Origin of the sequence: Paenibacillus sp. SAFN-117 (assembly GCF_051966115.1) — a bacterium.
GTDB classification, from domain to species: domain Bacteria; phylum Bacillota; class Bacilli; order Paenibacillales; family NBRC-103111; genus Paenibacillus_L; species Paenibacillus_L residui.
The window spans coordinates 1-57671 of record NZ_JBQCLK010000009.1; the positions used below are offsets into that span (position 1 = coordinate 1).

45 protein-coding genes and 2 riboswitches (1 of these 47 running past the window's edge) are annotated in these 57671 nt (G+C 51.0%); of the genes, 32 read left to right on the forward strand and 13 right to left on the reverse strand.

The features are described 5' to 3' along the window. Positions 1–576 precede the first annotated feature (576 nt). The 5 genes from ACTHRH_RS07665 to ACTHRH_RS07685 all read left to right on the forward strand — a co-directional run bounded on the left by ACTHRH_RS07665 (position 577) and on the right by ACTHRH_RS07685 (position 4993). Positions 577–1050 carry a MarR family winged helix-turn-helix transcriptional regulator gene (locus ACTHRH_RS07665; protein ID WP_144933735.1) on the forward strand — a complete coding sequence of 158 codons (474 nt, stop codon included), beginning with the start codon at positions 577–579 and terminating at the stop codon, positions 1048–1050. Beyond that, entirely contained in the window at positions 1047–2264 is a 1218-nt protein-coding gene (locus ACTHRH_RS07670; protein WP_144933736.1) for an MFS transporter, read from the forward strand. Before ACTHRH_RS07665 ends, ACTHRH_RS07670 begins: the two co-directional genes overlap by 4 nt. 179 nt (positions 2265–2443) lie before the next feature. Next, positions 2444–3271 carry a DUF92 domain-containing protein gene (locus tag ACTHRH_RS07675; RefSeq protein WP_440414876.1) on the forward strand — a complete coding sequence of 276 codons (828 nt, stop codon included), beginning with the start codon at positions 2444–2446 and terminating at the stop codon, positions 3269–3271. 28 nt (positions 3272–3299) lie between these two features. After that, positions 3300–4196, forward strand: coding sequence for a GNAT family N-acetyltransferase (locus ACTHRH_RS07680; RefSeq protein WP_144933738.1), 897 nt, complete (start codon positions 3300–3302; stop codon positions 4194–4196). A gap of 203 nt (positions 4197–4399) precedes the next feature. Continuing rightward, positions 4400–4993 carry a TetR/AcrR family transcriptional regulator gene (locus tag ACTHRH_RS07685; protein WP_440414879.1) on the forward strand — a complete coding sequence of 198 codons (594 nt, stop codon included), beginning with the start codon at positions 4400–4402 and terminating at the stop codon, positions 4991–4993. 39 nt (positions 4994–5032) lie between these two features. Here the strand turns inward: ACTHRH_RS07685 and def are convergent, their stop codons facing one another. Together def and ACTHRH_RS07695 are read right to left on the reverse strand one after the other, a co-directional pair. Beyond that, complete coding sequence (gene def, locus ACTHRH_RS07690; protein WP_144933740.1) at positions 5033–5551, reverse strand: peptide deformylase; 519 nt, start codon at positions 5549–5551, stop codon at positions 5033–5035. A gap of 26 nt (positions 5552–5577) precedes the next feature. After that, complete coding sequence (locus ACTHRH_RS07695; RefSeq protein WP_440414881.1) at positions 5578–5817, reverse strand: helix-turn-helix domain-containing protein; 240 nt, start codon at positions 5815–5817, stop codon at positions 5578–5580. 889 nt (positions 5818–6706) lie between these two features. Here ACTHRH_RS07695 and ACTHRH_RS07700 point away from each other — a divergent pair. Next, complete coding sequence (locus tag ACTHRH_RS07700) at positions 6707–9574, forward strand: 2-oxoglutarate dehydrogenase E1 component (RefSeq protein WP_144933742.1); 2868 nt, start codon at positions 6707–6709, stop codon at positions 9572–9574. 21 nt (positions 9575–9595) lie between these two features. Next, positions 9596–10876 carry a 2-oxoglutarate dehydrogenase complex dihydrolipoyllysine-residue succinyltransferase gene (gene odhB, locus ACTHRH_RS07705; protein WP_144933743.1) on the forward strand — a complete coding sequence of 427 codons (1281 nt, stop codon included), beginning with the start codon at positions 9596–9598 and terminating at the stop codon, positions 10874–10876. A 53-nt stretch (positions 10877–10929) separates the two neighbouring features. Here odhB and ACTHRH_RS07710 read toward each other — a convergent pair whose 3' ends face one another. Next, a complete protein-coding gene (locus ACTHRH_RS07710) occupies positions 10930–12456 on the reverse strand; it encodes an MDR family MFS transporter (RefSeq protein WP_440414884.1) in 1527 nt (508 codons plus the stop codon). 520 nt (positions 12457–12976) lie between these two features. Between ACTHRH_RS07710 and ACTHRH_RS07715 the strand changes: the two genes are divergently transcribed. The 3 genes from ACTHRH_RS07715 to ACTHRH_RS07725 all read left to right on the forward strand — a co-directional run bounded on the left by ACTHRH_RS07715 (position 12977) and on the right by ACTHRH_RS07725 (position 17378). Next, the gene (locus ACTHRH_RS07715; RefSeq protein WP_144933745.1) at positions 12977–14401 is read left to right on the forward strand and encodes a class I adenylate-forming enzyme family protein; all 1425 of its coding nucleotides are present in this window, start codon (positions 12977–12979) and stop codon (positions 14399–14401) included. Between the two features lie 93 nt (positions 14402–14494). After that, positions 14495–15655: a DUF2264 domain-containing protein gene (locus ACTHRH_RS07720; protein ID WP_144933746.1), complete on the forward strand. Its 1161-nt coding sequence runs from the start codon at positions 14495–14497 to the stop codon at positions 15653–15655. A 64-nt stretch (positions 15656–15719) separates the two neighbouring features. Beyond that, positions 15720–17378 carry a DUF4091 domain-containing protein gene (locus ACTHRH_RS07725; RefSeq protein WP_440414887.1) on the forward strand — a complete coding sequence of 553 codons (1659 nt, stop codon included), beginning with the start codon at positions 15720–15722 and terminating at the stop codon, positions 17376–17378. A 70-nt stretch (positions 17379–17448) separates the two neighbouring features. Here the strand turns inward: ACTHRH_RS07725 and ACTHRH_RS07730 are convergent, their stop codons facing one another. The 4 genes from ACTHRH_RS07730 to ACTHRH_RS07745 form a co-directional block, all read right to left on the reverse strand. Next, positions 17449–18159, reverse strand: coding sequence for a polysaccharide lyase family 7 protein (locus tag ACTHRH_RS07730; RefSeq protein WP_222126598.1), 711 nt, complete (start codon positions 18157–18159; stop codon positions 17449–17451). A gap of 652 nt (positions 18160–18811) precedes the next feature. Continuing rightward, on the reverse strand, positions 18812–20458 hold the full coding sequence (locus tag ACTHRH_RS07735) for an S-layer homology domain-containing protein (protein WP_144933748.1): 1647 nt from the start codon (positions 20456–20458) through the stop codon (positions 18812–18814). A 182-nt stretch (positions 20459–20640) separates the two neighbouring features. Beyond that, complete coding sequence (locus ACTHRH_RS07740; protein WP_144933749.1) at positions 20641–23430, reverse strand: glycosyltransferase; 2790 nt, start codon at positions 23428–23430, stop codon at positions 20641–20643. Positions 23431–23459: 29 nt separating this feature from the next. Next, a complete protein-coding gene (locus ACTHRH_RS07745) occupies positions 23460–24584 on the reverse strand; it encodes a glycosyltransferase family 4 protein (protein WP_440414890.1) in 1125 nt (374 codons plus the stop codon). A 249-nt stretch (positions 24585–24833) separates the two neighbouring features. Between ACTHRH_RS07745 and ACTHRH_RS07750 the strand changes: the two genes are divergently transcribed. Further along, the gene (locus ACTHRH_RS07750; protein ID WP_379288934.1) at positions 24834–25949 is read left to right on the forward strand and encodes an SAM-dependent methyltransferase; all 1116 of its coding nucleotides are present in this window, start codon (positions 24834–24836) and stop codon (positions 25947–25949) included. Positions 25950–25966: 17 nt separating this feature from the next. Continuing rightward, positions 25967–26734: an FkbM family methyltransferase gene (locus tag ACTHRH_RS07755; RefSeq protein WP_144933752.1), complete on the forward strand. Its 768-nt coding sequence runs from the start codon at positions 25967–25969 to the stop codon at positions 26732–26734. Positions 26735–26940: 206 nt separating this feature from the next. On the opposite strand, the gene ACTHRH_RS07760 is transcribed toward ACTHRH_RS07755, so the two are convergent. Further along, entirely contained in the window at positions 26941–27723 is a 783-nt protein-coding gene (locus tag ACTHRH_RS07760; protein ID WP_379288938.1) for an SAM-dependent methyltransferase, read from the reverse strand. Between the two features lie 157 nt (positions 27724–27880). Continuing rightward, a riboswitch (cyclic di-AMP (ydaO/yuaA leader) is annotated at positions 27881–28049 on the forward strand. 2 nt (positions 28050–28051) lie between these two features. Between ACTHRH_RS07760 and ACTHRH_RS07765 the strand changes: the two genes are divergently transcribed. After that, entirely contained in the window at positions 28052–28855 is an 804-nt protein-coding gene (locus ACTHRH_RS07765) for a LysM peptidoglycan-binding domain-containing protein (protein ID WP_144933754.1), read from the forward strand. A 152-nt stretch (positions 28856–29007) separates the two neighbouring features. Beyond that, the gene (locus ACTHRH_RS07770; RefSeq protein ID WP_379288941.1) at positions 29008–30417 is read left to right on the forward strand and encodes a hypothetical protein; all 1410 of its coding nucleotides are present in this window, start codon (positions 29008–29010) and stop codon (positions 30415–30417) included. A gap of 264 nt (positions 30418–30681) precedes the next feature. Here ACTHRH_RS07770 and ACTHRH_RS07775 read toward each other — a convergent pair whose 3' ends face one another. Then, on the reverse strand, positions 30682–31980 hold the full coding sequence (locus ACTHRH_RS07775; protein WP_144933756.1) for an alpha-glucosidase/alpha-galactosidase: 1299 nt from the start codon (positions 31978–31980) through the stop codon (positions 30682–30684). Between the two features lie 427 nt (positions 31981–32407). Between ACTHRH_RS07775 and ACTHRH_RS07780 the strand changes: the two genes are divergently transcribed. Both ACTHRH_RS07780 and ACTHRH_RS07785 read left to right on the forward strand, forming a co-directional pair. Beyond that, complete coding sequence (locus tag ACTHRH_RS07780) at positions 32408–33268, forward strand: AraC family transcriptional regulator (RefSeq protein WP_144933757.1); 861 nt, start codon at positions 32408–32410, stop codon at positions 33266–33268. Between the two features lie 189 nt (positions 33269–33457). After that, positions 33458–34534 (forward strand): Gfo/Idh/MocA family protein, encoded by a 1077-nt coding sequence (locus ACTHRH_RS07785; RefSeq protein ID WP_379288945.1) that lies wholly within the window; start codon positions 33458–33460, stop codon positions 34532–34534. 97 nt (positions 34535–34631) lie between these two features. On the opposite strand, the gene ACTHRH_RS07790 is transcribed toward ACTHRH_RS07785, so the two are convergent. After that, the gene (locus tag ACTHRH_RS07790; RefSeq protein WP_144933759.1) at positions 34632–34847 is read right to left on the reverse strand and encodes a hypothetical protein; all 216 of its coding nucleotides are present in this window, start codon (positions 34845–34847) and stop codon (positions 34632–34634) included. 217 nt (positions 34848–35064) lie between these two features. Here ACTHRH_RS07790 and ACTHRH_RS07795 point away from each other — a divergent pair, with 217 nt between their 5' ends. After that, entirely contained in the window at positions 35065–35616 is a 552-nt protein-coding gene (locus ACTHRH_RS07795) for a ubiquinol-cytochrome c reductase iron-sulfur subunit (RefSeq protein WP_440414895.1), read from the forward strand. 176 nt (positions 35617–35792) lie between these two features. Here ACTHRH_RS07795 and gcvH read toward each other — a convergent pair whose 3' ends face one another. Continuing rightward, entirely contained in the window at positions 35793–36185 is a 393-nt protein-coding gene (gcvH, locus tag ACTHRH_RS07800; RefSeq protein ID WP_144933761.1) for a glycine cleavage system protein GcvH, read from the reverse strand. A 215-nt stretch (positions 36186–36400) separates the two neighbouring features. Then, positions 36401–36503: riboswitch (glycine riboswitch) on the forward strand. Between the two features lie 262 nt (positions 36504–36765). On the opposite strand from gcvH, the gene gcvT reads away from it, so the two are divergent. The 8 genes from gcvT to ACTHRH_RS07840 all read left to right on the forward strand — a co-directional run bounded on the left by gcvT (position 36766) and on the right by ACTHRH_RS07840 (position 47841). Beyond that, the gene (gcvT, locus tag ACTHRH_RS07805; protein WP_440414897.1) at positions 36766–37857 is read left to right on the forward strand and encodes a glycine cleavage system aminomethyltransferase GcvT; all 1092 of its coding nucleotides are present in this window, start codon (positions 36766–36768) and stop codon (positions 37855–37857) included. Between the two features lie 620 nt (positions 37858–38477). Beyond that, positions 38478–39830 carry an aminomethyl-transferring glycine dehydrogenase subunit GcvPA gene (gene gcvPA, locus ACTHRH_RS07810; protein WP_440414899.1) on the forward strand — a complete coding sequence of 451 codons (1353 nt, stop codon included), beginning with the start codon at positions 38478–38480 and terminating at the stop codon, positions 39828–39830. Further along, complete coding sequence (gene gcvPB, locus ACTHRH_RS07815; protein WP_144933764.1) at positions 39827–41302, forward strand: aminomethyl-transferring glycine dehydrogenase subunit GcvPB; 1476 nt, start codon at positions 39827–39829, stop codon at positions 41300–41302. Before gcvPA ends, gcvPB begins: the two co-directional genes overlap by 4 nt. A gap of 648 nt (positions 41303–41950) precedes the next feature. Beyond that, the gene (locus ACTHRH_RS07820; RefSeq protein ID WP_144933765.1) at positions 41951–42955 is read left to right on the forward strand and encodes a 2-oxoacid:acceptor oxidoreductase family protein; all 1005 of its coding nucleotides are present in this window, start codon (positions 41951–41953) and stop codon (positions 42953–42955) included. 147 nt (positions 42956–43102) lie between these two features. Continuing rightward, the gene (locus ACTHRH_RS07825; protein ID WP_144933766.1) at positions 43103–45409 is read left to right on the forward strand and encodes a thiamine pyrophosphate-dependent enzyme; all 2307 of its coding nucleotides are present in this window, start codon (positions 43103–43105) and stop codon (positions 45407–45409) included. Between the two features lie 149 nt (positions 45410–45558). Next, a complete protein-coding gene (locus tag ACTHRH_RS07830) occupies positions 45559–45852 on the forward strand; it encodes a hypothetical protein (protein WP_379288957.1) in 294 nt (97 codons plus the stop codon). Between the two features lie 199 nt (positions 45853–46051). After that, positions 46052–46483: a Dps family protein gene (locus ACTHRH_RS07835; protein ID WP_379288959.1), complete on the forward strand. Its 432-nt coding sequence runs from the start codon at positions 46052–46054 to the stop codon at positions 46481–46483. Positions 46484–46734: 251 nt separating this feature from the next. Next, a complete protein-coding gene (locus ACTHRH_RS07840; RefSeq protein ID WP_144933769.1) occupies positions 46735–47841 on the forward strand; it encodes an AI-2E family transporter in 1107 nt (368 codons plus the stop codon). Between the two features lie 92 nt (positions 47842–47933). On the opposite strand, the gene ACTHRH_RS07845 is transcribed toward ACTHRH_RS07840, so the two are convergent. Beyond that, the gene (locus ACTHRH_RS07845) at positions 47934–49259 is read right to left on the reverse strand and encodes a Stk1 family PASTA domain-containing Ser/Thr kinase (RefSeq protein ID WP_150960224.1); all 1326 of its coding nucleotides are present in this window, start codon (positions 49257–49259) and stop codon (positions 47934–47936) included. Between the two features lie 222 nt (positions 49260–49481). Here ACTHRH_RS07845 and ACTHRH_RS07850 point away from each other — a divergent pair, with 222 nt between their 5' ends. From ACTHRH_RS07850 to ACTHRH_RS07880, 7 genes are all read left to right on the forward strand, one after another. Then, entirely contained in the window at positions 49482–50672 is a 1191-nt protein-coding gene (locus tag ACTHRH_RS07850) for an MFS transporter (protein WP_379288961.1), read from the forward strand. A gap of 116 nt (positions 50673–50788) precedes the next feature. Next, positions 50789–51385, forward strand: coding sequence for an undecaprenyl-diphosphatase (locus ACTHRH_RS07855; protein WP_379288963.1), 597 nt, complete (start codon positions 50789–50791; stop codon positions 51383–51385). Positions 51386–51512: 127 nt separating this feature from the next. Then, complete coding sequence (locus ACTHRH_RS07860; RefSeq protein ID WP_440414904.1) at positions 51513–52226, forward strand: response regulator transcription factor; 714 nt, start codon at positions 51513–51515, stop codon at positions 52224–52226. 106 nt (positions 52227–52332) lie between these two features. After that, positions 52333–53250 carry a sensor histidine kinase gene (locus ACTHRH_RS07865; RefSeq protein WP_440414906.1) on the forward strand — a complete coding sequence of 306 codons (918 nt, stop codon included), beginning with the start codon at positions 52333–52335 and terminating at the stop codon, positions 53248–53250. Positions 53251–53323: 73 nt separating this feature from the next. Further along, a complete protein-coding gene (locus ACTHRH_RS07870; RefSeq protein WP_440414908.1) occupies positions 53324–54244 on the forward strand; it encodes an ABC transporter ATP-binding protein in 921 nt (306 codons plus the stop codon). Then, positions 54237–54971: an ABC transporter permease gene (locus ACTHRH_RS07875; RefSeq protein WP_440414910.1), complete on the forward strand. Its 735-nt coding sequence runs from the start codon at positions 54237–54239 to the stop codon at positions 54969–54971. The genes ACTHRH_RS07870 and ACTHRH_RS07875 overlap by 8 nt, the downstream gene beginning before the upstream one ends. 345 nt (positions 54972–55316) lie before the next feature. After that, complete coding sequence (locus ACTHRH_RS07880) at positions 55317–56501, forward strand: MFS transporter (RefSeq protein ID WP_150960232.1); 1185 nt, start codon at positions 55317–55319, stop codon at positions 56499–56501. Positions 56502–56720: 219 nt separating this feature from the next. Here the strand turns inward: ACTHRH_RS07880 and ahpF are convergent, their stop codons facing one another. Continuing rightward, positions 56721–57671 carry the 3' portion of an alkyl hydroperoxide reductase subunit F gene (gene ahpF / locus ACTHRH_RS07885; protein WP_144933773.1) on the reverse strand. Its footprint extends 579 nt past the window's final position, so the window shows 951 of its 1530 coding nt (coding positions 580–1530); the start codon falls outside the window, past its right edge; it ends in the stop codon at positions 56721–56723.

The following is a 57671-nucleotide window of genomic DNA, read 5'->3' on the forward strand; positions in this document are numbered from 1 at the left end:
TAAGCATGCCTGCAGAGGCTCCATGTCAAGTCGGCACCTTAGAATCGGTAGAATACGCAAACTTACGAAAAACCTCCAAAAAGAGAGGAATTGTATACATGGTTATTTTTTTATGGTGCGGACTCCGGAATTAGGGGGCCTAGCCGGTGGTGCAGGTCTTTTTTGGAAAAGCGGCGCGATGCCTAATTCTAGAGCGATAGTGCAGGTCTTTTTTGGAAAAAGTCGCGAAATGCCTAATTCTAGAGCGATAGTGCAGGTCTTTGGAGCGATTTTTGCGAAATGGCCACATTTAGTCAAAAAGAACTGCACATTTGAGCGTCTTTGGCCCTCTTTTTAGAAAATGGCAGGATTTTAATGCACTTTTGCTCGTCTTTACGACGATCTTACCGACCGGGAGGTAGCGTGTAGCTTTCCCTTGCTCATCATTTGCTCCAATAGGCTAAAGTTTGGGGATTGCCGAAAAATGTCTAGAACGGGCTTCGATTTCTTGTAATCCGAAGATGCCATTTTCATTGACATTGATGGTTGTTCGGTATATAGTTGTTTAGACAACTAATATAAGGGAGCGGCAAAAACATGACTGTGCAAGAAATTGCCCTGGATCATTCCATAGGCTTTATTATGGGCATTACACATCGGAAACTCGCGCTCGTATTGCAGAATCGGCTGAAGAATTTCGATATCACCCCCGAACAATGGTCGGTTCTATACTTGATTAGCCGGGTAGACGGCCTGATTCAGAAAGAGATTGCTCAGCGCTCGGGCAAGGATAAGCCTACCACTACCCGCATTCTCGATCATCTGGAGACGAAGGGTCTGATTTATAAAAAGACGGGCACGGAAGACCGCCGCTCGTTTGTGGTCCACATTACCGATAAAGGAAGAAGCCTGATTCAGGAGACGGAACCGATTGAGAGGCAACTTGTTAATGACATTAAAGAATGTATGTCCGAAGAGGAGTATGAAATTCTTATGAAGCTTATTCTCCGTATACTCAGCTATGCGAATAATGAACTAACCTCCAAAGATCAGGAGAGAGATGGACAATGAATACTGACCAACCTACGAAGCTATGGACGAAATCATTTATATCATTAACTATTTGTTCGTTTCTTGTATTTTTAAACTTGCAAATGCTGCTTTCCTCATTCCCGGCTTATGCAAAGAATGAGTTTCAAGCGGGGGATTTGGCTGTCAGTCTGGTTACCAGTCTGTTTGCCGCTTCGGCGATAGCCACCCGGTTTATGACAGCGGCTCTTATGCGAGTCGTACCCCGCAATGTGATCCTGTATGTCGGGCTGGCTGTAGCCGCCATCACCACCGGAATATACGTCCTGGCCGACTCCATAGGCTCGCTGCTTGTAATGAGGATGGCCTACGGAATCGGATTCGGGATGGCGAGTACAATTATTCCGACGCTGGTTTCGCAAATTATCCCCATCCAAAGAATGGGGGAAGGGATTGGTTATTTCGGACTGTCCACCAGTCTGGCGATGTCTGTTGGGCCGATGATCGGCTTGAACATAATGAATTATTTGGGATTCCCTGCGCTGGCAATGGCCGGTACGGCTGCTGTGCTCCTGATTTTTCCGCTCCTGCTAATTACCCGTTCTCTGCCGCCGGACAAGAAACAGCCTGCCCCCAAATCCGCAGGCAAGAAAGCGGGGAACAAACCGGCCTTCAACCGCAAATTATTGTTTCCGGCAATGCTCAATATCATCCTGGCAGTGACCTATAGCGGGCTGCTAAGCTTTATCGCTTTATATGGGGAATCGGTGCATCTCGAACAGGTCGGGCTGTTTTTTTTGTTTAACGCGATTACCATCATTATTATTCGGCCGGTATCCGGAAGAGTGTTCGATACGAAAGGGCATGCCGCCGTTTTGATCCCAGCGGCATTATGTGTCGTTGCAAGCTTGACGGTTCTGTCCTTTGCCGCATCCTTGCCTCTCTTGATCGTATCCGCGCTGCTGTATGGGCTCGGTTTCGGAGCTATCCAACCGACCATCCAAGCCTGGATGATTCGGGTGTCTCCCCAGGAGCAGCATGGCATGGCCAACAGCATGTTCTATAATGCGACCGATCTGGGGGTGGCCGCGGGAGCATTGATTCTGGGAGCCATTTCGTCAGTGACCGGGTATGCCATGATGTATCGATATTCGGCGGGCTTCATGATTCTGTTCCTTATCGTTTATGTATGGGTTCAAGCAGTGGAAGCGAGGAAGAAGAACCGGGCGCAAGCGGATATTTCCATACCGGGCTGATCCTGACAAGATAGCATTGTCTAAACCGTTCGAGATAAAATAAAGACGGGATATAATCCTGTAACTATAGCGGGCCATGGTTTGATATAATTCAACGTATAACCATTGCTTTCGGCAGGGAAATAGCAGCGCTGCTGCCGTAAAAACCGAAACTCGGCAAGGAAGAAGGGAGGGCGCTTATGGGGCAATGGTGGATAGGCTTGGCCGGAAGTCTGCTCATCGCCGGGGCGGCATATTGGAAAAAATCGTTGTCCGCTTCCGGACTGATTGCCGCGGTCTTGCTCGGCACGGCTCTATATTCTGTCGGCAGCTTGCCCTGGTACGGCGCCTTGATCGCTTTCTTCGTCTCCTCCTCACTATTGTCCAAGTGGAAGAGCCGCAGGAAAGAAAACGCTGAAAGCGGATATGCAAAGACGGGGAGAAGAGATGCCGGTCAGGTGATCGCCAACGGAGGGCTCGGCTTGCTGCTTTGCGTCGCTCACGCGATATGGCCCCACCCGGCTTGGTGGGGAGTATACATAGGAGTTATCGCTTCTGTAACCGCCGATACGTGGGCGACGGAGGTAGGAGGATTAAGCAGGAGCCGGCCCCGTTGCATCGTGAATGGGCGCAGGGTTGAGGCAGGGACTTCCGGCGGCGTGACCTTGCTGGGACTCGGAGCTTCGGCAGCCGGCGGTTTGTTCATCGGCGGGATCGCCTGGCTGCTGTTTCAAGTTCAGCCGGCGGCGGGCGGCGTTTTCTTGGCAGATCCATATGGGCTGTATTCGCTGCTTATAGGTTTACTGGGAGGTTTGGCCGGTTCCCTGGCCGATTCCTGGCTGGGAGCCATCGTACAGGTCATGTACCGCTGCCGTATATGCGGCAAGGAGTTGGAGAAGAGCGAGCATTGTCAAGCTGCGGCAGAGCCAATCCGGGGATGGACATTCATGACGAACGATGCGGTCAATGCTCTTAGCTCGGCCATAGGCGGGCTTGTCGGCTTTCTGCTTGTTTGGTTTATTTTCTGAAAAACCGGTAGAGAAGGGGCGAGCGGAAGTGGATGAAAGAAAACAATTTAGCTTTATCCGTCTGGGCCAGTGCACCTTTGAACAAGCATTAAGGCTGCGAAATCGCGGTTTTGAAGGGTATTATTTTGATGTAACCGTAACGATGGATCAATTGCTCCGCTCGTTTGCGGTTAACGGTATACGCCCGGAGCTTTCTCTGGTCGCATGCGCGGACGGCCATCCGGTCGGTTTTGTCTTCCTGGCGGTTAAAATGTTAAATGGGCTGAAAGCCGCCTGGAACGGCGGAACGGGAGTGATTCCCGAGTATCGCGGATACGGGCTTTCTACAGCTTTGATGCAGGAAGTCAAAACTCTTCTCACGGAGCAGGAAGTCGATCGCGCCTATTTGGAAGTGCTCGTTCAGAATTCCCGCGCCCTCTCGGCTTATGAAAAGGGAGGATTCCATATAGCGGACCGGCTGATCGGATTGACCAGGGACGGAGCTTTGGAGCCTGAGGCCTTCAAGGCCGGCGAATGTTCCGGCTTCAAGCTGCAATATGGGGCTCCCCGTACCGTGAAAGATATTCCCTATTACCGGGAAATAGCAGCATGGGAATGCCAGTGGCAGAATATGGCGGAAGGGGAGTCGCTGATCATCAGAGCCGCCGATGGAGAACCTGCGGCCTATGCCCTGTTCAAAAGAAATTACAGCGATGAGGGCATGATCAAGTCGATCGTTCTCTATCAATGTGAGGCCGCCCCCGGCCGCGTGGATCGCACGGAGCTTTTTCGCATGGCGCTAAAGGCGGTGTTTGGACCGAAGGAGCTTGACTGCAGCCGGACCACGGCCAATTTGTCGGGTTCTAATCCGGATTTAATCGATATGCTCAAGGAGGCCGGATTTAAGGAACGGTACCAACAGCATTTAATGGTCATGGACTTGTGAAGGCTTACATGACTTGCTTGCGGACATCATCTCCGTTTCCGGGGTGGCGCAGCAAATATCTGCTTTCGTCCAGGACAAAGCGAGTTCGGTAAGCATCATTGACAGAACAAATGATGGCAAATATGGCTTGTGTTCAGTAAGTACTTAATTAAAAGAAGTGGCCGCAATAAAGGAGAGACAAAGGAGAGACAAAGGAGAGACCTATGGAAACACGCACTAACCGGCAGCAGAAGTCGCTGGAGACGAAGAATAAATTGATCGATGCCGCCCTTCGGACATTTTCCCGCAAAGGATTCAAGGAGAGCACAACGAAGGACATAGCGAAAGAAGCGGGAGTGACCGACGGATTGATCTATCATTATTTTCAATCCAAGGAAGATTTGCTGTGGGCTATTTTTGAAAAATATACGCTTCTTGATTCCCTGGAGGAAACCGTCAGCCGATTGGATTCAAACCAGCCCTTACAGCATAATCTGACGATTTACTTCCAATCGCTGTTTCGCAGTCTCGACGAATCGCAGGATTTGATTGTCATGTGCTTCGGGGAGGCACAACGGAATGACGATATCCGCCGGAAGATACAGGAGATTATCGGCAGAGGGGCGGAGCTGCTTGTAACGTTTCTGGAGCCGAAGGTTCGGATCGGGCGCCGGGAGCTGTCGATCGCTGTCCGCAATCTGCAAACAGCGATGGTTTTTCATTTTCTTACGGTAGACCGATTTATGGAAGGCGGGAAGGCCAGACAAGAGTATATAGAAATCTCCGTCCGGCAGCTTCTGAAGATCATTGCTGAATGAACATATTCAACCGCTTGATTTCAAGCGCGGACATAGAGCTTACATCCCCTGATTTGCCAAACGAAGGGCACTCAGCACATTAATGCTTCGCCCGCTGCGGTCGTCATAGAGGGAGTTTCCTTCTACATGGTCAATGAACAGCACTCCGTCCAGATGATCTGTCTCGTGCTGAATGCATCGGGCAAGATAGCCTTCTCCTTCGAGTACGAACCATTCTCCCTGCCTGTTCTGGCTTCTCACCTTTACATAATTTGCCCTTTTGACGATGCCGGTATAACCCGGATAGGACAAGCAGGCTTCCGGGCCTGTTTGCTCTCCCTCGGCTGCAATAATTTCCGGATTGATCAACTCGATCAAACCGTCCCCGCAATCCATGACGACCACTCTTCTCAAAATGCCGATTTGCGGAGCCGCCAATCCGGCCCGGCCTTCGGCGCCATACAGCGTATCCACCATATCATCCAGCAGTTTGAATAATTTATCGTTGAACTCGGTTACCGGCTTGGCCTTTTTCCTTAATATTTCCTCTCCGAAGGGAAGAATCGTCTTGACAGCCATCGGTTCTTACCATCCTTTCTTAGGCATTAAGCTCCTTTAATAATTGAAGGGGTATGAACCCACAATTCGCCGGGGGTGCAATCCAAGGCGGTGCACAGAGCGTCCAGCGTATCGGCTTTCATTTGTTTAGGCTGGCCGTTCAGCAAGGCGCTTATGGATGGGGGAGATAAACGGTATCCCGACTTATCCTCCAGCAGCCGGGCCAGTGCCGCTCCGGTCCAAACTCCTCTTGCGGCCATCACTTCTCTTAACATCCACACCAGCATGGCAGAGCTCCTCTCCAAGTAAATTTAGGCAACACCTAATTTATTTAAGTATGACCTAATATATCATGAGATCCATTTATTTGGCAACTAATTTTGCCCCTCAGCCGCCAGATAACGGTTACCCGACAAAAAAAGAAGAATTTCGACAGAATTATGAATTATTTTTTACAATCAGCTTAACAATGGCTCTGTAGTATGGTAAAGTATAGATGTCGAATGAAAACAGGGGTAAAACTGCCCGCTGGTGATTGTCTTGGGCCGGTATGGGACAAGCCGTCGAGCTTGTCGATTATTGTCTTGGACCCAGTGCTTTTCAGACTGGTTTGTTTAACCGGCAATAAGCCGTGGGGGACTGTGGATACCGGATGACGCTATACCGCGAAGGTATGTACTCCTCGATAACCTGTTCTCGTATGACGTTAATTTTTCATCTAGGAAAGAAATTTTCCCTTGGCAAATGACGATTGAAGAACTAGATCTTTCTGTTCGTTCTATTAAAAGTATGCCATATAGAGATCGGTCATTATTTTTTTCATCCGGTCTTTTTTGGTATGTCCGAGGGAGAACAGCGGCTCCGCTCAATTATTATTTAAGGATCGCCGATTATTTCTGATTAGGAATAGGGAGGTCGAATCCATCTCAAATTGAGAACGATATAATCCTTAATCAATATTTAATATTTTTGTGAACAAGGTTTATAGTAGTAGGTAGGACTTATGTTACATCTTAGATTATATGACAGCCTTAAACAGGGAATATTACTTAACTACAGGGGAAAAAGGAAGACAGATTTCCCCATAATCAGTCAGAGGCCTCGAAGAGGCAGCGCGTTAACGAACAAATAACTTACCTATGGCCATCATGAACATGCAAGGGGAGGTTACCTTCAATGTCGATTGGGGAAATGACCAAGCTAAATCCTTGGCAAACTTATTACGGCCCTAACCTGGGCTACATCAATGAACAGTATGAGAAATACATCGCCGATCCCGAATCCGTGGAACCGACGTTCAGAGAACTGTTTGCCATCTGGGGCGCTCCTCCGGCTTCGTGGAATGCCGGAACGGAAAATGTGCAGGCCCCGGTTCCTAATGTTGAAATTAATGAAAATATGTTGAAAAAAGTCGTCGCTGCTGAAAAATTGGTATGGAATATCCGAACATATGGGCATCTGGCCGCGGATCTGGATCCGCTTGGGTTAGGGTTCACTGCGGATACCCGGCTTCTTGAGCCGGAAACATATCAATTAAGCAAAGACGACTTGTTGGCGTTTCCCGCTTCTTTAATCTGGGAGAACGCTCCGGGGAATGCCGTCACCGGATGGGATGCCATCAAGCAGCTCCAACAAATTTATACCAAGACTACCGCTTACGAATTCAGCCATGTTCACGAGCAGCGGGAAAGGGATTGGCTCAACAAGCGTGTCGAAACCGAAGCATTGTCGGGAACGCCTCTTTCGATAGAAGAGCGGAAGGAATTGCTAAACCGTCTCACCCAAGTGGAGCAGTTCGAAGCGTTCCTGCACCGGACGTTCGTCGGTCAGAAGCGCTTTTCCGTGGAAGGCAATGATGTTCTGATCCCGATGCTTGATGAAGTTGTCCGCATGGTGGCCCGGGAAGGATGTCAGCACATTCTGATGGGGATGGCTCACCGGGGGCGCTTGAACGTTCTGGCCCACGTATTGGGTAAACCTTACAGCAAGATCTTCTCGGAGTTCCATCATTCTCCTAACAAGGACATGATTCCTTCGGAAGGATCGATGGGAATTAACTTCGGTTGGTCCGGCGATGTTAAATATCATTTGGGTGCCGACCGTTCTGTAGTGGAGGGCGAACTGCCGCCAATCCGCCTAACCTTGGCCAATAACCCAAGCCACTTGGAATTTGTCAATCCGGTAGTGGAGGGCTTCACCCGCGCCGCCCAGGATGACCGCGGAGAAGCCGGTTATCCGAAGCAGGATGAAAGCAAGGCTGCCGCAGTGCTGATGCACGGGGACGCCGCTTTTGCCGGGGAAGGAATCGTGGCGGAAACGCTGAACTTCAATAAGCTTCAAGGCTACCGCAACGGTGGAACTATTCATATTATCGTTAATAACCGTCTTGGATTTACAACGGAAAGCTCTGATTCCCGTTCGACCCATTATGCAAGTGATTTAGCCAAGGGATATGAGATCCCGATCGTGCACGTTAACGCCGATGACCCGGAGGCATGTATCAGAGCGGTGCGCCTGGCTTGCGAATACCGTAATTTGTTTAAGAAGGATTTCTTGATTGATTTGATCGGTTACCGCCGATACGGGCATAACGAATCGGATGATCCGGAAATGACCCAGCCGCTTACCTACCATAAGGTACGGAACCATCCAACCTGCAGCAAGCTGTACGGAGACAAGCTTGTGGAAGAGGGGATCATCCCCAAGGAGCTTCCGGAGCAGATGAGGCAGGAAGCTGCGGCACGGCTGAAGGAAGCTTATGATGAAATGAAGGAAAACAACGGACGGGCTTCCAGCAATCCGCCCAACGGGCTGATTGTTCATACGGATAAACCGGAAATCAATACGGCCGTTCCCATGGATCAGCTGAAGGAAATCAATAGAGACCTGCTCAAATGGCCTGAAAACTTTAACGTTTATCCCAAGCTTAAACGGATTTTGGAAAGACGGGCGAATGCTTTGGAAGAAGGGGAGAAGGTTGACTGGGCTCTTGCCGAAACTTTGGCCTTTGCAACGATTCTAGCCGAAGGAAAGCCAATCCGTATTAGCGGACAGGATTCGGAGCGGGGAACTTTCGCCCATCGCCATCTCGTGCTGCACGATACCGAGACCGGTCAGAAATTCTCGCCTTTGCACCGCCTGCCGCAGGCCAAAGCTTCGTTCGCCATCTATAACAGCCCGCTGTCCGAAGCATCTGTGCTCGGCTTCGAGTATGGCTATAATGTGTTCGCTCCGGAGACGTTCGTGCTTTGGGAGGCGCAATTTGGCGATTTCGCCAACGCCGCTCAAGTCATTATCGACCAGTTTATCGCTGCCGGACGCGAGAAGTGGCTCCAAAGATCGAGCCTGGCGATGCTGCTGCCTCATGGCTACGAAGGACAGGGACCGGAGCATTCGAGCGCGCGTCTGGAACGTTTCCTGCAGCTTGCCGGTGATGAGAACTGGACGGTCGCTTATTTGTCCAGCGCGGCTCAATATTTCCACCTTCTGCGCAAGCAGGCGGCAATAGCCGGAACGGATGCGGCAAGACCGCTGGTTCTGATGGCGCCGAAGAGTCTGATCCGGAATCCTCGGGTAGCTTCTTCCGGTACGGAGTTCAGCGAAGGAGCCTTCCGTCCGATCTTGGAGCAGCCTGGTTTGGGCGCCCAGTCCAAGAAGGTGGAGCGCTTGATTCTGTGCACCGGTAAAGTCGCCATCGACCTGGAAGAGGCATTGGATGCGGAGAAGGAAAATCAAGACTTCGACTGGCTGCATATCGTTCGTGTGGAACAGCTTTATCCGTTTGCCGGGGAAGAAATCGAGGCCGTGATCCAGCGCTTCCCCAAACTGAAGGAAATTGTCTGGGTTCAAGAGGAACCGCGGAATATGGGGGCATGGAGCTACATGGATCCCCGCATCAGAGATGTGGCACCCGATAAAGTAAAGGTTCGTTATATCGGCCGTCCGGATCGCTCCAGTCCTGCGAGCGGTTATCAGGACGTTCATAATATGGAACAGCAGCGGCTGATCTCGAATGCATTGAATCGCAGCTTCTTTGAAAACTAATAAAGCAGGGAGGATACGGCTGTGAGTGAAATCATAGTACCAGAAATTGGAGAATCCATATCTGAAGGAACGATTGCGAAGTGGATCAAGAAAGAGGGAGAAACGGTCAGCCAGGGAGATTTGCTGCTTGAACTGGAAACCGATAAAGTCAATCTGGAAATTACGGCTGAGCAAGACGGAGTGCTTACGGAGATTCGCAGACAAGAAGGGGATACCGTTCAGGTAGGTGAAGTGATCGGAATTATCGGAGCGGCATCTGCTGCAGCCGGTGCCCAGCAGAAGGCACCTGAAGAAGCAGCACCTGCGGCGCCCGCCAAGGAAAGTGCACCGGCCCAAGCGGCCGCTCCGGCTCCTGCGGCAGCTATTAAAGCCGATGCGGACGATGCCGGTTCCTCGGTTACCGCTACTCCGGCAGCTAGAAAGCTGGCCAGAGAGCGCGGTATCGACTTGCGCCAAGTGCAGTCGGCAGACCCGAGCGGAAGAATCTATCCTGGCGATGTGCAATCCCATGTGGCCGGAGCCCCTTCCGCTCCTGCACAGGCTGCAGCCAATCGTCCGCAAGCGGCTCAGCCTGCGGCGCCTATTGACGTGAATCCGGCCAAGCCCGTTGAACGAATTCGGATGTCCCGCCGCCGCGTAACCATCGCTAACCGTCTCGTGGAAGCTCAGAGAACGGCCGCGATGCTGACCACCTTCAACGAAGTGGATATGACGGCAATTCTTGACGTGCGTAAGCGCCGTAAAGATAAGTTCAAGGAGAAGCATGATGTTGGTCTTGGCTTCATGTCCTTCTTCACTAAAGCAGTCGTAGGGGCGCTCAAAGCCTTCCCGCTGTTGAACGCAGAAATTGTCGGCGAAGAAATTTTGGCCAAGAAGTATTATGATATCGGAATTGCCGTAGCCGCCAAGGAAGGTCTGGTCGTTCCGGTAGTGCGGGATGCAGATCGTCTAAGCTTCGCTGAAATAGAGAGAGAGATTGCTGATTTGGCAAGTAAGGCCCGCAACAATGCATTGTCGCTGTCCGATCTGTCGGGCGGAACGTTCACGATAACGAATGGCGGAGTTTTCGGTTCCCTCTTGTCAACACCTATTCTGAATACGCCGCAGGTAGGGATTCTCGGAATGCATAAAATCCAATGGCGTCCGGTTGCCATTGACGAAGAGCGGATGGAAAACCGTCCGATGATGTACATTGCCTTGTCCTACGATCACCGGATTGTAGACGGCAGCGAAGCTGTCCGCTTCCTGGTAACCGTCAAGGAGCTTCTGGAAGATCCGGAATCTCTGCTGCTGGAAGGATAATCTCAACGGCAAAAAATCCTCCGAAGAAAACTTCGGAGGATTTTTCTTTTTCCTCATTGCCTCTTGGCCGCTGTACTTAGTTGCTTAGCTGCTGTTTGTACCCGTTCCCCAGTCATTGTGAAGATGAAGAAGAACGCCAGGCCCGCTGTAATCAGGGCCCACATGAAGGTTTGAGCGATGGAGGAGGACAGCAGCTCCGTTATTTTGTCCAGCAGCTCTGGCGGGATTAGCGCACGCTTATCCGGGGATAGCATATCGCGCGGATCGCCGATGTCGATCGGAGGCGCCCCTCCGGCACCGGCAAATTCCTTGCCAAGCCCGTTGGTAAACAGGTTCCGCTGAATAATGCCGAAAATAGTGATGCCGAGCGTCATCCCGAGAGAACGCATGAAGGTAAGAGTCGAAGTAGCTGAACCCCGCTGCCGCATATCAAAGTTGTGAATGGCTGCCATGCTTAATACCGAGAAGTTAAATCCTACCCCAAACCCCGTAATAATCATATACACCGTTAGAGTAGACCGGGCCACCTCGGTTGATAAAGTAGACAGCAGGAAAATTCCGAGGAGGAAGCAAATTCCCGAGAAAATCATAATGTTCCGGTAGCTGGTTCGCGTCGTTAGAAACCCTCCGATTTGGCTGCCGAAAACCGATCCGATCATCATCGGCATCAGAATGAGCCCGGAATGGGTCGCCGATCCGCCGAAGACGCCCTGTACGAAGATCGGGATATAGATGGTGGCCACGATAAAAGTAGCCCCATAGAATAGCGCTACCGCGTTACTTGCGGCGAACAGCCTTTTACGAAACATGCTGAACGAAAGGATCGGCTCCGCGGCTTTCGTCTCAACATATAGAAAAACGGCAAACAGGATGGCAAAGGCGGAAAAAAGACCGATGATGACGGCGGAATTCCATGCATAGTGCTGACCGCCCAGCTCGAGCGCGAACATTAGGCTGACAACGGCTGTCACTAGTGTAGCAGCGCCCCACCAGTCAATTTTTTGTTTCGATTTTGCCAAGGACTCATGATAAAAGAAGGAAATAAAAGCAAGTGCCACAACGCCTATAGGCAGGTTGATATAGAAAATCCAGTGCCAGTTTATGTATTCAGTGATGTATGCTCCCAACAGAGGGCCGAATATACTGGATATTCCGAATACGGCGCCGAACAGGCCGCTGATTTTCCCTCTTTTTTCCGGAGGAAAAATATCAAATACGACGGTAAAGGCGATGGGCATCAGCGCTCCTCCGCCGATTCCTTGAATGGCACGGTAAATGCTGAGCTGCTCGATCGTTTGCGCTGTCCCGCATAGTACGGAACCGAGCAGAAAAACGAGCATACCGAACATGAAGAAGCGTTTGCGGCCATACATGTCGGACAACTTTCCGAAGATGGGGGTGCCCGCCATCATCGCTACCATATAAGAGGAAGTCACCCAGACGATTTTATCGAATCCGCCTAGATCGGAGACAATGGTCCCCATGGCAGCGGCCACAATGGTATTATCCATCGCCGCCATCAGAATACCGAGCAGAAGCCCGGCCACTACAAAGCCAATTTTACTATTCTTAGCAATCATGAAAGTGCTCCTTTGTCATAAGCTGGTCTTGCCCTGTCGATCTGTCTCCGCGCAGAGCGAAGCTGATCTATATTGGGTCCTTCTTGATGAGCAAAGATTTATGTCCCACCACTCCTTCCTCATATCGTTCCCCGCTAATTTATTATAATAAATCATTATTTCAGCCTGCGCTTTATTTTTGTAATCTTAAATTTCTTTACAGCGTGAATAGGGGGCAAAGAAAGAATCTAACGGACATAAAACCTTACTTTAATACATAGGTATTCATCTGCGAAAATAATCCTCAGGAGCTTTTAATAAAAACGGGACAACCGAGGTGGAAAAAGGAGGATTTCAGCGATATACTGGGGGGTGTGGCAGCATTACTTTACTATTGTCCGGTTCGAATGAAAAGTATGGACATATTCTCTGCTGATTTATAGAAATACAAGATATCAATAGTTCTGACATTCAGTTAACATAACATTTATTATGTAAACCAAAGGATCGAAATCGTTTGATTCCATATAAGGAGCACCAAATGCGAATTGAAGAAATGATAATTAAACAGGCTGCACTTACGCCGGATCGTTGGGCAGTGGCCGATTCGAAGCAGCGGTTTACTTACAAGGAATTTATGGAACAGGTACTGTATAGAGTGGACGAGCTGAAGGCAATGGGGGCGGGGACCGGGGAAACGGAAATATTTGCGCTGCAGATGCCCAACAGCATCGCTTGGCTGACAGACGTGCTGGCTGTCATGATGCTTGGCGGTATCGTGCTGCCGCTTCATCCGGAGACGACTGTGGAGGAGCGGACCAGGCTGTTCGACAAGATCGGGCCGCAGTGGCTGTTGGGGATGGACGAGGAGCTTCGTTGGCCGGGGAACAAGCCAAGCCCCCGTCTGCCCCTGCGGCAGGCCGCTTCTGTCAGAGACCTGTTCCTCATCGGGTACACATCAGGTTCTACCGGTGAGCCCAAAGGCTATGTGAAAAGCCATCGTTCCTGGACCTGCAGTCTGGAAGGCTGGACAGAAGCGTTCGGATTGACCGGCAGCGAGCGGATTGCCGTGCCTCTCCCGATGTCTTATTCCGCACAGCTGTATCCGGCCATTCATGGGCTGGCAACCGGCGCGGAGGTCATCCTGATGGAGAGCTATTCGCCCGGAGGGCTTCTAGCTCATAATGCGACCTGCGTAACCATTATCCCGGCGTTACTCGATTCACTAATCCGCTATGCGGATAGCCGGATACCGGAATCGCTGTCGGGGAGGATGCCGAGAACGGTCATATCCGTAGGAACCAAGCTCTCCGCTGCCCAGAGAGCAAGCTTCCGGCGGTGCTTTGGCGAGAGCTCTTTGTACGAATATTACGGTTCATCCGAAATGGGGTATGTGACCTATCTCCGTCCGGAAGAGGCGGAGCGGGCTCCTGATTCGGTAGGGGCTCCCTTCCCGGGGGTGGAGATCGCCTTTATGGACGCCGGCGGTCACCGCATCGAGGCTGAGGAAGGCCGGCCGGGCAAGCTCTATGTCCGCACTGACCAAGCGTTCGAAGGCTATGCCGGGGAAGAAGCTTTGACAGAAGATTGCTGGATAGGGGAATGGGTAACTTCCCATGATCTCGGGTATTGCCGGAAGGATGGAAATATCGTGTTGACCGGACGGGAGCGGGATGTGATCAAAACCGGGGGAAGCCTGGTCTATGCCGCGGAGGTAGAAGCCGCTCTAATGGATATAGAAGGGGTGGCGGAGGCGGCTGTTATACCGGAAGAAGACGGGCAGAGAGGCGAAATCATCCACGCTGTGATCGTACTGCGGCCGGAAGGTGACCTCGCGCTTGTCAGGCGGCACTGCGCTTCCAAGCTCGCACCATACAAACGCCCAAGAAAGTGGAGCGTTGTAGACAAGCTGCCGAGGAACCGGAACGGGAAAGTGGTCAAGAGCCGGATTTTTGTGTCCGATTGAATGTCATAGGATAGTTTTTTCAAGGCAATTTCTGCTATAGTAGTGAAGAAAGCGTTTTTATTCTATATTGTGCCAAGCAGGGGGAGCAAGATTATGAGCTTACCAACCGGGAACAGACAGGAGGACCGGAGCCTCTGGCTGGAATGGATGAGAAGGATTGCCGATCCGGTCCTTACCTCCTTGGCCGCGCGCCGGCTGAGAGCGGACATGCCTGTGGAGAGCAGGGGGACGGATCGGGCGGACTATACTTATCTGGAAGCATTCGGGAGACTGCTGGTCGGCATGGCTCCATGGCTGGAGAGCGGACCGGATGACGATAGTCCGGAAGCGCGATGGCGAGAGCAATATGGTGAACTGGCAAGGCTTGGGATCGATGCCGGCACGGATCCCGAGTCTCCGGACTGCTTTAACTTTACCCAAGGATATCAACCGATCGTGGACGCCGCTTTCCTGGCTCATGCTCTACTGCGTGCGCCGACGGAGCTTTATGGCCGGTTAAGCGGACAGGTTCAGCGCCGGCTTGTTAAGTCGCTGCAGGCGACGCGGTCTCGCAAACCCCATTTTAACAATTGGCTGCTGTTTGCGGCGATGATTGAAGCCGCTTTATACAGGATGGACGAATGCTGGGACCCGATGAGGATCGATTACGCCCTCAAGCAGCACGAGCAATGGTATAAAGGCGACGGAATTTATGGGGATGGCCCGGACTTCCATTGGGATTATTACAACAGCTTCGTCATTCAGCCGATGCTCATCGATATCGTCGGAACGGTCGCACAGGAATCGGACGATTGGAAACGCCTGCAGGAAAAAGTGGAGGCCAGGGCGGTCCGCTATGCCGCCATTCAGGAAAGAAGCATCTCTCCCGAAGGCACTTTCCCGGTCGTCGGCCGGTCCCTGGCCTATCGTTGCGGGGCGTTCCAGCATCTTGCGCAGATGGCGCTGCAGCATAAGCTGCCTCCGGACCTTCATCCGGCTCAAGTGAGGTGCGCCTTGACGGCAGTGATACGGCGGACATTGACGGTGCCGGGAACATTCGACGACAAAGGCTGGCTGCAAATCGGACTATGCGGCCATCAGCCGGAATTGGGCGAATCGTATATTTCTACCGGAAGTCTGTATCTTTGTTCAACGGTCTTCCTTCCGCTGGGCCTGCCGCCTTCCGATCCTTTCTGGCAAGGAGAGGCGGACTGGACGGCGAAGAAAGCCTGGTCCGGGCAGAGTGTGCCTATAGATCAGGCTTTAAGCCGGTAACTGCGCAAGCTCTAGAAGTAGTTTGGGTATGAACAGACGAAGGATTTAGAGGAGGAGAAATCGAATGAAAACAGGCAGTTATAAGCTTGAAACCCGTTGTCTAAGCTCGTTGGTGAAAGTATTTCCGGATGAGGAACTGAACGCCCGGGCCTATACCAAGGGATCCGCTCTATCTAACGAGATGTATTCTTTTCAGATCGCTTATCGCTCCGATTTGTTATTGAAGTGGCTCGAAGTCAAGGTGGAGTCGGAGCTGAACGAGGTGTTGTCGGTCCGCTCCGTAGGGCTCGTACCGGCCGAGATGGTTGCCTATCACGATCATGACGAGCACATTCTTCGTTCGACTCCGGGATTATATCCCGACCCTCTGTATAACATTGCGGAGGAGGGCCTGGCAGGCCTGCCCGGCAATTGGCGCTCCCTATGGGTCGAGGCGGATCTTCAGGGCAAGGTGAAGCCGGGCCATTACCCGATTCGCGTTTTGTTCATGCACGCAGGGGAATGTCTGGCCGAAGAGACCTTCGAGCTGGAGGTCATTGGAGCCGAACTGCCGGAGCAGCAGTTGAAATATACGAACTGGTTCCATACGGACTGTCTGGCGACTTACTACTCCTATGAGATTTTCAGCGAAGAGCATTGGCGGGCGATAGACAATTTTGTACAAACTGCGGTTAAGCACGGCATGAATATGATTCTGACGCCTCTGTTCACCCCTCCGTTGGATACCCGGGTGGGCGGGGAGCGACCGACGGTCCAACTGGTCGATGTGGAGAAATCCGGAGATACCTACCGCTTCGGCTTCGACAAGCTGAAAAGATGGGTGGAGCTCTGCTCGAGGAACGGGATCCGGTATTTTGAATTTTCTCATCTATTTACCCAGTGGGGAGTCAAGCATGCGCCGAAAATTATGGCTGTCGAGAATGGAACCGAGAAGCGCATTTTTGGCTGGGAGACCGATGCGACCGGGGACGATTATCGGGGATTTCTATCGCAGTTTTTGCCCGAGCTTGTCCGCTTTATTCAGACTAACGGCCTGGAGGAGCGAAGCTTCTTCCACGTTTCTGACGAGCCTCACAAGGAGCATTTGGAAAACTACCAGAAAGCGAGCGATTTGTTGAAGCAATATTTGGCTGATTTTCCGATGATCGATGCTCTGTCGGACTACGAATTTTATGATAAAGGCTATGTCAAGAACCCGATTCCTGCTACTAATCATATTGAGCCGTTCCTGGAGAATAAGGTTCCGAACCTGTGGACTTATTATTGCTGCTCGCAATACAAGGAAGTGTCGAACCGGTTCCTGAATATGCCGTCCGCACGCAACCGGATTCTGGGCTATCAACTGTATAAATTTGATATTGCCGGGTTCCTGCATTGGGGCTATAACTTCTGGTATGCCCAATATTCGATCCGGCCGATCGATCCATACACCAACACGGATTCCAACTACGGGTTTCCGGCCGGCGACGCCTTCGTGGTCTATCCGGGTCCGGATGGACAGGCCATAGAATCGCTGCGGCTTAAGGTGTTCTATGATGCGTTCCAGGATTTGCGGGCGTTGAAGCTGCTCGAAAGCCTGATAGGCAGGGAGCAGGTGCTTGAGCTGATCGAGGAAGAGCTGGAGGAAGGGATTACGTTCAGTACATACCCTCGGGAAGATGAATGGCTGCTCAACAAACGGGAGCAAATCAACCGCATGATCAAGGACAGCTTGTCCCAATAGCCCGGCGCATGAAGCCTGTCGAAGAACGCCCTCGGATGAGGGCGTTCTTTCTTTACTGTTTTATATGGCTTTATTTGACCCAGTACTTCAGATTTCGAAACTTCGTTTCTGAACGTCCTTCCACTCCATAAACACCGTTCTTAAAGTGACGTGTCGCCGGCCCGCGATCTTCTACGGTCAGAACCAATTCGTCATCTGCATAAACTCGAATGATTCCCTCATCAGCATTATGAGCCACCTTTAGGTTCCACCAATTGTTGTACACATTAGATTTGATAAGCGCACCATTAGGATCGCTAAAATATCGCCTCACCGTGTTATCTGGGTGAACTACCAGCATGATGTCGGTTGCGGGCGTACCCGCCGGCCTGTTAATCCGCAAAATTTGCATCACTGACGATCCGACCGACCCTTCTTCGATATAGACATCTGCTTCCCACATGTGCTCACCAGACGAATACTCGTTATACCAGCGCATCTCGGTACGGGGGTCCGTTGTATTGCCTTGTTTAAAAGGTTTGTCCGTATTATATACCCACATGGTATGTGTATCGGTCGCTGCATCGTAATGGTATCGCTCGCTCAAATCAAGATCCCATGGCTTCTGGATGTAATAACTGAAGGGAACTTGAGTCCATCCGATCGTTGGCGGATCTTGTGCAGCGCCGGCATTTGCCACGGCGCCATTCACTGTCGGCCCGAACTGAAATAGTAGGCAGGCAAGAGATAGAATAAGGATCAGGCTAACCATTTTTTTGGTTTTAAACCCGGCTTGAGCCAATTGATATCATCTCCTAAACCATAAATTTTCCTTCTATTCTAAGATGCCGATCTTTGAAGATGTTGTATCAGGCAAGATAAAGGACCTCCATTTCACCCCCAATCACTCTTACATTTATTTCCTGATACAAACTTTAATACGGTATTCTTGAATTCGCCTTTCCATAATGTGTTATTTTACTTTTGGATTGTGCTTTTTAACGATTTTGTGAAGAACAAGCTGGGCTTGTCGGGAGAGCGGATTTTTTGTCAATGCGAAAGACGGGCTGATTTACGCGAAGAAGGGGAGAGCATGATCCTATAGCGAAGCTGGAAATTGCCCAAGAAGATATCGTGACGTTGAAGATTCAATGCGCAGAGCCGGAAGAGTACAGGGGGGCAATGGGTGGCGGAGGATAAAAATCGATTCATAACGAAGGAAGAATCCGCGCGGATTCATGGAAGTCCTTCAATGCCTATCGTGAACAGTATGGTCTTTCGATTTGGATGCAATAACAGAAAGAAGGAGTCCGGGAAGGTCGTGGAGAATCGGCCTAATTTGCCCTTCGGGCATTGTCGAAAGCAGCAAACGGCCGCATTGGGTTCGGAACCGCAAAGGTTCCAAAACTCAACCTTCCTGGACTTACATACGTCGTTTTGGGCTCTGCCCCGGCCTATTCCCGGTCGGAGAACACCCGGGTCATCAGAACGGCCATTTGGGCGCGGGTGACCGGTTCTTCAGGCCGAAAGGTGCCGTCGGGATATCCGTCCACAACGCCGTATTCGGACATCGTCTGAATGGCGGCATGGGACCAGCGGTCGGGGGCGACATCGGCATAAGGCCTCTTGGTGTTCGCGGATACCGGCGGGTAGTTTAACAGCCGGGCGAGCATGGCCGTCATCTGCTCCCGGGTGAGCGGTTCATCCGGAGCAAAGCTGCCGTCAGCTATTCCGTCCACAATGCCGTTAGCGTACGCCCAGGCAATAGCTCCGGCCGCCCAATGATCCGGCGTCACATCCGCGAAGCCGATTCCGGACGGGCTTCCGCCGGACAAGGCGGCGTCTCCGGCTGCTCCGCCGGCTCCCGAGACGGGGGCTTCTGGCCCCTCCATCATGATCCGCGACAGAACAGTGACGGCCTGTGCTCTGGTCAGCGGTCCGTCCGGAGAGAATATGCCGGCTGCCTCTCCATTTATCCAGCCATGATCATAAGCATCCGCAATTTCGTTATGCGCCCAGTGGCCCATGCTGTCCGGGAAGGCCGCCCCGTTCAGCCAGAGGCGGAAGAAGTCCCAGGTTCGCGCATCTTCCTGGGCAAGGCTCCAGCTTCCGGCACCTTTCAAATGATATTTTCCCACCAATTCCAGTTTGAGCTTCATAGCGGCTTCATTCTCATACCACAGCTCGTAATCTCCCGGGCTAAGCTTGCGCCCATTAACAGTTAATGCCGGATCGGTGGGCAGGACCGTGAAGGTCGCCCTGGCCGAACGGCTAGACGGATCGAGTGTAACGGTTCCCCGGTAAGTCTTGATCAGCTCGTCCGCCATCCGGTTCTGAACGGAGATTCCCAGAATCGTTCCGTCCGATTTCCAGAGTCGACCGTAGAAAGGAAAACCGAGCACGATCTTATCCGCCGGCACCTGGGACAGGGCGAACTCTATCGATTTCTCGATGAACCTCCAACTGGCGACAGAGCCGGGGGCCAGATCCCCTTCATAATGCTCGTCATAAGCCATGATCATCAAATGATCGCTGTACTCGGCCAGTGCCTCGTAATCGTATAGCCCCAGCCACCCTTGATCCGAACCGTACGGATTGGCAGCGACGGCTACGGACACTTCTTTATCCGCAGGCAGTCGGGCTCTCAGAAGCTGCACGAGCGCTGTGAAATCCTCACGGTACAGCTTCGGTATGTTCTCCAAATCTATGTTGATTCCGTCCAATTGATAAGTATGTATAGCTTCGGCCAATTGATCCGCCAGATGCTCTTTATTTTGCAAGGCCAGGATTCCCAAATCGCGATTCCAATCATTGCTTAAGTAGGGGACTACACGAATATTCCGCTTATGCATTTCCTGGATAAAACCGGGATCGAGAGACGGGGAAAGCTGCAGAGAGCCGTCCGGATTAAGCTTGAAATAAGAGGGGGAAATGACATCCAGCGAACCCCGGGTAGTTTCGACATAATCGATATATTTTCCGGGAGAGCCATGAAAGACGTAGGACATATTATATTTGCCCGCTTCCGCCGGGGCCGACCCGGCGAATAAAGAGAGGGCGACAACGGTGCTGAGGAGCGTTTTTCTATAGTTGCTGGACAAGGATGATTCTCCTTCTAGTCAAAGTATTCTAATAGATTCTCTATTTTAACTATAAAGGAGAATGCAGGAAACTCAACGGGCCAAATGCTGGAAAAACCTATACCATCTATTTCCTACGAGGGGGTTGCGGCCCCGGATTCCCGGAGCCGTAAGTGTTGGGCTTCTGCCTGCCGAGCATGCTCTTATCCTTCGGTCCCGAGAATAAGCTCCAGGTGGGGATGAGTATGAAGCGGGACACAAATGCCGTGGTTTTTGTCCGGATTGGCCATCCACAGATGAACGAGCGGCGTGCAATCCCATTGTACCGTACCTCTCTGGCCTCTAGCGGAAAAGATAGGCTTTCTGTATACCAGAGGCTTTCTCAGCCGGGCGCTGCGCTCGCTCCAGCTTCTGCGTATCCGGTGAACGGCAACTCTTCTGGCCGGCCGTGCCAAGGGGAGCGTCAACACCGCCCGATCAATCCGCGTTTCTTGCGGCAACGCCGGCAGTTCAAAAGAACAGTAGGTCACTGTTCTTCTCCTCAGCCTTCGCTGCTTCATGCGGTTAGGAGACAGGCGGATGGTGGAAGCGGGCGGGTCTGCCGCTTCTGCCGGCGCTTCGGGCGGAACCGTCTCTGTTTGAACAGGAACAGGGGGCTGGGGCTCACTGAATGCCGGCTCCTCCTCATCAACGAACTCTTCCTCCAACGGCCATAGAATCGTGGGAATATCCCGCAATCTTTGCTTGGCGGTATTCTCGATCGCCTCTCCCAACTGGCGGATATATTCCTCCGCAGAGTGATGCTGTGCTACGTATACGCGGGCATGCTGCGACAGCTTTGCCCGCAGTGCCTCATCCTTGTACAGGCGAAGCATCGCTTCGGCCAAGGTTGTATCGTCGTCCGGGACGGGCGGCAGCTTCACGGCCGTTTCTTCCGGAAATTCACTGAAGGCCCCGATGTTCGAGATGATGGCCGGGATTCCGGAAGACAGAATATCCAGGAGAGAAGCCGAAGATTCGCCATATGTGGGATAACGGAGATTAATGGCTGCATCGGTTTCCGATAAATGCCGCTGATAAGCAGCATCATCCACATGTCCCAGCACCTTAACGTATGATTCCAGCCGTTCCTCCCGGATAAGGGAACGAACCTGGCGCAGGAATTGCGGGTCAATCGGTCCTACTAACCGGTATTCTATATTCGTAATTCCCTGGCAGACCAGCCTTCCAAAGGCGCGAATGGCCGTCTCAATCTGTTTATGCGGCGTTGCATATCCGAAGCTGGCGAACACAAACTTATTTCCGCCGGCGCATGAAGTCCGGTCGGGAACGGCGGCGGCCTTGGCCGGCAGTCTGGTCACTCTCACATTTCGCACTCCGTCGGAGTTAAGAGAATCCTTGCAGTAACGGCTGTGAACGATAACTTCTTTAGCCTTGTTCAGAAAATATTTATTAATCACGATTTGCTCGTGAGGCCTTTCAATTTGACCGTTCCGGATGGCGGCCGCTACATGCTTGGCACTCTGGCCGTAATGGCTGGACAGAACGAGAGTATAGGTTTCGACATCGTCTTTGGACAAGGTCCACTCGATACTCATCGCATGCAGGTTCAAATCATGCAACACAACAATGCCGCTATAAACTCTCAAATACGGAATCATGTAGATGTGAAAGCCACTGTTGCCCATTTGATAGATGACGGCATCGTAATCCTGGGCCCGGTCATGAAACAGCCGGTGATTGTAAATCCGTACCGTCGGGCCGGGGGGGATGTTGGGAGCATAATCGTCATCCACATAGAAGTCGCAATCGTAATTTCGGGCAAGGAGAGGCAGAATAGACTCCATGTAATCGGCAATTCCGGAACGAATCGGCGGCAAGGGAGTAAAGATAGCGATCTTCCTGCGTATCAACTGCTTATAGCTGGCGATGACCTTGCCCGCTACGGTTTCCCAGCGAAAGCCGGCAGCCTGCCGGAATCCCCGTTGCTGCAGCTCTGCTCTCATGGCCGGCTGGGTAAACAGTTCATACAGTCCGGCTCCGATATCGCTCGAATAATGGGGGTTGACCAGCCTGGCGGCGTCTCCCGCAATTTCCGCAAGCGAGGAGCAGTTGGAGGTCAGTACCGGTGCACCGCAGGCCATTGCCTCGAGGACCGGAAATCCGAGTCCTTCGTATAACGATGGGAAGGCGAATACTTCCGCGGCATTATACAGGTCGGTTATTTCATTATCGGGGACGAATCCGGTTATAACGATATCCTCCGCCACACCGCTCCGTTGGGCAATCTCCATTAGCTGTTGGCGATCTTCGGGAGTAACGCTGCAGCACAGTACCAGTTGATAGGCATGGTTAAGCTGGCGGTTGGCTATGGAGAAGCCTTCGATCAGCCGGGACATATTCTTGCGGAAATCCATGCCGCCGGTGCACATGACATAAGGCTTCACAATTCCGTAGCGGGCAAGCAGCTCCGCCCGGTTCACGGCAGGGAGCACCTTGAACCTGGAATCGATGCCGCCCATGATCGTTACTATCTTGTTCGGGTCCATCCCGAGATGTTGTACGGCATCCTGTTTGGTCGTTTCCGAGATGGCCAGAATCACATCACAAGATTTGATAAACTCGATAACCCGATAATAGAAAGCCTCGAATCCCTCGTTATGCAAATATTGATCTTTGTAAAGGTGTGGGATGATATCATATAACGTTACCGCCAACTTCGTCTTTCCGTACCACTCCCGATTCATCATGGCCTGATTTTTATATTCGAAAGGACTCAGGATATGGAACAGCTCGATTTGATTATGGCGCAGAAATTTCTGCAGTTGACTCTTGAGAGCATCCGGACCGTTGTTGATATCGGGATAAAAGTAAAAAAAGGAGAGGTCCTTGCCGAGGATGGAAACATGCTCGATCAGATTTTTGGAATATCTTCCGATGCCCCGATAATTGGACACCCCCTGAACGAAAGACATATCGAAGGCTATGTTCACTATGTTCACCTCTTCTAAAGATATCGACATTAACTGAACAGTCTGGAAATGATCATCCCGATGGACGCGGGAGAAAAGTTAAGGTGAATATCCGAAGCCGCTTTTCTCGCCAACGCCTCCCGTTTGCTTTTGTTCTCGTAGGCTTCCCGCATCGTTTTGCGCACGTTCGCTATGCTAACGTCCGCCCAGCGATGGTTAAGGTAATAATCGGGCCGCTCCCGCTGCAATTTCTCGTCGACGGGAACGAGATTTTTCTCCGTCTCGATCAGGAAGCTGTTCGATTCGTTCATAAATTCGGTTGCCCCTCCCCAATTTATGGAGATGACGGGTTTCCCCAGGCTCATCATTTCCATCGCCGGCATTCCCCAGCCGCTGGCCCGGTCCATTGAAATATAGACATCCGAGCTTTGATAGAGATTGATTAAATTCTCTTCCGAGAAAGGCATCGTAATTAGCACGATCTGATTCTTGTAACGGCCCGGCGGAATCAGGGACAGTATTTCTTTAGCCGCAAACCCTCTTTTGTACCCGCTGTGCAGATATACCTTCAAGATCAGGCTTACATCCTCGGCGGGAGAGAATTCTTCACAGAAAGCTTGTATAAGCATTTGATACCCTTTGCGGTAATCGAAGCCGAATACGTACAAAAACACGAATGACCGGATCGGCGGGGAGAAAATTAATTGCTGATACGGTTTCCCTGGATAATATTTCGTTACATCAATAGGGTACGGGACGATTTTGAGCTTCGAGGGGTTGACCCCGCTGCGGGAGAAAGTTTCGTAATTAAAGCGGGAGGGGACCCAGATTTCGTCCATTAAGTTGGCCTCCGCCGCCCAGCCGCTCGGCAGCCGGTCCGTTTCGAACAATGTAACGCCAATCTGGCGGGCTACGTTCGGTACATGAAAATGCTCCCGAAACAGGGGAGGTAATCCGTGGCGGATGAAGACGACTCTGTCTCCAATCTTGGGAGTGGATAACCGCTGCAGCCATTGTTTCGTCTGTTCGCCGATTTCCGCGTGATCCGGCCCTATAGGATGGATTTGCACGGGGATATTCATCGTTTCCAACGTTTTTATGAAATTTCGGGATACGTTGCCGTATCCTCCCATGTCCAGGACGGGCCCCATCCAATACACCCCGGTATACTTCATCGAAGGCTTCCCCCTTTAATCGGCCGATAAAACTGCGGATTAGTAACCAGTATATGGCGCTACGGAAGGGGGGAATTAGGTGTTTGAATCAAAAACAAGGAAAATTGGGTAGATGCTCTTACCATCGATCGGGGATGTCTTCATTCGTCCATACCCCGATTTTCCTCCCCGCATATATTAGATCACACGCTTGATTGCCGCTCTCTCTTTGAGTTCAGTTCTTCAGTAGAAACCAAAGGATGGATGAATATGGGAATTTTCGGGCATCAGATGGGAGCTCATTTTCTCTATAATAACAAGATGCTGCCATACAACAGAATTCCTAAGAACAACTGGTCCGAAAGAACGGTTGAAATTCCGATCGTGATTGATTTTTTGCAGGAGCATGGGCAAGAAGGCTCTATTCTCGAGGTAGGAAACGTGCTCTCCCATTATCCGGATCTGATCGAGCATCTTCCCGGTCTGGCCGGCCGGCATATTATCGATAAATTCGAGAAGTGGCCGGGAGTAATCAACATCGATTTAATGGACGTTCAGACTCGATACGATGTCATCGTATGCGCATCGACCGTAGAGCATATCGGGCAGAAGGCGTATGGAGAGTTCCAATCGGGTGACCGGGAGGCCCCGCTGAAGGCCATTCGCAAAATCTACGATTTGCTGAAGCCCGGAGGCAAGGCGATCATTACCGTTCCGTTCGGGCGTCTAACGGACGTAGGGTGGCTTATTCAATTCAATTCGGAGTATCTCCGGCTCCTGACCGCTAAATATGATATTCCGGATACCGCCGTCTCCTTTTCCTTCATGAGGAAACTGGACACGGACATAAGCTTCGAAGCTCCGAGCCAATTATGGGTTCAATGTGAAGAGCGGGATTTGGCGGACTGCCGGTTCAACCATCCGTTCTTCCTGGCCAACGGGCTCGCCGTTATCCGTTTGAACAAAACCGACGAGCTTCCTGCGCTTGCCGAACTCCCTCCTGCCGAACTGCGCTATGAGACTCCACCGGGGATCGGCAACCTGTATTATTCTTCATTTATTCTGCCTAGGCCTTCCGATAAGGACGGTTGGATCCGAAGCAATCAGCCCGGATTCATTTTCTTTGGCCCGTATATCAAATTGCCCGTCCAGGTATACCGCTTCGAAGTGCGGATAGAAATAGTCGGCGCAGGCCACTTTACGTTGGATATCACGTCCAATGCCGCTAATAAATTGTTGTGGCAAAAACACTTGTTCCTAACGTCTCAGCTGCAGGAAGTCATCTATTTGCATGAGGATGAAAAAGATGTCGAAGTGCGTTTATATAAGCACGATATGAACGCTTGCGCGGTGCGTGTGCCGTCGATTTACTTGGCGCCGTTATAGCGGAAGGGGAGATTCAGTTGAGCAGACCTCATTATTACTTGGGTGACAACACCGTATTAACAAATATAAATCATGGCCCTTATATGTTTCTGGATACACGGGATCCGGTTAACTTAGCCATTCTATTAACGGGCGATTGGGAGAAATGGATTACAAACATTATGTTGTCGATCGTCAAACCCGGTATGACCGTGCTCGATATCGGAGCCCATACCGGATTTTTCTCGATTTTATCCGGAATGCTTGTAGGGCCTACCGGCCAGGTGCATGCATTCGAGCCGAACCCTTTTCACCATAGAAATCTGTTAAAAAGCATTTCCTTCAACGGGATGTACGGGCGTGTCCATCTGCACCGGGTCGCGCTGTCCAATCAAAGAGGGGAAACCGAATTTCAGACGATAGGGGATGGCGGGACAAGCATCCAATTTTTAGGAATTGAAGCTATCAACGAGCCGACAAAGTTCAAAGTCAAGCAAGGATTGCTCACCGACTTCCTTCCCAGCCTTAAAGCGGACGTGATTAAAATCGATGTAGACGGGGCGGAGCCGTTGATTATGGATAGCGTCTTTGAAGTGATCGACCACAATCCTTCCATCATCATTCTAATGGAGTATTTGCCGGTTATATGGCGCGGAGGCACCCCGGGTCCGATTCTGCAGAAATTTGTCCAACGCGGATTCCGGTTTCATATTTTGTTCAGAGATGGACAGGTGGTGCCTACCGATGCAGCGGGATTGGAGGCGCATCAAGACCCTGATCAACTGGACTTGCTGATTGTCCGCTGAAGCTGCGCCTGTATCCAGGAGCAGTAACCACATTTTAAGAGATGGGAACGGAGCAAGCGGCAAGCAAGTGTCATCGTTTTACTTATCAGCTCCCTGCAGTGCACACTTGCATAGCTGGGCCCAAACCATAAATTAAGCCGAAACTAATAAAAATCGTAAGAAGGTATCCTTCTTACGATTTTTTGCGCTTATGGACAGAAGAGCGGTCATTTCGCTTTCTCAATGATAAGCCCTATCGAGGTAGTGACATATTGCGCCAACAGCAGTCTTAAGTGCGGATTTGAATGGGGGGGAACATCAATATGGCGGTCTATCGGGCCGGTGCCTACCGAATAATCGACTTCTATGGAATGTCCTTGTGCGCGCAGCGTATGGACCATCCATTCGATGTCCTTAAGGCGGAAGAGGACCGTAGGGCCTTCTTCCAGCGTCTGGTCGTTGGAGGAAAGGTTGAATTCGGTCGTATGAATGGCAACTCCCCCGGGCTTCAGGCAGTTCATTTGGTTCAAGATAAACTGCTTGCCCAGCGCAATCGATCCACAGTGCTCGAAGGAGCAGGAGGACCAGGTAAAATCGAATTGGTTAAATAAATGCGGAGGAATCGCATTCATATTGACCACTTCAAAGGTAACCCGCTGACGAAATAATTCAGGATCGCATAACCCTCTTTCATTCAAATCCTGAATACCTGCGGCATGCATGTTGGATTGCGCCCAGCCCTGTACGGAGGCGGAGGGAGCATCCAGATCGGTGGCCGTGATATAGCAGCCTCTGGAAGCAAATAAGGAGGCGAGCGGCTCTTTGCCGACACCAAATCCCAATCCTCTTCTGCCGGGGCCTAGCATTCCCCGTTCCAACAACCCTTGATAGATATAACAGTATTCCCACAGCTTTCGATGATACTGCAGAGGCTCCTTCAAGGCGAGGCAAGCTTCCTGTAGCCAGACGGACTCGAAGTCCTGTTGTTTGCACACCTGTGAAATCAACATTGAACGGATCGCTCCTTCTGCGAAGAGGATTTGAAAATAGTCCAAATGCAGTGATGTTTCTATGGTATGCGTATCTTCGGAAGGAAGGCACGGCACAGGGCCAGAGCAGCAGAGTCTTTCCATATTTTACTCGTTTAACCGGCTATTAAAATATGCTAGACTTTAACCGCCGAAACTTCAATAAATTTTCTTGAAGTGCGGGGGACGGTATGTGCCGACAATTGGGCTTGCTCGGCACTTGGGGTGAGTCGCTTATATTAGCGTAGGGATACTTCCTTTTCTCCCGAATCCGACAACTAACTCCGCAGGCAGCGAAAAGGAGCTCAGTATGAAACGATTGGTTAAAACAACAGTAATAGCGTTTACATTAAGTGTGTCTTTGGCCAGTTTGTCTTCTCCGGCTTTCGCCGCATCCTATCAGGTTCAGGATAATGATAGTTTATGGACAATCTCCGAGAAGAATCAGCTATCCTTGGAGGCCGTTATCAATGCCAACATGGGAGTGGATATGTATAACCTGCAAAGCGGCCAGACGATTACGCTTCCAGTATCTACGGAGCATTCTTATGCCGTGCAGAAGGGGGATTCCTTCTGGACAATAGCGCAGAAATTAAATATTCCTCTAGACTTGTTAATGGCGGCCAATTCTCAATATGATCCCTATAATTTATATCCGGGGCTTGTGCTGGAATTGCCGGAAGGCTACACGAATTCGAACCACTCGGTAGCTGCCTTAAGTGCGAGTCCGGAGTCTGCTCCGGCGCCTGCGAGCAATGCGCAAACGATAACGACGCCGACGGGCGAAACCTATACTTACAGCAAAGTTATACAGGCTTCCGCTACCGCTTATTCCGCCTCGCATGAAGAGAACGGATGGGGGCCTGTCGATTACTACGGTAATCCTCTGAAACTGGGAACGATAGCCGTAGATCCGGCAGTCATTCCTATGAATTCTACCGTTTATATTACCGGTTATAACAGTCAGGGGCTTCCTGTCGGAGGAATGATCGGCAAGGCAACCGACCAGGGCGGAGCGATTAAGGGCGACCGGATTGACATCTTTATGCCGGGCAGCCGTTCAACTGCAAGCCAATTCGGCATTCAGAACGTAACCGTTTATGTATTGAACTAAAGATACGGCATCCTAATGATTTGCATAAACGATCAGTCTCGTAATAGGCGAGGCTGATTTTTTTTTCAATGAACATGGGCGGGATCAAACCAACCTGCGGGCTCAAGCATACTTTGTAATTATCCGGGTGTAAGCCTGCAGGGAGGTGCAAGATGGGGATAGAGCTGATCGGAATCCATTGGGTGTATGTAGGGTTTGTCGTCATGATTATCGGCTGCATGATCATGAGAAGGGATACATCGCTTGTATGTATAGCCGGAATCTTTCTGCTCGGCTGGTTGGCTACATCGTCCTTAAGCCAATCTGTAAGCGGAATCTTCAACAGCTTTATCTATGCGATCACAGAGCTGTTGAATACGATACTGATTATTTCGATTATCGTGTCCATGGGCCGGGTGTTAACGAGAACGGGAATTAATGAAACGATGGTGTCCCCCTTTATCCGACTGATGAGAAGTCCCGGCCTAGCCTATTGGACAGTCGGATTGGTCATGCTGGTTATTTCCTTCTTCTTCTGGCCGTCTCCCGCCGTGGCGCTCATCGGGGCCGTGCTGCTGCCGGCTGCGGTTCGGGTCGGTCTGCCGCCGCTCGGTGTTGCCATCGCAATGAATTTGTTCGGCCACGGCATAGCCTTATCGGGGGACTTCGTCATTCAGGGGGCTCCCAAGCTGACGGCCGACGCTGCGGGTATACCGGTCTCCGAGGTTGTCCAGGCCAGCATTCCGTTAGTTCTGGTCATGGGAACGGTGACGACTGTAGCTGCCTTCTGGCTGATGCGCCGGGAGATGGCAGCCGGGAAGCTTACTCTCGCTACCGGAGCGGTCCGCAAGGGGGAAGCCAGAGCGGAAGGAGGAGAGGACCCCCTGGCCGCTGCCCTGCCGGACAAAGCCAAAAAAATTATGGCCGTCATCATTCCACTGTTATTTGTTGGCGACTTGGCAGCCATGTATTTCTTCAAGCTGCAGGGAGGGGAGGCAACGGCTCTGGTCGGGGGAACCTCAGTGGTCATTCTGATCACCATCACCCTGCTTGCTCATCGCAACCGGGGACTGGAGAGAACGACACAGTATCTGGTGGAAGGCCTGCAGTTCGGCTTCAGGGTATTCGGGCCCGTCATTCCGATCGCCGCTTTCTTCTATCTGGGGGATTCGGCCTTCTTCAATTTATTCGGCAGTGTTCTGCCTGAGGGGTCTCAAGGCATCGTCAATGATTTGGGGCTCGCTCTCGCCAATACGGTTCCGGTTAACAAGGAGGTGGGCGCCGTTACCCTTACGACCGTCGGCGCCATTACCGGATTGGATGGCTCCGGATTTTCGGGAATCTCGTTGGCCGGCTCCATCGCCCAATTATTCGGTACGGCCATCGGCTCCGGGATCGCTACATTGACTGCGCTGGGTCAAATTGCCGGAATTTGGGTCGGAGGAGGAACCTTGATTCCCTGGGCATTGATTCCCGCCGCGGCGATCTGCGGGGTAGATCCTTTCGAGATGGTTCGCCGCAATGTACGGCCGGTTGTGATCGGCTTGGTCGTGACGACCATTGTCGCTATGTTCCTGATCTAAATTTTCCCGAACGCCAAAGATGGCACTCCTTATGTCTAAACGTGAACGGCTAACGCTGCACGCCCGGTTCGGACCTTGTTCATCGTGCTGTAGCCGACTTTTCACATGAAGCTTGCCGAGCTGATCGTTCCAAGCAGCCTCTGGCGCAAAGCATGCCAAGACTGCGCAAATCCAAACCGGGCGTAACGTATCCGTTCGCCCGGTTTTTAAGGAAGTGCCTTCTATAGATCGGCCCCGTTCTGATGATTCGTTGCCGAACAATGATTAATTATATTTAGGCAGCCAGTCGCCATGGGCTTCGATCAAGTCATCGCACAAGGAGACAATATCATCGATGGAGAGCTCTGCCGATGTATGCGGGTCCAGCATGGCGGCGTGATAAATATGCTCTCTCTTGCGGGTGATCGCCGCTTCGATGGTCAATAACTGGGTGTTTATGTTCGTCCGGTTCAGTGCGGCTAGCTGCGGAGGCAAATCTCCTACATAGGTCGGCGTGACGCCGCTTGCGTCTACGAGGCAAGGAACCTCAACGCAGGCCTCCTTGGGAAGATTGGTGATCAGTCCGGTGTTCATCACGTTCCCACCGATTTTGAACGGGCGGTTCGTCTCCATCGCATCGAAAATATAGGAGGCGTATTCATTGGAGCGTTTATGCTCAAGGCTGCGGTTGTTCACCAGTTCATCGCGCATGGTCTGCCATCTTTCGATTTGCCGGATGCAGCGCCGCGGATATTCGTCCAACGGAATATTATAACGGTCGATTAATTCGGGATAGTTCTTCTTGATGAAATACGGGTGGTACTCCGCATTATGCTCCGATGATTCCGTTACGTAGTAGCCAAAGCGGAACATCAGTTCGAAACGGACCATATCATTATGCTTTTCCTTCTGCTTCTCCTTCGCTCTGCGCTTGATTTCCGGATACAGATCAATCCCGTCTTTCGTACATTCCAGAAGCCAGGCCATGTGGTTGATTCCGGCGATTTTGGTTTGAACTCCTTCCGTATCCATTTCCAGCTGGCGGAACAAATGCGGCATGCAAACCTGGACGCTGTGGCACAGCCCGACCGTACGGACACCGCCGTATGTAATCATCGTGTTGGTCAATACGGCCATCGGATTCGTATAGTTCAGGAACCAGGCGTCCGGGCATACCTCGCGGATGTCCTTGGCAAAATCGAGCATGACGGGAATCGTCCGCAAGTTTCGGAAAATACCGCCGATGCCGATCGTATCCCCGATGGTCTGGCGCAAGCCGTACTTCTTCGGAATTTCAAAGTCCGTGATCGTACAAGGGTCGTATCCTCCGACCTGGATTGCATTCACTACATATTTGGCTCCCCGCAGCGCCTCCTTGCGATCCGAATACGCAACGATTCGGCAACGGCTTCCCGTCGTCTGTTTCAGGTTGTTGAGCATGTTTTCGGAATCCTTTAGCCTGACGGGATCGATGTCAAACAAAGCGAGCTCGAATCCTTGCAGTGATTCGGTCAGCATGCAGTCTCCCAGCACATTTTTGGCAAAGACCGTGCTTCCGGCCCCGAGGAAAGTAATTTTGGACATGGTTAGAAGGCCTCCTTGAGTAAATTGATGTTGTCATCCATCTCCAGGCACTGCCTTTGTACTTGGGGATGGCTAAGCCGTTACTTATGACTATACGGTTCGGGGAGGCGCTTGCATATGGAATCATTTCACTTTCGTATGGAGAAATGTTGTTTTTTGTATGAGATGGAGGGATAAGCTTCCTTATTCTGAATTCATGCCGGGACCTGTGGGCGATCAAACCAATCTAACACCAAAGCTCATCCCCCGAATGATTTGGTCAGGTGATTTTGACCCGGACTCTTGCAATGCGTCTGCAGTTGTTTTACTTTGAATAATATAGCCGTCCGGGCTGTAAGCGGATCGAAAAGGTTCCGGACGGAATATGGATGGACGTGGCCTATCCGCAGGAATGGCCTGATAACATAGAGAAAGGAGCGGGAAGGTGATGGGTAAACCGACTCATACGGTGTCTCTAAATCTTTACCCGGGTAACGGGGAATTGGTCGTCTTGTTTGCCGGCCAGGCGCAAACGCCGCCATCGCATAAAGTGGGGCCGCAGGTGCTGGATTATCATCTGGTTCATTACGTCCTCTCCGGTAAAGGAAGATTCCGCTGCAGGGGTAGAGATTACGAGCTGTCGGAGGGAGGGCATTTTTTCATCTTTCCGGGGGAGCTGTCCAGCTACGAATCGGATGAACAGGACCCTTGGCGGTATATATGGATCGGCTTTAAGGGAACCCGGGCAGATGAGCTGCTGACGCAATTGTCCATCACCCCTTACCAGCCGACGGTGAGCACGAAGGGAAACCGTAAAATTCCCGTCCTGTTTCATAAGATGGCCCATGTTCTCGGGGAGGGACATCCGTCCTGCGATCTGCAGGCCGGCGCTTTGTTGCGCCTGCTGTTAGCGGAATATGCGAGACAGCTGGATGTGCTGCCTTCCCGTTCCTCCAGCGCGGATCCGGTGCAGCTGCAGGTCGAGCAGGCGATCCGGTGGTTGAATCTGCAGTATTCACAGCCGGTTTCTATCGAACAGATGGCCCATACGCTCGGCTATCACCGCTCTTATTTATCGAAAATATTCAAGCAGCATACCGGAGTGTCTCCGATGCAATTTTTGCTGAAAATCCGTATGGAACGGGCGCGCTTATTACTGCGGGAGCCGCTGACGATCGAACAGGTTGCGTCCAGTGTCGGTTTCCCCGATGCGCTCTATTTTTCCAAGCAGTTCAAGAAATGGTTCGGCAGCTCGCCCACCCGTTACCGGGAGCTTCAGGGAGGATCTGTCTACGACTGCCAATACTAAAGGCCGAAGAGCCGGGAAACCGGACAGAAGGGGAAGAAGCGATGCGACTGCTTCGGGATATATTTTTCAGACAAATTAAAGACAAGGGGAAATTGAATTTGCCCCCAGAAAAGGCTTGTCAATCCGTTCTTCCGTTGCTATGGTAGAAGATAGGTAAAAATCCAATCCAGTAAAGGAAGGTTGCACCTAATGAAACGATTAAGAGTGGGGATCATAGGTCAGGGCAGAAGCGGACGCGATATTCATGCTTATATTATTAAAAAGCTTCCGGAACTGTATCAGATCGTCGCCGTATCCGACCCTATGGAAGATCGCAGACAAAGAGCGGAGGCTGAGTTGAACTGCGATGCTTACGCCGACTATCGTGACTTGTTCCAACGGAAGGATCTGGATCTGATCATCAATGCAACGCCGAGCCAGCTTCATGTTCCGGTATCGTTGGAGTGTCTGAACAGCGGTTTCAACGTGCTCTGCGAAAAGCCTCTCGCCAGAAGAGTGGCCGATGTGGACAAGCTGATCGAAGCTTCGAAGGATTCGGGCAAGCTGTTGGCCATATACCAGCAATCCCGTTATTCTCCCGCCTTCGAGAAAATTCGTCAAATTATCGACTCCGGGGTGATTGGCCGGGTCGTTCAAGTAAGCATCTCTTATAATGGTTTTGCCAGAAGATGGGATTGGCAGACGCTTCAGGAGAAGAACGGGGGCAATCTGCTCAATACGGGGCCGCATCCGGTCGACCAGGCTCTTCAGCTGTACGGAAACGATGTCATGCCGAAGGTCACCTGCATGATGGACCGGGCGAACTCTTTCGGGGATGCGGAGGATTATGTCAAGCTGATCCTGCATGGAAACGGAAGACCTACGATCGATGTAGAGATTTCCTCCTGCTGCGTTTATCCGGAAGGAACCTATAACGTTCAAGGGACACTCGGCGGGATTAAAGGGTCGATCCAGCATCTGGATTGGAAGTATTACAAGCCTGAGGAAGCGCCGGAGCAAAGCCTGGTCAGCGAGCCGCTGAGCAATGCCGACGGCACGCCCGCATATTGCGGAGAAGAGCTTAAGTGGTACGAGGAAAGCTGGGATCTGTCCCAGGAGGACGGGGGATTCTTTGACCAGATGGGCAAGAAGTTCTACACGATGCTCTATAATTCGTTAGCCAACGGGCAACCGCTGGAGATTACACCTGAGCAGGTCCGCCAGCAAATTGCCGTCATGGAAGAATGCTTCAGGCAGAATCCCGAGTTCGCCAATCATAGCTTCTGACGCCATTTTATCTATATATGTAAAAAAACCGCTGATGACGCCGTTAGGGTCTGAAGGCGGTTTTTTTGTGCGGGTTTCGCACGGTCTTGTCTCTCTGCTACTTACGGTTTCTCCAAGGCCGCTCCTCATCCTCCGATGCCGGGAACAGGTTGTCCTCGATATTGTCCAAGATGGCTTCCACAACCTCGCTGATTCCATCGGTGGCCCCCATGTCTTCCTGGTCGGGAGGAGTCGGGATGCCGGCAGTTTCAAAAGCGGTTTGGCCGGTTATTTTTTGCTCGTCTGTCAGATCAGGTTTTCTTTCGTCAGACATAGATTTCAAGCTCCTTTAGTAAAAATTGGCGGAAATCACCTATACCATCCCCGCACAAGCGGACTTCTATACATCCCGCGGGAAGATGAAGGGGCGACTGGATTAAATTTATATAAAGACAATGCCGCGATTTCTCGGAATGTTCAAAAAACGATTGAGCTTCCGGACAGCCGAACAGGTAAAATAGAATATGGATGACTATTGGGAGGTGACGAACATGGAAAACTCCGGCCAACGGATAAAAATCAGCCGCCGCCGATTTCTGGGGACGGCCGGCAAGCTGGTGCTCGGGATCACCGGTTATGCGGCGCTGTCCGGCACCGTATTCTATCTGGGGGCTAAGAGCAGCAGCGCTGCGCGGAAGCCGAAGCAGGAGATGAAACCGGCCAACCTGGCTCTCCTTGGGGACGAGTCCGATTTTGCCGATATAAAGGATACGGTGAAGGTCGAATACGACGTCGAGATAGAGGATGGGTGGGTTAAACAGAAGCGTCACGGCTTCGTCTATGTCACCCGTTCGGAGGACGGCGAACTTCTCATTATGTCGCCGATTTGCACGCATCTTGGCTGTAATGTGACGACCGCCTCGGATAAAGACAGATTAGAGAAACCGGGGCTGGCTTTCTTATGTCCATGCCATGGGGGAGAATATGATAAAACAGGACGCCACATTGGAGGACCTCCCCCCCGGCCGCTCGATGTCTTCGAACCGATTGTGCGGGAGGGTAAAGTATATATTGCCGTACTTCATCCCGGGCAGAGAAAATAATTTGCTTGGCGGGATCTCTTTCCCGGCAACAAAACAAACCGCCTCGTGAGGCGGTTTTTCTCAAAATATAAGAAAGTATAAGCTTCACCTTATACCTGTTCTTATATTTCGCCTGTCCAACGGACGGTGGCAGCCGTTTATGCTTGTATCGATCGTCAGCGGAAGTTGATACGAATTTATTCCTCGCCGTCGGTAAATTCCCGATATTCGTCGGCATTCATAAGTCCGGCAAGCGAGTCCTCGCTGTTCAGCTCCACTTCAAACATCCAGCCCTTGCCGTAAGGATCGGAGTTAACCAGCTCCGGGGAGTCATCCAGTTCACTATTTACGGCGATCACTATGCCCGAGACGGGAGAGTAGATGTCCGATACGGTCTTGACCGATTCTACGCTGCCCGTACTGTCCCCGGCATGAATCTCATCTCCTTCGGACGGCAGCTCCACGAATACGATGTCGCCCAATTGATTCTGGGCGAAGTGGGTGATGCCGATTCTCACCTTGTTTCCGTCGAGCTTCTCGACCCATTCATGTTCTTTGCTGTAGTATAAACCGGATTTGATCTCGCTCATCGAAAATCCCTCGCTTTACGCATATTCGTACAACATCATTATAGTGCGCGGAAACACCAGGCGCACTTCTAACGGATTCGCTACTAGCTTATTATACTTAAAGAACCGGTGTCAAGGACGGCAGAGAGGGTTGACAAAAAAGCAGGATGTGGAATAATAATGGTATAAATCCCCATTTGGGGGCATTTTCGTAAGCGACGACACATATGGGCGAATGAAGGTGCAAGGGAGAGATTACTGCCGGCGGAGCCGGAATCAGTAACGCCGAAGGAGTAAGCCCGCGGGTGAATCTCTCAGGCAAAAGGACCTGCACCGGACGCATCTCTGGAGAGAGCCTGCGCGCAAGTTGCTGCAGGTCACCCAAGGGGAAACCCCAGCTTCATGATCTAGGAGCCCGGGGGTAACTCTCAGGTAAAAGGACAGAGCGGAGGAACGCAGCCGTCGGGTTGTGTTCTTTCCGCTCTGTTTTTTTATGTATGGAAAGAATGCGCTATCTTGGCCAAACAGATTTCATATGATTTGGAATCCGTCTTGAACAAGAGCGCGGCGGGAGCGATCAAGCGATTGGAGGTCAAAGTTTATGCTGAAACGAACACCGCTGCACCCTATTTATGAAAAATACGGGGCACGGGTCATTGATTTCGGAGGCTGGGAGCTTCCCGTGCAATTTGCCGGGATCCAATCAGAGCACCATGCGGTGCGCCGGCAGGCGGGATTATTCGATGTTTCTCATATGGGAGAGGTCCTGGTGACCGGACCGGATGCGTTCCGCTTTCTCCAGCGGATAACGACCAATGATCTGTCGAAGCTGGAGGATGGCCAAGTGCAGTACAGCTTTATGTGCTATCCGGATGGCGGGGTCGTCGATGATTTGATCGTTTACCGGTTTCACGCGGAAGAGTACATGCTGGTGATCAACGCTGCCAATATCGACAAGGATATAGCGTGGATAGATTCACAGCTCTCGGGCGATGTCCGGTGGAAGGATATATCGCCGGAAACCGCGCTGCTCGCTCTGCAAGGGCCGAAGGCCGAGCCCATTTTACAGAAGGTGACGGAGGCTCCCCTTTCCGGGTTAAAGCCTTTTCATTTCCGGAAGGATATTCGCATCGCCGGAATCCAGGCGCTTCTGTCCAGAACCGGGTATACGGGGGAAGACGGCTTCGAGCTGTATGTGCGCAGCAGCGATGCCATTACGCTCTGGGAGGAGCTGTTGAAGGCCGGCGGAGATGACGGCCTCGTTCCGGCCGGCTTGGGAGCCCGGGACACGCTCCGTTTCGAAGCGAGGCTTCCTCTGTACGGCCAGGAGCTGTCCCCGGAGATTACTCCGGTAGAAGCCGGTCTCGGAATGTTCGTTAAACCGGAGAAGGGAGAATTTATCGGACGCGATGTTCTGGCGGAGCAGAAGGCGAACGGTGCCCCGCGCAAGCTCGTCGGCATAAAAATGATAGACCGGGGAATTCCAAGAAGCCACTACCCGGTTTATTGCGGGGATGTCCGGATAGGAGAGGTGACGACCGGCACCCAGTCTCCGACCTTAAAGAAGAATGTCGGCCTGGCATTGATCGACCGCAAGTATGCGGCCATCGGAACAGAGGTTGCCGTTGAAGTGAGAGGGAAACGGCTTCAAGCGGTCATCGTGCCGACGCCGTTTTATAAGAGAAGCAGGTAACTGCCGACGGGCTGCGAAGAGATGACTGTGGAGGGTCGCTACTCGGGGTGGGAAGAGATACTGTGGAAGGTCGCTGCTCAGGTTGGGAAGAGGTAACTGTGGAAGGTCGATGCTCAGGTTGGGAAGAGGTAACTGTGGAAGGTCGCTGCTCAGGTTGGGAAGGGATACTGTGGAGGTCACTACTCGGGTTGGGAGAAGAGAATCCTGTGGAGGGTCCTTGCTCAGGCTGAGAAGAGGTAACTGTGGAAGGTCGCTGCTCAGGTTGGGAGAAAGACGTGCAGAAATGCAGGTCTTTTGGGGGGAAATCCGCGTAAGGCTGATTCTAGAGCAAAAGTGCACGTCTTTTTGGGGGGAAATCCGCGTAAGGCTGATTCTAAAGCGATTGTGCAGGTCTTTTGGCCGATTTTAGGGGAATCGCCTCATTTTGTCCGAAAAGACATGCAGATTTGAGCGTTTTTCGCTCAATTTAGGAAAAAAGGCGAGATTCCAATGCACTTTTGCTCGTCTTTGGGCCATGCGTCCCCTTCTGTTGCAGTATTTTGAATAAATAAAACAAGGCGACAAGAAGCCGAAAAATAGCCCAAGCTTATTCAAATTAATGATAAAAGGAGCTTGAATGGATGATGCACCGTTATTTGCCTTTGACGGAACAGGATCGCCAAGAGATGCTGAGCGAAATCGGAATTGCTTCCGTTGAAGAGCTGTTTGCCGATATTCCCGCCGGTATCCGATACCAGGGGAAGCTGAAGGTTTCCGAAGCGTTAAGCGAACCGCAACTGCTGCGGTACATGCGCGGGCTGGCCGCCAAGAATGCGGATTTCGACCGGTATCCCTGTTTTCTGGGGGCGGGAACTTATGATCACCATATTCCGGTCGTGATTCAGCATGTCATTTCCCGGTCGGAATTTTATACCGCCTATACTCCTTATCAGCCGGAGATCAGCCAGGGCGAGCTGCAGGCGATCTTCGAGTTTCAGTCCTATATTTGCGAGCTGACCGGGATGGCTGTAGCCAATGCATCGATGTATGACGGAGCGACGGCTCTCGCCGAAGCCGGTGCCCTGGCCGTCGGGGCGACCCGGCGCAAGCGTATCGTCGTCTCCAGCACAGTGCATCCCGAAGCCAAGCAAATTCTGAGAACGACAGCCAAGGGCTTGAACGTGGAGGTCGTTGAGGCCGGTTACCGGGATGGGATCACCGATATAGAGCAGTTGGCTTCGCTTATCAATGAGGAGACGGCCGCCGTACTTGTGCAATCGCCCAACTTCTTCGGCTGCGTGGAAGATATTCGAGCGATCGAGCCGCTTATTCATCAAGTGAAAGGGCTGCTGGTCGTAAGCAGCAATCCGCTGGCGCTCGGTCTGCTGGAAGCGCCGGGCCATCTGGGGGCGGATCTGGTAGTGGGAGACGCTCAGCCGCTGGGCATACCTGCTGCACTCGGCGGCCCTACCTGCGGATACTTTGCCGCATCCGCCCAGTGGATGCGGAGGATGCCCGGAAGAATCGTCGGGCAGACCGTAGACCGCCAGGGCCGAAGGGGCTATGTGCTGACACTGCAGGCGCGGGAGCAGCATATCCGCAGGGAAAAAGCGACCAGCAACATTTGTTCGAACCAGGCTCTGCTGGCTCTTTGCTCATCCGTCTATTTATCGACGATGGGCAAGCAGGGCATTCGCGAGGTAGCCCGGCTTAATTTGCAGAAGGCGCACTATGCCGCGCAGACGATCGGTTCCTCCGGCCGGATGAAGCTGGCCTTCTCCGCTCCGTTCTTTAACGAGTTCGTCATCCGGCTGCCGAGGGGCTGTGATGTCCGGCGGATCAATCGGGAACTGCTTGAGGCGGGAATGATCGGCGGCTACGATCTGGGGCGGGATTACCCGGAGCTGGCGGATCATATGCTGGTGGCTGTTACCGAGCAGAGGAGCCGGGAGGAAATCGAAACATTCACATCTGCATTGGAGGGATTGCTATGAGCGGCAGTGGAGAAAAGCATGACAAGGCTACGATTTTCGAGCTGAGCCGACCGGGGCGGATCGGTTATTCCCTGCCTCCGTGCGATGTGCCGGAAGCCGATCCGGCTTCCCTGATTCCGGCCTCTCTGTTAAGGAAGCAGCCGGCAGAGCTGCCGGAAGTCTATGAAGTCGATGTCATCCGGCATTATACGGAATTATCGCGGCGCAATTTCGGGATCGACAACGGATTTTATCCGCTGGGCTCCTGCACCATGAAATATAATCCGAAAATCAACGAGGATGCGGCAAGAATGACGGGATTTGCGAAAATTCATCCTTACCAGCCGGAGGAGTCCATTCAGGGCGCCCTGGAAGTGTTATACCGGCTGCAGAAGGATTTGCAGGAAATTACCGGCATGGATCAGGTAACGCTGCAGCCTGCGGCCGGAGCACATGGAGAATGGACCGGGCTGATGATGATCCGCGCCTACCATGAAAGCCGAGGAGAGAGGCGGACCAAGGTGCTCGTTCCCGATTCGGCCCATGGGACCAACCCGGCAAGCGCTGCCGTGGCCGGCTTCGAAGCGGTCACCATCCCTTCCGATTCGAGGGGGCTGGTGGACCTGGATGCCCTGCGGAAAGAGGCGGGCCCGGATACGGCAGCGCTGATGCTGACGAATCCGAACACGCTCGGCTTATTCGAGGAGCACATTGCCGAAATAGCCGACATTGTGCATCAGGCTGGAGGGCTGCTTTATTATGACGGCGCTAATGCAAACGCCATTATGGGAATAACCCGGCCCGGAGATATGGGGTTTGATGTGGTACATCTCAACCTCCACAAGACTATGAGCACCCCTCACGGGGGCGGAGGTCCGGGAGCCGGGCCGGTCGGGGTGAAGGAGAAGCTGATCCCGTACCTGCCGACGCCGATCGTAGCCCGCAGAGAAGACGGGAGCTACTTCCTGGATTACAATTTCCCGCATTCCATCGGCAGGGTCAAAAGCTTCTACGGCAACTTCGGCATTTTATTGCGGGCTTATGTCTATATATTGAGCTATGGCGGGGAAGGATTGCGTCAGGTATCGGAAAATGCCGTATTGAATGCCAATTATATGCTGAAGAAGCTTGCTCCCTATTTCGATGTGCCGTACGACCGGAAGTGCAAGCATGAATTTGTACTGTCCGGCAACCGCCAGAAGAAGCATGGAGTGCGTACATTGGATATGGCCAAGAGGCTGCTGGATTTCGGCTATCATCCGCCGACGATTTACTTCCCGCTCAACGTCGAGGAATGCATCATGATCGAGCCGACGGAAACGGAAAGCAAGGAGACGCTGGACGGCTTTATCGAGGCAATGATTCAGATTGCTCAGGAGGCGGAGCACGATCCCGAAAGGGTCAAGAATGCTCCGTATACGACGGTAGTACAGAGGCTGGACGAAGCCTTGGCCGCCCGCAAGCCTGTGCTCAACTGCAGCTGCGCCCCGTAAGAGTTTGCCCGACGAACCAAATTTAAGCTGTAATACACGGCGGCATCTGAAGAGTAATAGTCCATAGGCGTAGACAGGCAATCTGTTTATAGAAGGTAATAATGGAAGAGGAAATATGCAGGAACCTTGCAACTGGAACGGCGTTGCTGCCCATATGGTCGGGAGATGGTCCAATAGGATCTATCTCCCCTTAATGGGACTTTAGGATTGATAATCGGCAGCGGCATAAAGCCTGAGAGTATTTCTTTTATGAGCCTGTTCTGGGGCAGTTGGACGCAAAAGTACTTCTTTCTGCTTATTGGAGTGGCGATCGGGGCTATCTAGAGCAAAAATTCCTGTATTTTCGCAATTTATATGACTCAAGGCATGAAGCTTCATAATCACTCGACTTAACTGAACTGCCGCGACCTAATCGGGGAAGAGGGAGGATACATGGTTAGTACTGTTTAATATTAATGACATTAATAATTAATTATGATAATTAAATTCGTAAGCCGCAGCTTAACCGCACATTTTCTCCCAATCGGGCTTGTTTTTTAGATTCCTGTAACAAATAATGGTTGATTAAAGAGAATTAACTGCTAATATAAAAATATAGCAAATATTCGAAATATTTAGATAACCTTGTCCTGCGAAAGGAGCAATGCAATGGTTACTCTGCCAAAAGTGAATGAGCTCGGATTTTTCGAAATCCGGCTGGAATCGATTGGCGGCCTCGGGGCCAACCTGGCTGGCAAAATGCTTGCGGAAGCAGGCGTGATCGGCTCCGGATTGAACGGCGTCAGCTTTTCCTCCTACGGCTCAGAAAAGAAAGGCTCCCCTGTCAAGGCACACATCCGTTTCTGCGATAATTCCACCAATATCCGCGACACCACACCTATTGAACGGCCTCACATCGTCGGCATCTTCCACGAATCCTTGTCCAAAACCATCAATGTCATCAGCGGCATATATGAAGACAGTCTGGTCCTGGTGAATTCAGCTAAAACTCCCGAACAGCTCAAGCAAAAAATGAACTTGAAGGCCGGAACGATTGCGGTTCTCGATGCGATTACAATTGCATTGGAGGAGAAGAACCGGGTCAACATGGCCATGCTCGGCGGCCTGTTCAAGCTCTGCCCTTTCCTGGACCCGGAACAGATGAAGCAGGTGATCCGCAAGTCGCTGGAAAAGAAATACCCGCAAGCGGTTCAACCAGCGCTCCGCACGTTTGAAAGGGGTTTCAACGAAGTGAAATCACAAACCTTCGAGCTGCCTCCGGGTGAGGCGATGCCTTCCTATATTCGTCAGGACACGCCGCTTCTGGGGTACGCCACCCAGCCGCTGGGAGGGACGATCACGAACCCGGGCAACAGTATTTTGAAGGATTTAAGCATTTCGCGGGCGGGAATGATGCCTCACTTTGATCTGGAGAAATGCATTCATTGCGCCGCCTGTGACAATGTGTGTCCGGATTTCTGCTTTGTATGGGAAGAGCAGGAGGACCGGAGGGGACGGCCGCAAATGTTTTTGCAGGGAATCGATTATCAGTATTGCAAAGGCTGCCTGAAATGTGTTCAAGCTTGTCCGACGGAGGCGCTGGCCAGCGCAAGAGAAGAGGAGGGCTATGCGGAACAGAACCGGGTGCCTCATCGTTTTAACCTGGCTTTGTGAGGAAATTACGCTAAGGAAAGATCAACGAATAGTTACTAAGTAAGCGATTGGAAGCCCAAGCTTGGCGAGTGATGCGCGTAATGTTCAATGATTCACGGGCTTCTATAGAGACCTGGATCATTCATGGAGAGAAGGGTGGAACAACCAATGGCTATGGATTTGAAGAAGGAATTGGGTCAGGGGAAGGTCGAGCAAAGGATTGTATACGAATCCGGAAACGAAATGGCTGCCTATGCGGCCCATCAGATTAATTATCATATAATGGGTTATTTTCCGATTTCCCCTTCGACGGAGGTGGCCCAGTTTCTTGATTTGATGAAAGCAAACGGTCAGCATGATATCGTACTGATTCCGGCTGACGGAGAGCACGGGTCCGCCGGAGTCTGCTACGGGGCTTCGACGGCCGGTGGGCGGGTGTTCAACGCGACAAGCGCCAACGGTTATTTGTATATGCTGGAGCAAATGCCGGTGCAGTCGGGCACCCGCTTTCCGATGGTGATGAATCTCGTCTGCCGATCCGTGTCGGGTCCGCTGGATATTCACGGCGATCATTCCGACTTATACTATGCCCTTAATACCGGATGGCCGATATTGATGTGCCGTGATCCGCAGGCGGTCTATGATATGAACATCATGGCGATCAAGCTTGCGGAGGATCCGGAGGTTCGCCTGCCTGTTCTGGTTGCTTTCGACGGCTATTTTACCTCTCATCAGAAGCGCAAGGTACAGACTTTCGCCCATCGCGAGGATGTTCATAAATTTATCGGGGAGGAGCCGGTACGCGGCTTTCCGGATACGCTGGATCGGCACAACCCGATTACGGTAGGTCCCTATATGAACGAGCCGGACTATATCAATAACTGCTATCAGCAATCGGTAGCCATGTATAACGCAGAGAAGGTCTATGACCGGATTCGCAAGGAGTATTATGAGCTGACCGGAAGGGATTATCCGCTGCTTGATCTGTATCGGATGGAGGATGCGGAGGTCGCGGTGTTCCTGCTTAACTCATCCGCCGAAATCATTAAGGACGTGGTCGATCAACTGCGGGCCAAGGGTGTGAAGGCCGGCTCCATCTCGCCCAACATGATTCGCCCGTTCCCGGCCAAGGCGATTGCCGAAGCGCTGCAGAACGTCAAGGCGGTGACGGTCGGGGACCGGGCCGATTCCTACGGTGGGCATGGCGGTAATATGGTGAACGAAGTGAAGGCAGCGTTGTTTACCTACGGCAATCGGAATACGCTGGTTATCAGCCGCATTTATGGTCTGGGCGGCAAAGATTTCTACGCCGAGGATGGCCACCATTTCTTTCAATTGGCTATGGATGCTGCCGCCAAAGGCAAGGTGGAGGTGCCGTTCGATTATTTCGGGCATACTCCCGGAGACCCGGCCAAAGCCCCGAAGAGGGTTCTGCAGCCGATGAAATTCGAGGAGCTGAAAACCGGTCTCATCACGGTTAAGCCGGATGAACAAAGCGGCAAGCTGACGGTCAAGATGCCGCCGCTGCGCTCATTGACCCGCAAGCCGAAGCGGATTGCCCCGGGTCACGGCGCTTGTCCGGGCTGCGGGATTTTCTCGGGTCTGGAGCTGTTTTTTAAAGGAATCGAGGGCGATATTGTAGCCCTGTTCCATACCGGATGCGCGATGGTCGTAACGACCGGTTACCCGTATTCCTCTCATAAAGCGACGTACATTCACAACCTGTTTCAGAATGGGGCCGCTACCCTTTCCGGAGTCGTGGAGATGTTCTGGGAGAGGAAGCGTAGAGGCGAGCTGAAGCATCTGAACCTGCCGGATGATTTCACGTTCGTCATGATTACCGGCGACGGCGGAATGGATATTGGCATGGGGCCGGCTATCGGGGCGGCGCTTCGCAATCATAAGATGATTATTCTGGAATACGATAACGAGGGCTATATGAATACCGGAGCTCAGTTGTCCTATTCGACCCCGATGGGCCATCGCACCTCGACCTCCAATGTAGGTTCTTTCCAGGGCGGGAAGCTGTTCCATCACAAGGATACGGCGCAAATTATGGCGGCGACTCATATTCCTTACGTGTTTACGGGCTCCGAGGCCTATCCCCAGGACCTGGTGCGCAAAGCGGCCAAGGCCCAGTGGTATGCGCAAAATGAAGGTTTGGTCTACGGCAAAATTCTGATCGCCTGTCCGCTCAACTGGCTGTCGGATGACGGAGAAGGCTCGAACATTGTCGGAGCGGCCGTCGACTCCTGCTTCTTCCCGCTATATGAAGTCGAGCGCGGAATAACGAATATTACGTACAATCCGGAGGAGAAGAAGAAGCGGATTCCGGTGGCCGATTGGCTGAAAACTATGGGCAAAACGAAGCATATGGCAAAGGAAGAATATGCGGAGGCATTGAAGGCTTTCGAAGAGGAAGTGGAGAGACGCTGGTCTATTCTGAAAGCGAAGCATGAGCATCCCGCTTTATAGGCGCATAGAAGGGCACTCATTTCTTGGATCGCGATTTTCTCAAGTATATAGTTTTTTATAGAAATCTTATAGTTGGAAGGCACTCTCTTTTGCTGTCGGGGTGCCTTTCTTTGCACTTGCATACTCAGTGGGAGGCGAGGAGGAGACGTATGCTTTATGTATGTTGGAATAGCGAAACGAACGAGATATTCAGCTGCTTACAGCTTAATAAGTACGAATTAGAGTATTACGGGGCTTGGCATACCGAGGTGGAGCGGGAGATCCATCCCGAAGAGGCAGCCGGAATGCTGGCCGGCCTTGGGTTAGAGGAAAAGGAGAATTGGCGGCTATTGAATGTGGACGAGCATGCATTGAAGCTGTTTAATGTTAAAATAAATAATAATCCGCAAGCCCGTCTTTATTTCGATGGGAAAGGACGTTCCTGGGTAGTAAAAGAGCAATAAGCCGGGATGGCCAGCGGTATGAAGATCGGCAAAAAATTAAGCAAAGCCATCTGTTATTTAGAATTATTATTATATTAGAATAATTATTGAAAATAAACTCCTCTTATGTTAAGATAAATATGTAATTGATAATCGTTATCATCTGATCAGAGAAGCTCATGATTATCTATTGCAATTATCCATAAGGAGGAGTAAACAAATGAACATAACCGAACAATTAAACCGGCAGATTGCAAATTTTCAGGTGTTGAACTTCAAGCTGCATCATTATCATTGGAGAGTCAGCGGGCCTCATTTCTTTACTCTTCATGCGAAATTTGAAGAATGGTATGATCGCGCAGCAGCTTATACCGATGATTTGGCCGAGAGAGTGCTGGCTCTCCAGGGAGAACCGCCGGTAACCCTTCAGCAATGCCTGGGACTGGCATCCCTGAAGGAGGCCGCAGGTGGAGAAACTGCGGAGCAAATGGTCCGGACGCTGGCCGAGGATGTTTCCATATTGATAAGCGAACTGAAAGAGACTGCGGCTGAGGCAGATGAGGCTGGAGACCGGCCGACGGCTGATATGCTGACTGATTTCCAGACGGAGCTGGAAAAGGATGCATGGATGCTGCGGGCTTTCCTTGCCTGATCCTGATTTACCATTAACCGGGATGATTCTCCCGGTTTTTTTGTGTTTTCGGGAACCCATGAATCTGTCAAGGCGATAGAATGTTTATAAGAAGAAGGTTTAGATTTTAGAAAAGCAATGAGGCTTCAGGGGAAGATTGCAGGAATGTGCGATTTGCTTGAAAAGCTGCCGGTAAATCAGGTATATTTTACATATCCAAGGTATGGCGGTGGAGTGAAGCCCCAGCCGAAGTAAGGGTAAGGGGGGACCTCGTGCTAAAATACAGAAGAACTATTTATTTTTTTATCGTTTTTATCATCTCTTTGCTTTTGTTCAAACTAGTCAATAACCTGGGTTCGGTAATGGAATGGTTTTCTTCCATCCTTAAGCTGATGAACCCTTTCTTCATCGCCTTTTTTATTGCTTATCTGCTAAGGCCTGTTGTTAATTTCATAGAATCCAAGCTGGCGAAGGTCCGGTTCAAAAGGCTGATCAGTATTTCGATCGTGTATGCCAGCGTCTTCGGCTTTATCATTATTTCCATTACTTACGTCTCTCCGGGAGTTATTGAGAGCGTCACCGGCTTGCTGTCCAGCTTGCCGTTTTATATTCAGAAAACCAATGTATGGGTCACGGAAACGGTTCTGACACACGAATGGGCGCAAAGATACAATATTGCCGAGCATGCTCAGGAAATCATCAATTCACTATCGAATCAGATTAGCGATATTATTCGCCTGATTCTGAACAACATCGCTTCCGGGTTATTTATGCTAACCTCCACGTTAATCAGTTTAGTGCTTGGACTGATCATCTCTATTTATATGCTGAAGGATAAGGAGAAGCTTGCTATCGGGGCGAGGAGGCTGCTTCAGGCTCTGCTGACGGAGGATAAGGCGGACCAGGTCATTCAATCCGTCAAACGAATTGATCAAACCTTCTCCAGATATTTCGCCGGGGTGATCTTCGACTCGTTAATCGTAGGCATGATAAGCTTCTTGGGACTGTTACTGCTGCAAGCGCCTCATGCGCTTCTGGCAGCGGTCGTTATAACCATTACGAACGTCATTCCTTACTTCGGGCCTTTGGTCGGCATGATCTTTGTAACGGTCATTACTTTGTTTGTATCGCCCATGCAAGCTTTGTGGGTAGCGCTGTTTGTATTTCTGGTTCAGCAATTCGACGGTTATTATCTGGGACCCAAAATACTGGGAAGCAAGGTCGGCATCAGTCCGCTCTGGGTTATTCTGGCCATTCTGATAGGCGGCGGCACCTTCGGCGTTATCGGAATGTTCGTTGCCGTCCCGGTCTTCTCCGTCATTAAAACCGCAGTTGACGCTTTCGTAAATCGCAAGCTGGAAGCTAAACGGGAGATCTAAATGAGGCTCACACCATGAAGGAATTTCATGGTGTGAGTTTTTTTGTATCTACAGAGCTTCGATAGGAGCTTTTTGGTCGAAGCTACACCACATTAACGGTTTACCCAAAATGTAACTCTAGTCCCCTTCGGAACTTCCTCATCCGCTGCCGGTTCCTGATTAAACACGGTTCCCTGCGGATGATCGTCATTTTCGATAAAAAATTTATACTTTAGCTGTTTCGACAGCAGAAGCTGCTCCGCCTCTTGCTGTGTAAGGCCGAACAAGTCAGGCACCGCAACCTCTGCTTGCTCCGGATCGCTGCCTGTCTGGTCCGGTTGTTGATCTTCATCGGCCGGCTGATCTGAATCCGGGTTTGGCTGCTCGTTTGCCCCTTTATCCTCTTCTTTAGGCTTAGGGGTTGGTGTGACTGCCGGCTTCTCTTGCTGCTCGCCTCCGCTGTTATTCGGAGGGTTCTGATCCTTCCCTGCTGTAGAGGTAGGGGAAGGGCGAACGTGGGCATGATCAATCCCACGCGTCTTCTGGATCATGATTCCTGCAATCAGGACAAGACAAATAAAGGACAGCCCGGTTATAAAGATCACTTTCCGGGAAGTCTTGTTGCGTGTTCTGCCGGCCGGTTTTTCATCCGCCTCTTCTTCCGGCTCTTCATCGACTTCCTCAGTTAATACCGGCTCCTGCTTCTCCATCGGGCCGGCTTCTTTCGGAGGAAGGCCAGAGTGGGGAAGGGCTTCCTGCCCGATCAGAAGCTCGTGCATATTAAACAGAAATGCGGACAGCGATTCCTCACCGTTCATGGCGCGCCGGACGATAGCGAGCAGTTTCTGCAGATGGGCCGCCGGCAAATCCTTCATGCTGGTCCGAATTTGCTGCTCGAGATCGTAAATGTCGGCAGGGATTTCCGAAGAACGCGCGCACAGCTGATAAAGAAGAAAGCACAGCCCTCTGACACCCTGCCGGTTCTTGGCGTCTTCCGACCAATATTGAATAAACTTGTAGGTACCATTGTGAGACCATATATTCTCGGCCGTAACGGAAAAGAAAGCGGCATGATTCTCCTTGGCCTCCTGCAATCCCCGGCCCAGATCGAAAATAATGGCAAGGATATCCTGCGAAGTCCGGACAGTCTGATCCAATACGCTGATGAGCGGCTGCCCTTCACAGGCATGCAGGGATACAAATACATATTCTTTATCTATTCCGGCGTCAAGAATGGGGATGAACCGGTTGTCATCTATCCGTGCGGCTTCCCCGATCGATTTGAAATAGGCATCGGCCGCCGATTCCCAAGGTTTCTTCGCTATAAACAGAAGAACCTCTCGTCTAAGCGACATATCTTTAGCGCTGTATATAAATCCTTCAGTCAAGGATACCAGTTGCTTTATCAGAACATATCGGTTTCCGATAATTAACTCCATAATTTTCTGTTCCTCCTCATATCCACTCCTATCATATTATCATAGAGCGGTTGAATATGGACAGAGTCCTGTTAGAATGAAGTCCCGATTCATTAAGATTTGATGAAGCGGGAGGAATTCCGGCGGTCATCTCGGGTATACTGGGGATATCCTGCAATTTGTGTTTACAGCTTCCGCTGGTTGCTCAAGCTCAACCGGTTATGGAAAGGAGTGCTGCTAGAGATGATTGCAATCCCTAAGGCCGGACGGTCCATTCTTACCCTGGCTGTCGTTTTGTTTTGTACGGAATTTGTCCGCAGTGCCTTTTTGTTTTCTTTTCTGCCCAATTATGCCGTCCGTTCACTCGGCCATTCGGTAGCCATAGTCGGTCTGGCGGTTTCGGTTCATTATATCGCAGATACGGTCGTTAAAGGCTTGGCAGGTTATTTGCTGGACCGCTTTCCGCTTCGCTGGCTGCTTCCGGCCACTTTTGTCATAATGCTGTCCGGATTTTTAATCTTTTTCTATAGCACGCATGTATGGCTCTTGATTGCCGGTTCGGCCTTGCTCGGAATCGGCGCTTCTCCCGTCTGGCTGATTTGCCTCGGCCAAGTCAAAGAGAATCAGCGGGCGGAACAGATGGGGACCATCTACACTATATGGATGGCAAGTCTCGGTCTCGGGCCGATCCTTGTCAATTTTACACTGGACCAAGGATATGCAGCATCCTTCTTTCTGTTTATCCTTCTGCTTGCGGCCGGTTTTGTCTGTTCGCTATGGACGATGAAGAGGAACAGGGCTCCAATGGAGAGGGCGGACGTTTCCTTACACCAACTATGGAGCCGTCTGGCCAGACTGAAATGGCTGCTCCCGGGAATGATCCTGCAGATGATGGCCGCAGGTCTGCTTCTGCCGATTCTGCCCAGCTTCGTATCTGAGCATCTGGGAATGAGCCAGGCGGAATATTCGTTCATGCTGCTGCTGGGAGGAGCGGGGGCCATCCTGTTCCTGATTCCGATGGGCAAGCTGGCTGACCGGTGGGGGCATAAGAGGATGCTGGGAATCGGCTTTCTCTCGCTAACGGTCATCTTGTACCTGGTGGTTGGCTCCCGGTCTGTCTATCTGACCATGCTGCTGGCGTTATTGCTAGGTCTGGCCTATTCGGCGGTCCTTCCGGCCTGGAATGCGGTTCTCTCTTATGCCGTGCCCAAAGAGCAGAAGGGCATGGGCTGGGGCATTCTCTCCGGCATTGAAGGGATCGGCATTATGATCGGCCCGGCCATAGGCGGATGGGTCGCCAGCCGGTATGCGGGGACGACAACGGTAATGCTCAGTGCCGGAATGTTAATGATCATCGCTATCTTTTATTTGCTGCTGCCCGAGAGCAAGCTGATTTCTTCACATGAAAACAAACAAAACAAGAATAAGAACTGACTGTCCCCTAGCAAATTCCTTCTTTTAAGAAATGATTAAGAATTTGTTAAGTTGCAATTAATACCTCCTTTTTATACTGAACTAGTCTAGCTTTAAAAAAAAGGAGGAGCTGCAGCATGATTTCCCAATTTCATTCGGATGTTTTTCGCTGGATTAATGACTTGGGCAAGCAGTATTCGGTTCTTAATCCCGCCGTCGTTTTCTTGGCCGAATACATGGTGTATATTCTGGCGGTAAGCATGATGATCTACTGGATTACTCGCTCGGTACAAAATAGAATGATGGTTCTTCAAGGGGGCATCTCCTTCATCATTGCTGAAATTCTGGGGAAAACGGCTGGTCTGATCTATTACCATAATCAACCGTTCGCCGTGCTGCCCGAAGTGAACCAGCTTATCGAACACGAAATCGATAATTCCTTTCCGAGCGATCACACGATTTTGTTTTTCTCGATTTGCATGTCCTATTGGCTATTTCGCAAGAAGTCGGGCTGGTTGTGGCTCGTGCTTGCCTGCTGTGTGGCCGTTTCCCGCGTATGGGTTGGTGTACATTACCCGGTTGATATCGCTGTAGGTGCATGTTTAGGCATCCTTTCGGCTGTATTTGTTTATTGGATTGAGTCCAAGTCGGCTTTGTTGGCGAAATGTCTTGGATGGTACGTGCAAATAGAGCAGCGTATCCTGCCTTCGAGAAGCAAATCGAAAGACGCATAGGATTACCTTCGGGCAGGCTGACGTTCTGGTGGAAATATTGCCGATGGCCCAATCTTAAACTCGCAGCCGAACCTGGTGTATACTTGGGAGGACAGAAATCCAATTTCGGTAAGGAACGGGTGAGAGTATGAAAGCCATTCGGGTGCTTGTAGCCGATGATGAGAAGGAAATTAGAGATTTGGTGAAAAAATATTTGGAAAGAGAACGGTATTGCGTACATACGGCAGCCGATGGGGAGGAAACCCTTCGCCTGTTTGAGCAATATTCATATAATCTTATCCTGTTGGACCTGATGATGCCGAAGATGGATGGCATCGAGGTATGCAGAAGACTGCGGAACCAAACGAATATCCCCATTATTATGCTCACAGCCAAGGATCAAGAGGCGGAAAAGGTGTTAGGCTTGGGCATGGGGGCGGATGATTATATTACGAAACCGTTCAGTATCCATGAACTGATAGCCCGGGTGAAAGCCCAATTGCGGCGCTTCCTGATCCTGGGCAGCGAGAGCGGTGCTCCTCAGGAAACGGTGCTCCGTTTCAAAAACCTGGCGATTGATTTGAAAAATTATACGGTCAAGCGTGCCGGAGAAGAAGTGATGTTGACGGCGAAAGAATTTGAATTGCTTAAGTTCTTTGCCTCACATCCGGAACAGGTCTTTACGAAAACTCAACTGTTTCGCCAGGTTTGGGACAGCGAGTATCTGGAAGATGATAATACCGTTATGGTTCACATCCGAAAGCTGAGAAAGAAGATCGAAGATGATCCGTCCGATCCGAAGTGGATTCAGACCGTATGGGGGATCGGGTATAAATTTGTAGGTGAACAAGATGAACCTTGACCGGAATATCCTGCTCCTCTTTGTTCAATTGCTCGTGATAACGGTCCTTCTTATCTTGGATTGGAGAGAACAACCCCTTGGAAGCTTTCGAGGGGTTTTATTTACGGTGCTTATAACGGTAACCGCCATTCTGCTGCTGTTAAGAGTGCAATTTCTGACGAACCTGAAGGCAATGGCAGCGGCGTTGAAACGGGCGATCGCCGGCAATGTGAACACAAGAATATTAGCGAATGACGACCCGCTATTCGCAGAAGTGGTCTTCGCCATTAATGAATTGATAGAACAGCTAGCCAAGCTTCAAATAAGGACGATTCATTCCGAGGCGGCGCGCAAAAGTCTCTTGTCCAACATTTCCCACGATATTCGAACTCCTCTTACATCGATTATCGGATATTTGGACGCTCTTAAGGATGATGTGGCCGCTTCTAAAGAGGAGCAGCGCGAATATCTTGACATTGTGTCCAGGAAGGCAAACGCGTTAAAGCAATTGACCGACGAAATCTTCCATTTGGCCAAGCTGGATGCCGATGAAATCCCGTTGAAATGGGAATGGCTGGATTTGGCGGAAATCGCCAGGGAAGCGGTTATTGCCTTTTTGCCGGAGATGAAAAGATGCCAAATGGAGTTGAAAGCCCGTGTTCCGGATAAAAAATGTATGATCCTGGCAGATCGCTTAAGCTTGCTGCGAATCCTCAATAATTTGATCAGAAATGCGGTCCAGTACGGAAAGACCGGTAAAGTGTTGGGCGTCGAATTGGAGGAACATGCGGAAGAGTATCGGCTTGTCGTATGGGACCAAGGGCCGGGGATGAAAGAAGACGAATTGCCGAACGTGTTCGAGCGGATGTACAGCGCGGACCGATCGCGGAACTCTACGAATGGCGGGAGCGGGCTGGGCTTGGCAATCGCCAAGGCGCTTGTAGAAAAACATTCCGGAACCATATGGGCGGAAAGCAAGCCGGGAGTGCGAACGGCGTTTGGCTTTGCTCTCCCCAAAAACCCGCAGGAGTTAAGGAACAATTAAGAACTGGTTAAGAGGCATTTAAAATCGCTTGCTTATCCTGTTAACTAAGAATCATGAGAACAGGGAGGAAGCCATGACTGCAGTTATCAAAACCATTCGATTAACCAAAGCTTACGGCGATCAGATAGCCGTCGACAATCTGCAGATGAATGTGAATCAGGGGCAGATTTACGGTTTTCTTGGCCAGAATGGCGCGGGAAAGACGACGACCATCCGGATGCTTCTGGGCTTAATCAAGCCTACGCAAGGCCAGATCGAAATTTTCGGAGAAAACTTATTGGAAAAGCAAAGAGACATTTTAAAGAGAATCGGCTCGATTGTGGAGTTTTCCGGGTTTTATGAAAATTTGACGGCTCGGGAAAATCTGCTCATCCATGCAAAACTGAAGGGCGTTCATAAGAAAAATGCTGTGGAAGAAGCGCTGGAGATTGCCGGACTTCAGGCGGAAACGAAAAAGCGGGTCGGTCAATTTTCGTTGGGGATGAAGCAGAGACTGGGGATTGCCAGAGCGATCCTTCACCATCCGGAATTGTTAATCCTGGACGAGCCTACCAACGGCTTGGATCCCATTGGAATTAAAGAAATCCGCAGGCTCATTAAATCTTTGGCGGAAGAGAGGAAGATTACGATTCTGATCTCCAGCCACATCTTAACCGAAGTGGAGCAGTTGGCCGATCATATTGGCATTATCCATCAGGGGAAGCTGCTTGAAGAAATCTCGTTCAACGAGCTTAGGAAGAGAAACCGCAAATATCTCGAGTTTCAAGTCTCCGACGAAAGCAAAGCCGCGATGCTCATGGAGAAACATTTTGCCATCTTCGATTATGAAGTTCATGACGAAGGAAATATACGGGTATACAGCCATATTGGAGAGCAAAGCAAACTGAATAAGTTGTTCGTGGAGCATGGGATTGATGTGTTCAAAATAACGACGAGCGAGGACCGGCTGGAGGATTATTTTATTAAGTTGATAGGGGGTGGGACGGTTGGTTAATCTGCTGTACACGGAAATGTTAAAGCTTAAGCGGGCGAAAATGTTTTTGGTCAGCGTGATTGGCGCGTCGGCGGCTCCTATTATGATGTTTATCGGTTTTTTAAATATGAAGAGTCAGCAACCCGATACGGCTATTACTTTCGAGCTATCCTTTTACAATACCAATATGTATATTCTTCTGCTCATCGGAAATCTTCTTTATGGGGTCATCACGGCATTTCTGTTTAATCGCGAATTTACGGAAGACACGTTAAAAAATCTGCTAACCATCCCCGTGTCCAGAACCGGCCTGATTGTAAGCAAAATGGTGATGCTGTTTCTTTGGATTATGGCCTTGACTTTGGTCGCTTGGGGACTGACTTTTGTCCTGGCGCTTGTCGGGCAGTTCGAGGGATTGAGCACCGGCGTGTTACTCCAATCGCTGAAACAATATACACTTGGAGCCGGCCTGCTGTTTCTCCTGTCTACTCCAACGATGTTTGTTACCTTTCTGTTCAAAAATTATGTGCCTACGATTATATTTACATCAGTAATTACGATGATCAACGTGGCGCTGGCGGATAAAAAATACAGCGCTCTGTTTCCCTGGTCGGCTGCACATGTGATAGGGGACCATGCATTTTTTCCCGAGTATCCGCCGTCCTATTCGTATTTGGCGATTATAATTACCTCCATAGCCGGATTCACCGCCACCGTCCTTTACTTCCGCAAGGCCGACATTCATTGAGCCGCTCCGCAGCGATTTATGATCGAACGATGCTTCAATGGATCCAGTGATCGAATCTGCATAGGGAAGGGCAGGGAAGGAACGAAGAAGCCCTATAACGCAGGAACTCTTCATATAAAGCGAGGAGTGTTTGCAACCTTTAACCTAATTAGTGGGCCTAGTCCGCTGTTAGGTTATTTTTAATTTGATAAGGTATATTTGTGGATGGGCTGGCGTTGGCTGCTTCTTTATTTTGGAAGGCAATGAGTAGTATCTGATTATTAAGACTTTGTAAACATGTCTTGTATCCCGGCTGGACTTCTTCTATAATTTGAATCTGTATGACATCAAGAAGGGACACTCACAATGAAAAAATATCCTATAGCTATCTGGATGTTATCTCTGGGTGCTTTTGCCATCGGGATGACGGAATTTGTTATTATGGGCTTACTGCCCAATGTCGCCGGGGATCTCAACGTATCCATCAGCCAAGCGGGACAATTAATAACCGGCTACGCACTTGGCGTTGCCATTGGCGGCCCGATCATCGTTATATTGACGTATAAGTTAAACCGAAAGAATCTGCTCCTTCTGTTAATGATTATTTTTATTGTTGGAAATTTGTTCAGCGCCTTGAGCGCAAGCTACAGTTTGCTTATGACGAGCCGTGTCATTACGGCGTTGGCGCATGGTTCTTTCTTCGGCATCGGGTCGATTCTTGCAGCGAGCATGGTCAAACCGCAATATAGAGCAAGCGCCATGGCTCTGATGTTTACCGGGCTTACATTGAGCAATATTATCGGTGTTCCATTCGGTACTCTTATAGGTCAAAACTTTGGATGGAAGATGACGTTTGTCATCATCAGTATTATAGGATTGTTTACACTGCTGGGCATTGTCAAATTCGTGCCGCAAGCGGATGAGACCAATCGGGTGCCGTTATCTGCAGAGCTTAAAGTGCTGACGGATAGAAAACTATGGTTGACCCTGATGGTAACTTTGTTTGGTTTTAGCAGTGTCTTTGCATACTTTACGTATATTTCGAAGATTTTGACAGATGTTTCACATATTGAAGCCAAGTGGATTTCATTGATCTTGATTATATTCGGGATCGGCGTTACTCTGGGGAATATCATTGGGGGCAAGCTGGCCGACCGGGATTTAAATACAGCGTTGCGCGTAATATTTATCGTCTTCACGCTCTATTTCGGATTGCTCTATTTTATACAACAGCACAGCTTGGTCATGGTTGCAGGTGTTTTCGTATTTGGCCTGATCGGTTTTAGTATGAGCCCTTCACTTCAGTATAAAAGCACGCTGGTGTCCAAAGATGCGCCCATCCTGGCCAGTACGTTGAATCAATCGGCATTTAACATCGGCAACGCCCTTGGCGCTTTCATCGGCGGATTGGTAGTGACGCATTTGAGCCTGTCGATGCTGGCTATTGTAGCGCCGTTCCTAACGTTGATGGGATTGGTATTCCTGATCGTCGAGCAAAGTGCTGCGAGAAAAGCCGATTCCGCGTCCAAACCCGGCTTGACGGCGGTCTGACCGTAATAAGACTTAATGAACTTAAAGATTCTTATGTCGTAAAAAATGCCCCTATGAGGCTCGGTAATGTACCGGGTTCGAATAGGGGCATTGTATTGATTCCCGGGCAAGCAATCCGAGACAAGGGACAAGAGGGCTGTAACCAGGAAAAAAAGAAAGCCGCCATGCTGCCTGATAGGCAGTTAAGGCGACTTCCTGAATGTTAATAAGTTAGTTCGATTAATTCCGGATGAGATAATCGAATGCGCCCAAGGCCGCATTAGCGCCGGAGCCCATCGAAATAATGATCTGCTTGTAGGGACTGTCGGTACAGTCGCCGGCAGCAAATACTCCAGGAACGTTAGTGGCACCATGGCGATCGACAACGATCTCCCCGAAGCGAGTGCGTTCAACGGTATCTCCCAGCCAATCGGTATTGGGGACAAGGCCAATCTGAACAAATACGCCTTGCAGCTCAATATGCTGTTCAGCTCCCGTATCCCGTTCGATGTAGGTAATGCCGTTTACTTTATCGTCTCCGGTGATTTCCTTGGTTTGAACGTTCTTCAGGACGGTTACGTTAGGCAGGCTGTACAGACGGTCTTGCAGTACGGCATCCGCCTTCAGCTCTGGCATGAACTCAAGAACCGTAACGTGCTTCACAATGCCGGCAAGATCGATAGCGGCCTCAATACCGGAGTTTCCTCCGCCGATGACCGCAACGTGCTTGCCGGTGAACAAAGGACCGTCACAGTGAGGGCAGTAGGCCACGCCTTTGTTCTTGTACTCGGCCTCGCCGGGTACGCCGACATTGCGCCACCGGGCGCCTGTCGAAATGATAACGGTCTTGCTCTTTAAGACAGCGCCGTTTTCAAGTTCAACCTCGATAAAGTCTCTCTTCTGCAAACTCTTGGCACGCTGAGTCTTCATGATGTCAATGTTATACTCTTTCACATGCTCTTCAATCGTTGCCGCGAGCTTGGGACCTTCGGTATATTTAACGCCGATGAAGTTCTCAATGCCTAAAGTATCCAGGACCTGACCGCCGAAGCGTTCAGCTACAATACCGGTACGAATGCCTTTGCGCGCCGCATAGATGGCTGCGCTGGCACCGGCAGGTCCGCCTCCGACCACAAGCACATCGAAGGGAGCTTTATTCTCAAATTCCGATGCGTCCGGAGCGTTCCCCAG

What these genes read in the sequence shown, in the direction of transcription:
- ACTHRH_RS07675 (WP_440414876.1), top strand. Translation starts at nt 2,444, where the DNA reads ATGGGGCAATGGTGGATAGGCTTGGCCGGAAGTCTGCTCATCGCCGGG.
- def (WP_144933740.1), bottom strand. Translation starts at nt 5,551, where the DNA reads ATGGCTGTCAAGACGATTCTTCCCTTCGGAGAGGAAATATTAAGGAAA.
- ACTHRH_RS07715 (WP_144933745.1), top strand. Translation starts at nt 12,977, where the DNA reads ATGCGAATTGAAGAAATGATAATTAAACAGGCTGCACTTACGCCGGAT.
- ACTHRH_RS07760 (WP_379288938.1), bottom strand. Translation starts at nt 27,723, where the DNA reads ATGTTGATTTCACAGGTGTGCAAACAACAGGACTTCGAGTCCGTCTGG.
- ACTHRH_RS07770 (WP_379288941.1), top strand. Translation starts at nt 29,008, where the DNA reads ATGGGGATAGAGCTGATCGGAATCCATTGGGTGTATGTAGGGTTTGTC.
- ACTHRH_RS07670 (WP_144933736.1), top strand. Translation starts at nt 1,047, where the DNA reads ATGAATACTGACCAACCTACGAAGCTATGGACGAAATCATTTATATCA.
- ACTHRH_RS07870 (WP_440414908.1), top strand. Translation starts at nt 53,324, where the DNA reads ATGACTGCAGTTATCAAAACCATTCGATTAACCAAAGCTTACGGCGAT.
- ACTHRH_RS07745 (WP_440414890.1), bottom strand. Translation starts at nt 24,584, where the DNA reads ATGAAGTATACCGGGGTGTATTGGATGGGGCCCGTCCTGGACATGGGA.
- ACTHRH_RS07785 (WP_379288945.1), top strand. Translation starts at nt 33,458, where the DNA reads ATGAAACGATTAAGAGTGGGGATCATAGGTCAGGGCAGAAGCGGACGC.
- ACTHRH_RS07830 (WP_379288957.1), top strand. Translation starts at nt 45,559, where the DNA reads ATGCTTTATGTATGTTGGAATAGCGAAACGAACGAGATATTCAGCTGC.
- ACTHRH_RS07765 (WP_144933754.1), top strand. Translation starts at nt 28,052, where the DNA reads ATGAAACGATTGGTTAAAACAACAGTAATAGCGTTTACATTAAGTGTG.
- ACTHRH_RS07790 (WP_144933759.1), bottom strand. Translation starts at nt 34,847, where the DNA reads ATGTCTGACGAAAGAAAACCTGATCTGACAGACGAGCAAAAAATAACC.
- ACTHRH_RS07780 (WP_144933757.1), top strand. Translation starts at nt 32,408, where the DNA reads ATGGGTAAACCGACTCATACGGTGTCTCTAAATCTTTACCCGGGTAAC.
- ACTHRH_RS07825 (WP_144933766.1), top strand. Translation starts at nt 43,103, where the DNA reads ATGGCTATGGATTTGAAGAAGGAATTGGGTCAGGGGAAGGTCGAGCAA.
- ACTHRH_RS07850 (WP_379288961.1), top strand. Translation starts at nt 49,482, where the DNA reads ATGATTGCAATCCCTAAGGCCGGACGGTCCATTCTTACCCTGGCTGTC.
- ACTHRH_RS07775 (WP_144933756.1), bottom strand. Translation starts at nt 31,980, where the DNA reads ATGTCCAAAATTACTTTCCTCGGGGCCGGAAGCACGGTCTTTGCCAAA.
- ACTHRH_RS07845 (WP_150960224.1), bottom strand. Translation starts at nt 49,259, where the DNA reads ATGGAGTTAATTATCGGAAACCGATATGTTCTGATAAAGCAACTGGTA.
- ACTHRH_RS07880 (WP_150960232.1), top strand. Translation starts at nt 55,317, where the DNA reads ATGAAAAAATATCCTATAGCTATCTGGATGTTATCTCTGGGTGCTTTT.
- ACTHRH_RS07710 (WP_440414884.1), bottom strand. Translation starts at nt 12,456, where the DNA reads ATGATTGCTAAGAATAGTAAAATTGGCTTTGTAGTGGCCGGGCTTCTG.
- gcvT (WP_440414897.1), top strand. Translation starts at nt 36,766, where the DNA reads ATGCTGAAACGAACACCGCTGCACCCTATTTATGAAAAATACGGGGCA.
- ACTHRH_RS07700 (WP_144933742.1), top strand. Translation starts at nt 6,707, where the DNA reads ATGTCGATTGGGGAAATGACCAAGCTAAATCCTTGGCAAACTTATTAC.
- ACTHRH_RS07795 (WP_440414895.1), top strand. Translation starts at nt 35,065, where the DNA reads ATGGAAAACTCCGGCCAACGGATAAAAATCAGCCGCCGCCGATTTCTG.
- gcvH (WP_144933761.1), bottom strand. Translation starts at nt 36,185, where the DNA reads ATGAGCGAGATCAAATCCGGTTTATACTACAGCAAAGAACATGAATGG.
- ACTHRH_RS07665 (WP_144933735.1), top strand. Translation starts at nt 577, where the DNA reads ATGACTGTGCAAGAAATTGCCCTGGATCATTCCATAGGCTTTATTATG.
- gcvPA (WP_440414899.1), top strand. Translation starts at nt 38,478, where the DNA reads ATGATGCACCGTTATTTGCCTTTGACGGAACAGGATCGCCAAGAGATG.
- ACTHRH_RS07750 (WP_379288934.1), top strand. Translation starts at nt 24,834, where the DNA reads ATGGGAATTTTCGGGCATCAGATGGGAGCTCATTTTCTCTATAATAAC.
- ACTHRH_RS07855 (WP_379288963.1), top strand. Translation starts at nt 50,789, where the DNA reads ATGATTTCCCAATTTCATTCGGATGTTTTTCGCTGGATTAATGACTTG.
- ACTHRH_RS07820 (WP_144933765.1), top strand. Translation starts at nt 41,951, where the DNA reads ATGGTTACTCTGCCAAAAGTGAATGAGCTCGGATTTTTCGAAATCCGG.
- ACTHRH_RS07860 (WP_440414904.1), top strand. Translation starts at nt 51,513, where the DNA reads ATGAAAGCCATTCGGGTGCTTGTAGCCGATGATGAGAAGGAAATTAGA.
- ACTHRH_RS07835 (WP_379288959.1), top strand. Translation starts at nt 46,052, where the DNA reads ATGAACATAACCGAACAATTAAACCGGCAGATTGCAAATTTTCAGGTG.
- ACTHRH_RS07725 (WP_440414887.1), top strand. Translation starts at nt 15,720, where the DNA reads ATGAAAACAGGCAGTTATAAGCTTGAAACCCGTTGTCTAAGCTCGTTG.
- ACTHRH_RS07720 (WP_144933746.1), top strand. Translation starts at nt 14,495, where the DNA reads ATGAGCTTACCAACCGGGAACAGACAGGAGGACCGGAGCCTCTGGCTG.
- gcvPB (WP_144933764.1), top strand. Translation starts at nt 39,827, where the DNA reads ATGAGCGGCAGTGGAGAAAAGCATGACAAGGCTACGATTTTCGAGCTG.
- ACTHRH_RS07685 (WP_440414879.1), top strand. Translation starts at nt 4,400, where the DNA reads ATGGAAACACGCACTAACCGGCAGCAGAAGTCGCTGGAGACGAAGAAT.
- ACTHRH_RS07695 (WP_440414881.1), bottom strand. Translation starts at nt 5,817, where the DNA reads ATGCTGGTGTGGATGTTAAGAGAAGTGATGGCCGCAAGAGGAGTTTGG.